We start from the raw sequence: 57,671 nt of genomic DNA, 5'->3' as shown, positions 1-57,671 counted from the left end.
AATACAGAACCACGAATATCAATGCTGTTATTACCATGCAACCATAAAGTGCCTGCCATGGAGTAGCCTCGATAGACCGGGATGATGTTACTCATCATCAAGCGCACGCCTTTTTCAGAAACTTCACTGACATGAAAAAGTTCATCTTTGATTCGTATCACCGGGCGCGCCTTTTTGGGATACTTCAGGCGGTAATACTCACGTTTCTGGGTGAATGACTCTTCACTCATTGATGACTCCCTGTCTCTATTTTTATTTATAAAAAACAAGCTATTAAAACAACTTAAAAATACCCGTCCCCGTTGGCTTAAATCATCCTTAAACTTCAAACCTAGATTCAAAACACATATGCCAACCAAAAGGATAACTAATAATTATATCGTCTTTGCGTTCAATTGCTTTAGGTTTTTACGCCAAAATATCCATGGTTCTTAGGATTCGATAGAAAATGGGATGTAAGTCGTCTATCTCAGGTTCTATTCCCCCAAATATTAAGACTGAAGGCCAAGCTGAAGTTTACCGATAAACTGATTCTCTAACTTTTGACGTCCTGTTAAACTCCACCTCCCTTTTGATACTTGGTTCATTTATGTCATTTGATAGCCTAACCCTTAACCCAAAAACCGTCTCCGCGATCCCATCTCAATTCAATAAGCCGACAGAGATACAGCAAGCAGTAATTCCTACAATTATTGCGGAGAAAGACGTGCTGGCGTTGGCTCAAACGGGTAGCGGAAAAACGTTGGCATTTGGCTTACCTTTGCTGAACAGCATCAAGCATGATGTAAATGAACTACAAGCGATAATCATTGTTCCAACCCGTGAACTTGCCTCTCAAGTAGCCAAAGCACTAGAACCCATCGCAACCACACTTGATATCAAAACGGTGACACTGACTGGTGGAGTTGATATCGAGATCCAGCAACAGCAATTGTTAGAAAAGCCACAACTCGTGATCGCAACTCCTGGCCGCCTACATGCCGTTATTCAAGAGAACAAGCTCGAGCTAACCCAATGCAAGTCTTTAATTCTTGATGAGGCAGACCGTTTACTCGACATGGGATTTTGGCCAGATGTTCAAACCATTATTTCTGCTCTTCCTAAAAAGCATCAAACACTGCTGTTTTCGGCTACGCTGCCAAAAGAGCTGATCAGTCAGACTGAGGCGCTTCTTGTTAATCCAGTAAAGGTCACGACGCATCAAGAAAACAGTGTGGTCGCGGCTATTGAAGAAACTCTGTACTTAGTGAACAAAGGCAGTAAAGCTCAAGCGCTGATCGCCCTACTCAATCAGCACGCATGGTCGCAGGTATTGGTATTTATTGGCGCAAAAGACAATGCAGATGCATTAACCAAGCGATTGAGTAAAGCCAAAATAAGTGTGAATGCGCTACACGGAAATAAGAGCCAAGAAGAGCGAGAGCAAGCATTAGAGAGTTTCAAAAATGGCAAGACTCGTGTGCTTATCGCCACCGACGTTATGGCTAGAGGCATCCATATTGATCAACTACCTGTCGTAATTAACTTTGATTTGCCATCGCATTCGGCGACTTACGTCCACCGAGTTGGTCGCACAGCAAGAGCAGGAAGTACTGGCAGCGCGATCTCTCTGGTTAGCCACAGCGAAACTGACTACCTGAATGCAATTCGTACTCTGACCAATAAACCTCTTATGCTACAAGCGTTGGAAGGTTTCCCTGTTACAGACAAACCTGCATCTGAAGCGACAGCTCGCAAACGTCCGCCTAAAGACAAGATGGCTAACCGAAGAACCGCAAAAAAGAAGAGTGTTAAGCAATTTAAGAGCAAACCAAGTTCTTCGAAATAACCTGTTATTCAAAGTAACCACAGAAAATCGAATAGCCCAGTTTGCACTGGGCTTTTTTATGGTTGATCTCATATTAGCAGGACCAAAATACAAACTTATGCCCTCAAACCTCCATAAAGATGCCAACCTAAATGACACTTTTATGAATTATGATGCCAAGGTATTGATTCTTGGTTGCTCAAAAAAAATACTCTAAAATCACGTTGACGCCCCTATATCTGACAACTAGATTTTTCTATTAGTGTCTAAAAACCGGGAGGTCATTGAAATGAAACGTGCAAGCTCTACATATCGATTACAACTGATTAAGGAAGTGGCTACTCGCCGAGATCGTCAGCGTTCTAATGACCCGATGGCAAACTACATACAAAACCTAATAGACAACAAAGATGACTGTGATACCTCGGTGGAACGTAACCAGAGATTCAGTGGCAGTCATTTTGATGAGCATATTGGTGGTTGGGTTAGCGACCATTGGGGTAGCAAGTAAGCCTATATCTCTAGTCACTGATATAGTCGATAGAACAGCATCGTTAGCTGTAGAATTAATATCCGTATTAACCTATCATCTGCAACAATTCCCTATCCAAGAGTAAGCAGAAAGTGCCTGAGTTAAAAAGAGAAAAAGAAGTGATGGTTGCCTTCCAAGTGATCCCTCGCGTTAAAGAAGGCAACAACTTCGAAGTGGTTGATAAAGCAATTGAAGTTGTGAAAGCTGCCGATGTGCCTTTCCAAGTCGGAGCTATGGAAACCACGATGAAAGGTGAACTCAACCTACTGCTAGATATCGTTAAAAAAGCAGAACAAGCTTGCTACGATGCAGGGGCTGTAGAAGTGATCACAAACATTAAAATTCACAGTAAAACCACGGAAGCCGATGATACATTTTGCACGTATCATCGTGGTGTAACGAAAGCGAATCACATGTTTGTTTAATAACATTTTTATTTTAGAAAGCTGTTTATTTAAGAAAACAGGGCCTTTAAGAAAGACTCTGAAGAACCAGCGGTATTATTGAAAAGGCATGTCTGAAAGGTGAGAAAGGATTTCCATTCGCTCTTCTTCTGACATCGAATGCCAATCACGCGGAGTCTCTTCAGGGTCATCTTTCGCCCCGATCGGTTTACGATCCAGTGCTTTGACTGGCTCTTTTTTGAGTTTTACGTTCTTTTTATTCATACCGACACCACTCCTTCAGGTACAAAGGTACCTACCTTAATATTACACCCCAACCATTATGTAAAGTAATAGTTACCTCGAGGTTAAATGAAATCTCAATACTTCCTCTTTAGCCGAAAAGATCTCTTTGGGGGCTTGTACTTCCCTCTTCGTCGACCGAGTTACCAACCAAGTTTTTTTGCTTCATTATTTTTCTTCTATAGCGTTGACGACACAGCTTTATGACGTGTAACTGTTCTGACGGCGTCATCGACATCCAATTAAAGCGCTCCTCCCTTTTACGCATACAGCCATTGCAATAGCCTTTGTCATCGCTTGAGCAAACCCCAACGCAAGGGCTTGGAACTTGGAAAAACTCTAACTGCTCCACCGCGCCTCCTTACATATTCAAAATTACGCTTACTATCTCAAAAATAAGCGATTAATTTGTCGCCTAGCTCATGAAATCCATACTAAACTATGACCTTATACTGACACATATAGTGTTTTGTAAACTATACTTTGAACCCATCAAGTTACACTTATTCGGTAACTTCGTTCTTTCCTTTGGAGCCTTATAATATGAAGTTTAGTTCAAAAAAATTACTAGCAGTAGCCGCTTTACCTATGATGCTAGCAGCATGCACAACAACAGGTGATAACGCGATGCAAGTAACACCAACCGATCTACAGCACCATAATTGGGAACTTGCGCAAATTGATGGCAAGAACATTGAGAAAAGCGAACACCAAGCGACACCTCGTCTAGAGATCGGCGAAAAGATGACAGCAAACGGCATGGCTGGTTGTAACAACTTCTTCGGTCAAGGCGAACTAAAAGACGGTCAATTCCGCATTAAGCAAATGGGCATGACAATGAAAATGTGTCACGGGTCTGCGATGGAAATCGAACAATCGGTTTCAGCGACTCTAAGCGAGTGGAGCGACGTAACACTAACAAACGATACGCTAGTATTGAAAAACGATGTACACACGCTAACGTACACAATTCGTGACTGGGTAAACTAATCCGTCAGAGAAACCAAATAATTGATTAAAGGAGCCCTAGTGGCTCCTTTTTTTATTGCTTTCTTACACTCATGATTCCTTAAAAACTGACACTCATCGCTTACTTTTCGTACCAAACCCCAATAAACCTAAAAAATCTATCATTTGAGTGCAATAAATTCATCAGTTCAACGGTCTGTTGCTAGGATGGTAAGAGCCCTTAAGTAATTGATTGAATTTACTGTTGAATTAGAAATTATTTCAGAAACAGATAGAATAACTGTAGGGAGTTCGAAATAACAATGCTCTTGCCCGTTCACTACCAAATGGAAAAGTTTATGAACAAGATAGTAAGTACGTTAGGAATCATGGCAACCGTTGCATACAGCGCAGCCATTTACGCTGATGAAGCAACATCAACCAATAGCTGGAACCAAATAGAACAGCAGGCAGAGGGACAAACTGTCTACTTTCACGCTTGGGGCGGAAGCCAAGAAATCAATCGTTACCTACAATGGGCAGGCAAGGAGTTACAAAGTGACTACGGTGTGACCTTAAAGCATGTAAAAGTAACCGACATTGCTGAAACGACTACTCGACTACTTGCAGAAAAAGCCGCAGGCAAGAACAGCGAAGGCAGTGTCGATATCGTTTGGATTAATGGTGAGAACTTTCGCTCGATGAAAGACAATGCGCTGTTATTTGGACCATTCACAGAATCACTTCCAAACTGGCAGTACGTTGATAAATCTTTACCAATTGATGTCGATTTCTCGGAGCCAACCGAAGGCTTAGAAGCACCTTGGGGCGTCGGACAACTGGTGTTCATTCACGACCAAGAGACGCTAAACAATCCGCCACAATCTTTTTCAGAGATGTTGAGCTACGCTCAAGCTTTCCCGAACCGCTTAAGCTACCCTCGCCCACCTGAATTTCATGGCACCAGCTTCATCAAGTCTCTACTGATTGAGCTAACAGACAACAACCCTGCACTGGCACAACCTGTTTCGGAAGACAACTTCCAAGAAGTTACAGCACCACTGTGGGCTTACTTAGATAAATTCCATAAAGTGGCATGGCGAGGCGGAAAGCAATTTCCTGCAGGTACATCTGAAAGCATTCAACTTCTGGATGACGGACAGCTCGACCTCGCGATTACGTTCAATCCAAACTCTGTTTATTCAGCACAATCAAGTGGCCGCCTAGCTGAAACTACCAAGGCCTATGCTCTAGAAAGTGGCGCTCTGTCTAACATTCACTTCCTTGCGATTCCTTGGAATGCTAATGCAAGTGCTGGCGCTCAGGTAACCATCAACTTCTTGTTGAGCCCAGAAGCACAATCGCGCAAAGGCGACCTCAATGTTTGGGGTGATCCTTCTGTATTAAGCAGCAAGTACCTGACTGGTAGCGCTAAGAATACTCAACAATTTAAATCGATTGATGAACCACACCCAAGCTGGCAAAACGCGCTCGAGAAAGAGTGGCTTAAGCGATACGGTAACTAAAATTCATGCTACGCGCTCTATATTTTGTTGTTATAGCTGTGTGCATTGTCCCTACGAGTCCTGGGGTAGCGGGAGTAGTGGCCTCGTCACTGAGTTTCATCCCGCCCCTAGGTTTAGAGGAACCAACACTCAACGGTTTTAACCAAGTCTTTCAATGGGAAGGGGCTTGGCACTCTATTGGTTTGAGCCTAGGGTCAGCAATTGCAAGCAGCTATATCGCCTGCTTCCTGACCTTTTGCATTCTTCAAGCCTCTTGGGGAAACAAGTTTTGGAGAAAGATTGAGTTAACGCTATCGCCAATGCTTGCCATTCCACATGTGGCTTTCGCTATCGGCTTTGCTTTTCTGTTTAGTCCAACGGGGCTTGGCGCAAGAGCCGTACATCACTTGCTCGGCGAATCAGCTACAAGCTCTGAATTGGCTTTGCTGATAAAAGATCCTTACGCGTTTGGCCTAATCATTATGCTCGCACTCAAAGAAGTGCCCTTCTTATTGCTGATGAGCATTTCGATACTTCAACAAATCGATGTTGAACGCATCACTAAGGTCAGTGCCTCTCTGGGTTATTGCCGTGCTCAGATCTGGTGGAAGTGTATTTTCCCACAATGGTTTACCAAGCTTCGCTTCCCTATGTTGGCGGTGCTTGCTTACAGCGTATCGGTTGTCGACATCGCTCTGATCATTGGCCCAACCAACCCACCTACCTTTGCCGTTTTGGTATGGCAATGGTTTAACGACCCAGACCTTAATCTATTACCACGAGCAGCAGCCGGAGCCATTGTTCTATTTGGCTTGGCTTCGTTGATCATCGCCCTCGCTCGTTTAATAGAATGGGCGGTTCTTAAGTACTTTCGAACTTGGCAGTATTCAGGAAGAACTGGGGCTAACTTGCCGGGGAAAACCGTATTTACAGTTCTTGCTAGCCTTTCATTGCTGATCATTCCTTTGATGGTGATTTGGAGTGTAGCTCAGCGTTGGCGCTTCCCTGATTTACTTCCAAGTCGCTACAGCATGCGTTTCTGGGAGTTTGAGTGGGATGGCATCATGAGCACCGTCGGGCAAAGCTTGTGGATTGGCCTTATTGCCGCTTCCGTTGCTTTATTACTCGCGCTGGTAGCTCATGAGTACCGAATCAAATACAAGTGGCAAGTTCCGGGCTTTATTATCGCGATTCCCATGTTGATACCTCAACTTTCGGTATTGTTCGGCATGCAAGTAACCACGCTTTATATCGGCAGCAGCGCCTATGAATTTTGGGTAATTTGGGCGCATGTTTTCTTTGCTTTCCCGTTTGTGTATCTGTCTTTGGATGGCCCTTGGAAAAGCTTCAATGACGGCCTGATAAAAGCCTCGTTGAGCTTGGGTAAATCGCCATTTCAGAGCTGGTACTCCATCAAGCTGCCTATCTTGTTACCCGCTATTGCCTTTGCTTGGGCGGTCGGGATCAGCGTAAGTTTGGCTCAGTACTTACCCACCTTGATGCTCGGCGCGGGCCGTATTAGCACAATCACCACAGAAGCCGTTGCCCTTACCAGTGGTTTCGACCGCAGAGTGACTGCAATTTATGCTATCTGGCAAGCCTTATTGCCTCTGTTCTTTTTCTCTTTAGCGATATTAGTCAGCCGACTTCAACTCAGATATCGCCGTCTTACTTTTAAAGGTTTTCTAACGAATGAGTCTGCACCTCAACGACCTCGCCATCCGTAAAAACGATGGAGATTCGCTGTTCTCAGCGCTAAATGTAACATTAGAATCTGGCCAAATACTGGCTTTGATGGGACCGAGTGGCTGCGGAAAGTCGACCTTACTGGATGCGATTGCTGGTCACTTAAGTGAAGAGTTTTCGTATTCTGGCACCGTTATTTTGAACGACATTCAGCTGGATGACCTGCCTTCACATCAGCGTGAAGTCGGTATTCTTTTTCAAGATGACTTGTTGTTCCCTCACCTCAAGGTATGGGAAAACTTGGCGTTCTCTCTGCCTAATTCAATTAAGGGCTCCGCTCGTCAACAGCAAGCGATGGCTGCACTAAAAGACATAGAGCTAACTCACTTGGCAGAGTCTTTCCCGGATCAAATATCTGGCGGTCAACGTGCAAGAATCAGCTTAACTCGTATGTTATTGGCGAAGCCGAAGCTCGCCCTACTCGACGAACCGTTTAGTAAGTTAGACCAAGAGTTAAGAGCACAATTTCGCGATTGGGTCTTCGAACAGCTGACAAAAGCAAATATCCCAACATTAATGGTCACGCACGACGAAGCTGACGTACCTCAAGGGGCGCAAGTGCTGTCTTGGCCATGGAGAAGTCATCATGCTGGATAAGTACTCCATCAAGGTCATTAAGTGGCCATTAAACCAATCAGCTAAGTTGCTGAGTCAATTCGGTATCACGGCAAATCAAACCACCTTATTTGGCTTTCTGGTCGGGTGTTTAGCGTTTCCGGCGTTGGCATTTCAACATTACGAATGGGCGCTAGGCTTCATTGTGTTCAACCGAGTATGTGATGGGCTTGATGGGGCCTTGGCTCGAATCCAAGGCATTAGTGACGCTGGCGGTTTTCTCGACATCAGCCTCGATTTCCTTTTCTATTCGTTAATTCCTTTTGGCTTTGTTATTGCGAACCCAGAACACAACGCCATTGCCGGTGCGTTTTTGATCTTCTCTTTTATCGGTACTGGCAGCAGCTTTTTGGCGTTTGCCGTGATGGCAGGCAAACGAGGCATCGAAAACCCAGTCTATAAGCATAAGTCTCTCTACTACATGTCAGGGCTAACCGAAGGCACTGAAACCATCGCTTGTTTCATCGCGTTCTGTATTTGGCCTCAACACTTTGCGGTTATCGCTTACACCTTTGGTGCAGCTTGTTGGCTAACTACATTCATGCGAATTTACTTTGGGTTCCAGACACTCAAAAATCAAACTGAGTAGCCTATTGCTTATGTGTTAACAGTCCCGACTAGAGGCTGTATTCCTCATAAAAAAGCGCCACTCAAATGAGCGGCGCTTTTTTTCATAACGTATTTCTAAGAATTAGCTATTAAAACCCAAAACACAACTTATGAAGAATCATTTAGTAAGCAATTACTTAATAAGCAGTTATTTAATAAGCAGTTATCTAATAAGCAAAGCGAGTCTCTTCTTTAAATAAGCTAGCTATAACCTCTTGGTATTGCATAAGGTTAAACGTAGAGTTGTCATTGTTATATTTTTGTTGCTTGTTTGCTAAATATGGTTGAGACACTAACGACGTAACCAGCATCTGGTAATAATGAAAGTTTGACTCGTTACAGCCATCAACTAAATAAAGAAGATTTTCAAGAGTCTTATTGTAGGTGTAACCAAACTTAGACTCTTTAAGGCGTTGAACATTTTCGTAATTGTATGAACTTCCGCCAAAAGTGAATAGTAAAAAGATGTTAGGCGAAGCTTCCCAAAACTCGATAAGTTCAGAAAGTAAGTGTTGTAGTTGTATTCCATCCACTCTCTGATACTTTGAGAACTGCTCTTGAAAACGACTTGTATGCTCTTCGATGAGCTGATCAAACAATTGCTCTTTGTTATTAAAGTAATAAAGAATTAACGCGGGGCTTACACCCGCAGACTTAGCAATAGACCGAATTGAAACTTTACTATAAGGCTGAGAAATAAATAGCTTTTCTGCTGAGCTCAAGATTTTTGTTCTTTTGTCATTTAGCATCAGATTGTATCCTCACCTATTTGTTTATATTACCCGCGCATTCTATAACTCAACCAAATAATCTCAACATGCCCATTTTTATATCAAACAAACTAAATGAATAAAAATATAAAAAATTTGGATTTTTTAGAGAATAGAACAAAAAACAACCAGCAAGATTGCCTTATGAAACAATAAGATAGGGAATTGACAAGCGAGTGTAAGCGGTAAGTAAGAGAGTTCGAGCAGTATGTAAGCCAATGTAAGAGTGGCGCCCTATTAGAGCGCCACACGAAAAGCCTTTACTTTACAGCTCAAGCTTTTATTTTATAGCTCAAACTTAAAGCTTTAGAAGAACCTTAACTGAGCTATCAACTAAAGAGTCATCGATATAAGCAATTTTGTTTGAAGAGCTAGCTACCATGTCTTTCGCTAAGCTTTCTTGACCTACAGCTTTAGGTGGTTGACCTTTACCCGTAAATACTCGCTTTGCCCAGTAAGCTTGAAGCTGTGCTTCTGTCTTCTTTGTAATTGCTTGGTGAAAAGTACCCTTAAGTGGGTGACCGTCTTCCAAGTCTACCGCTTCAATCTGTAGAGACTTTGCTTTACCTAGATACAGTTTTTTAACTGTTGAAGCGTCAAGCTCATTCATTGATGGGTTGCCAACAACAACCAAACCAGCGAAAGCGTTCATGCTGCTAAGAAGAGCAGCGGCTACCAATGCTTTTTTAAACATAATTCTCTTCCTTAAAATACCGCGTCAACTTTAACTGTGTACAAGATGTTGTCTTCGTTCTTGTAAGATGCGTTAACTCCACCATTAGTTGAACCGAAGTTGGTTAGGTAGCTAACATCACCTTTCAGCGCGATATTAGGCATAAAGTCCCAACGAGTACCGATGCTGTAAGTTGTGCGTTGGATATTCATGTTGCTAGAGATAGCGGCTGCAGAGCCGAAAGCATATTTAGTAGCAGCACTTGGGTTCTTAACCATGTTTACGTATTGACGTTTAACCTGGTTGTTACGTTCTGCATCGTCTGTCGATTCCATGTGCGCTACAGTTACGTAAGGCGTGAATTCGTTCACACGGTAAGCCGTTGTCAGGTAAGCAGAATCTACATCGTGATAGAAACCTTCAACCGTTGTACGAGTAACTTCTGAAACTAGCGATAGGTTACCGTTGTCGTATCGACCACCAACACCGTAGAACTTCGCATTCTCATCGTTAAACGTTGTGTTTAAAATAGGTGGCTTATTCTTAACGTTCCAGTTTGTTGTTGAGCTTACCACTGCTTGAGCGTAAACCGTACGTAAAGTCCAAGTGTCGTCTGTCCAGTTGATCACACCACCAGCGATGTCATCAAACTGCGTATCAGCATTGTAGCTATGCTTAGACGCTGAAAGCTTTTGTGAACCTACGAAACCTTGGAATGATACTGTGCTGTCGTCTAACTCAACGTCATAGATGAAATCACCACCAGTAAGTGACGTAAGAACCACAGAACCATAAACTTCACTAGGAACGCGAACGCTTGTTTGAGCGTAACCCACTTCTAGGTAGTCAGAGTACATGAACAGAGGAAGACGTAGCTTACCGCCACGGACTGTCAAATTTGGTGTTACTTTATGGCTTAGAAATGCCCACTCAACATCCGGTGTCCAGTTTTCTTTCTTGTTACCGCGAGCAACCATTTGCACTACAGCTGAAGTAGAGTCGTTAACTTCAAACTCACCTTGCAAACCAATTAGAGAACCTTCATCAAAGCGTACTTTGTTTTGTGACTTCATGAAACCATGGCTATTGTTACCAAGTTGCATGTTCAAAGACGCAAAACCATTGAAGCTAAATTTATCAGCGACTGAATTTAGTTCTTTTGCTTCAAGAATAGCGACCTTGTTCTCAAGCTCAGCCAATTTTTGCTCATCTGTAGCGTGTACAGCGAATGAAGTCGCAAGTGCTACCGCTAACGGCAATAAGCGAAAAGAGGAGTTAGTCATTGTTGTTCTCCGTTATACTTTAAATTGTGATGTTGATTTACTCAGCTCTGTAACGATGCCACTCAGTTGGTGACTTAGAGCTTCGAGTTGATCTGTCGACTGAGACACTTGATGAGAGCACTGTCTAAAATCATCCATATGGGTGTGGATTTGTTTTGAAGCACGAGCTTGATGCTCTGTAGTACTTGCAATTTGTTTGTTGAGCTCGGTAATTTCTTCTACCTGGCCACTAATTTCTAATAGATAGTCACCAGCGTTTTGCGCGTCTCCAACCGCCTGTGACGAGCTCGCTAAGCCTTGGTCCATAGCGCCAACAGCAGCGTTAGAGCCGGACTTAAGGTCGACCAACAGGGCATTAATTTCTGTTGCTGATTGTTGAGTATTGTTCGCTAACACGCGCACTTCGTCGGACACAACAGCAAAGCCTCGGCCATGTTCACCAGCTCGCGCAGCTTCAATTGCAGCATTTAGTGCTAATAAATTCGTTTGCTCAGCGACACTTTGTATTGTGTTTAGTATTGAGCCAACATTGCTTGCATTCTGATCGAGTTCTTTCAACTTACAGGCCGTATCACGGATGTTTGTCGCAAGCTCTTCAATTTCTTTACTCGTTTTAAGAACCACTTGTGTTCCTGTTTGAGCACTAGAATTGGCTTTTTGAGCTTGAGAATCTGCATGCGATGCAAAGTTAACAACTTGTTCTATGAGGTCGATGATGTTATTGACCGCCTCGGTAACCTCTTCGATGTGATCACGTTGAGTGCTATTTAGAGCCAAGGTTTGATTCGACTCGCTACGAATCTTGTCGCTGACAACCTCAAGCTCGTGTCCAATGCTTAACGTACTCGCGATAATGCCTTGTAGCTTTTCAATGAATTGATTGAAACTCTCAACAAGCGTTGATATCTCATCTTTTCCTGCGTAGTCGATGCGTACCGTTAAGTCACCATCCCCAGTCGCAATCGCCTTCATCTTTTCTGTCACAAGCAATATTGAGCTAATAACCGATTTGAATATTGCGTAACCAACCGAAATCACAGAGATCAAAAAGAACACACCTAACCAAATAGATTGATTCGCAGCGTCGTTTGCGGCTTTTTCAGAGTGCAAGATAGTGTCTACGACCTTCTGACTCGCGGATGCACGTAACGTCTCGCTTAACGCAACTAATGAATCATATTCAGTGCTAAGTTGGTTCGCTCTGGAGGTCAGGCTCTCGAAAGAGTCATTGAGATTAATAAAATCTTCGCTCAGCGCGTACGCAGAATCCGTGTACCTTGCTAGTTGTTGTGACAGTTTATTAAAAGCTGTCGCTTGTGAAGGTAAAACATCGGCACCACGACTCGCTTCAACTTGCAGTTCAGAAGAAATTTGACGTGCAAAATCGAGAGCTTGCTCATCTTCCATCACGACAGCAGCTTCGAACTGTTGCTTCACGTTAGGTAAAAGAGAATATATTTTCGTCGCATGCTCAAGTGCAGGGTAGTAACTTGACTCTAACTGCTTTAGGCGCTGACTATTATCATTATGAATAAAGACATTTATTGAGATAATGGCAGCTAGGCTAAGAGATATTATTGAGAGCAGTACAATAAACTGTACTTTAATGTTGATATAGCGAGACAATAGCATAAGGTTTTTTCATTAGCGCTGGTTGTGGCTGATGGTAACGTTTGTTCATATTTAATAGCGAACACATTCACTAAACAAATTTACCGTTATGTTCAAAGCCCGCTTATTTAATTTCTTTAATTAAGTTCAGCTCTTTAATTTTGCTGTCCCAGTCTTCTTTCCACTCTAATAGTTTACGAGCAGGCATTGGACGAGCGATAAAATAGCCCTGAACCAATGTGTCGACATTACTGATTTCACGAATGTCCATCCAAAGAGAATGATCCTCAACCCCTTCAGCAACCGTACTCAGTTCTAATAAGTGAGCCAAGTAGAGAGTAGCGCGAACAATGGCATGGCTTGAACGACTGCTCTGAATGTTTTTCACAAAGTCGATATCCAGTTTCAGTGCTGAAAATGGCAGGTCATCTAATTGCTTGAGTGAAGAGTAACCTGTTCCAAAGTCGTCAATCGCCAGGGGAATACCACGCATGCATATCCTCGTGGTGGACGCTAAAGCAAGAGCGACACTTTCAACTAAATCAGATTCTGTTAATTCCAATTTTATCTGCTCTGTCTCAAGTTCACCTTGGTCGATCAAAGCGAAGATATAATCAACAATATCACCGTCAATAATATCTTTAGCTGTCAGGTTTATTGCAAATCTCCGCTCTCCGAGAAGTGACTTCTCATTGATCGCTTGATTGATTAAATACTTCATCACCTCTCCCATTTTTCCTGACTCAAGTAACCGAGACAAAAAGAAAAAAGGGCTGAGTACGCCATAACGAGGGTGCTGCCATCGAATTAGCGATTCACTTTCTCGCCATTCACCACTATGGATACACACTATCGGTTGGTAATAGAACATAAACTCTTGGTTGCTTACCGCTTTTGCTATGTCTTCATCCGTAATAACGATGTCGCTATTAGAATTAGAAGCAGCCGCTTCTTTTGTAGAGTTAAGGTTAATTAACTTTGACAGCGACTCTTTTGCTATTGGCTTCTCAAGAACACCAAGCAAATTCAGGTTAAACGCTTTACACATCTTCCTTGCGGCATCGAGCACTGTTTTGCTTTCCGCACTTGTGATGATGATATTGCCTTGAAAATCGGCCTCAGCAAGGCGTTTTAGGAGTTCGATACCATCGATCATCGGCATATTCAGATCACATAAGATCAAATCGACAGAAGAGGCTTCAATAAACTCTAGAGCCTTATATCCACATTCAAAAGGTTGGACATTTTCCATACCCAAACTCTTTAAAACCATCCCCATTACATTCAATTGAAAAGGGTGATCTTCTATCACTACAACATGCTGGTTCATGGTAGCTCCTTAAATGGTTTGATTGATTCTGAACAATAAGTCTTCAATTGGTTCGTCAGCTGTTCGAGGTTATCGTAATGTGCTTGAATACCATCTAAGTCACTTAAGGAGACCAATTCCATTGTTTGCAATTGATTGGCAATGTCCTCTGTGCCTACCATTTTTGCAGCTCCCTTCATCTTATGAGCTACCTGTTTAATGGCTTCGAGATCTCGCTGTTTGCACGCAGCTTGAAGCAGAGGCATGTCAGCTTGATGGCTCTTGATAAAGTCAGTGATGATCTGCATGACGAGATCTTGGTCACCAAACAATTCGGTTAAGTTGGCGAGATCAATCGGAGCAGAGCTCGGCTCACTTTTAGGCTCCGAGGAACTAATACAAGGCTTATCGACAACAGATTGCACCTTATCAAGATGTTTGATTATGGTGTCGCCAATCACCCTTAATTTGGTTGGTTTTGATAAGAAGTCATCCATACCAATCTCAAAGCACTTATCATTTTCCCCTTGTACAGCGTTTGCGGTTAACGCAATGATCGGAAGACGAGGTTGGTTTTGGCTCTGCTCTTTTACTCGGATCTGCCTTGTTAACTCATACCCATCCATCTCAGGCATGTGGCAATCGGTAATTAGCAGCCCATAATCTTCATTATCTAAGGCAACAAGTGCTTCCTTGCCGTTATCTACCATGTCGGCATGGAAACCTAATTGCTCAATTTGTTGAAGAATTATCTGTTGATTGATTGGGTGATCTTCCGCTATTAAGATAAGTCTTTGATTCTGTTTGGCAGACTCACGCGACTCAGTACTCAATTTCAGATTATTATCATCTTGGACAATATCTTCCACAAACGCAGGACAGTTGTGCAAACAGTGCATCAACTGCGAAGGCAACAATGGGTTTGCTGACAGATTCCAGCCCAATTTGCATGGCGCAGGCGAAAGCATTCCTTGTTCACTGACACAAATAAACTGCACGCTTTCGGCGAACGTATCAATGCTCTGATCTAGCTCATGAGGAATAAACACAAAATCAGGCTCAATGGTATCGACCCAGTGTGCGAGCTCTTTAGTCACCTGAACATTCTTTGAGATAACCTTAATACCCCAAGATGTTAGATAGTTCTCTAATTCAGATTGCTGCATGAACGTTTTGGTAAGTAGCGCCACCTTGCCATTCATGTCCGCCCTGTTATTTTCAGCGAGCGTTTTAAGCGGCAGCGTAATAGAGAACGTTGAACCAATGTTGATCTTACTCGTTACGTTAAGACTCCCACCCATTTGTTCAATAAGTTGCTTCGAGATAGTCAAACCAAGGCCTGAACCACCATATTTCCTCGTGGTTCCTTCATCGGCTTGAACAAAAGGTTGGAATAGGTTTCGAATGTGTTCTTCACTGATACCGATGCCACTGTCAAACACCTCGAAACAAATTTGTTGCTGTTCACCATCCAGGTCGAGTAACTTTGCCGCTAAACCTACGGTTCCATATTCTGTAAATTTAATGGCATTGCTCAACAAATTATTCAGAACTTGCCCAATACGAATGTCATCCATTAAGACTAAATCATTCAACTCAGGGTCTAACCAAAATTTGAACTGTAACCCTTTGGCGTGAGCTTGCCTCGCCTGCAACTGAGTCACTCTAAGAGTCAATGTATCTAGACTTGCAGGCTGATAATCTAGGGTCAGCTTACCGGCTTCAATTTTCGAGAAATCGAGTATATCGTTAACAATATGCAGTAGGTTATTCGCCGACTGACTCAGCGTTGTATGGATTTTCTGAACTTCATAACCAACTTCATATTGCTCAGACAATTCCAACAAGCTAACAATCCCTCCCAATGGAGTGCGGATTTCATGACTCATGTTTGCCAAAAATCGAGACTTGGCCTCAGTTGCGGCGATAGCACTTTGTCTTGCTTGTGTTAGCTCTTCTTGCTGTTGTTTAAGCTCTGTTATATCAGTAAGAACAGAGTCCCATTCATAATAATCGCCAAGATCAGAAATCTTGCTCTGCAAATTGAGCCATCGGTTTTGGTTATCAATATTCACTCCAATATCGAGGCTTAGTTTTCCCTCTTTATTTCCACTACGTACCTTCTTAATTAAGGTTCGACGATCCTGAGCATTAAGCGGTGCGAAAAAACTAATTGGAGAGCGGCGCAATTGAGCAGGAGTAAGCCCTAAAAGCTCCTCTACCCCATTACTAATAAAGACGAATTCAATATCGTGAAGACTTCGTTTGGGCTGAATATGCTGTATAACCGCGCCATGCAAATTGTTCGCCAGTTTCTGTACTCGGTCATCGGCACTTTTTGCAATTTTTTTCGCTTCGTAAAGCTCAGTAAGATCATCAAGAATGGTCACTGAGCCTTCGATATTCCCGTTGGAGATATAAGGGCACTTCCAATACGCGTAGTGTTTACTGCCTTGCGGCGAAACGACTTCTTTTTCTAAGCGAGGCAAAACAACCCCGTGATGGATCATTGTGTCTTCATCGGAGTTATTAACGATAGTTCCTTCGATTAACTCAAAACCAGTAAGCTGCTGCGCGGCACTGTTCAGACTGATTATCTGGTTATCCAAGTTACGCACAACAATAGGAAACGGCATTGCGTCCAACAATGAACGCTCGAACTCCACTTGATGTTTGAGAGCGGATTCAGTTCGCTTTCGATCTTCAACTTCACGTCTTAGTTTCCAACTCCATGCCATTACAAGCATAATGAGCACCGATGCTACAGAGATTAAAATGGCAGCACCCAAGATAACATCTGCCGTATCCACGCCTGATTCATAAGACACATCCAACCAATGCTTCTTGATCTGCTGATACTTGTGATGAGGTATGGCGAACAGCGCTTTGTTAATAATATTGTTCAGCACTTCTTGGTCGGCTTCGACACTGTAGGCGACTGGAATATCGTTGTCTTTAGATAGCAGGCTTGTTACGCGTAAGTACCCTGAATACTGGCCCTGTAATAGAGGAGACGCTAAATAGAGCGAAAGCATCGCTGAGTCTACCTCTCCTGTATCCACGGCATCGAGCAAAAGCAACTCAGAGCTATAGGTCTTAATTGGGCAAGCCTCACAATAGCGTTTCACAAGCTCTATTCCGACACTGTCGTTTATAGTTCCAATAACGGAGCTCTTCGTTAACTCACCGAATACCGCCAATTTACTCGTATCACTTTTACCAACCAGTGCCCACGGCTCAACCATGAAAGGCTTAGAATAGAGGTGATGCTCATCGTCACCAGTAGAAGGTGTCGCCTTAGTATGAATTACTGGAAGAGAAACTGGATGAGCTTGGTTGCCCTGTAAATCGAGGTCGTTGTCGTAAATAAAGTTTAACCCCGTAAGTCGGGATATTTCACTCAATATATCAATCGAAATACCATCAGGCTTACCTTCACTATTCATGAAAGATATAGGCTTAGAGTCTGCCGTCGATGATACATATATGTTCGGATTAAGAAGAAGGAACTGCTGTTCTTTTTCAGTTAATAGCAGCTTGTTTTTACTAACGACTAACAGAAGACGCCTTTGTATTTCGTTCAACCACTTTTTGCGAATATTAACAAGCTTGCTTGAGTTATCTTGGTTTATAGCGTTATTGATAATACCCAGCAACTTCCTATTTTCAGGCGTATCCAGCAAGGCAATAACATAATTATTTAAGGGTAAACCATCATGTAAGTTGACCGACAAAAATAACTCATAGGGGCTATTCATTAACTTGTTGTGCAGTAACACTCCATCATCAACAATGGCTAACGCATTCTCTCGAGCTACAGCAGCAATCGCGGTTTGATAGGATGAATATGACTTAAAAGAAGAAAATGGGAGAAGCGATTTCACAGAAGACGCGTTACTCGAGTCTTCAAAATAAGCCAGGTTTCGTCCCTTCATTAATAAGTGGCTTTCAATAGGCTCACTACTTAGGCTAACCATTCGACTAGATAAGATAGGTTTAGAGTAAATAACACCGCTACTAGAAACATTTTGTTCAGCCGTAATAATGGCATCAACTTGTTCAGTTTTAAGTACGTTATTTAGATCCGACGGAGAATGAAAACCGACAAACTCCAAGCCATTCAACTCACGCTCTGCATAGAAACCGGTCAATTCAGGCAATAATCCCGAAACCTCCCCCTCTTGGACAACAACGTACGGAGAAAATCCTGAGGTTTGAACTCCGATGGTAATCGAACCACTAGCCTTAACGTAAAAAGATACGGAAGAAGCCAGGATAATTAGAGAAAGTAGATTAAAAGCGCGGAACATGAATAACCTAGAGTTTTATTAATTAGTGCACCTTATATCTTATTCACAGTCTCGACTCACCAATTTGCACTGAACAATATGGAACTTCTGTTTAACGCAATCGGTTGCTCCGTTTTGGCAGTATGACTTATAAAATGAATTGTAAGCAGTTGATACAAAGCTTAATAACCCAATCAGCTACTAGGTTGGTCTCCCCGATGTTATATGAGGTCCCATAACAATGATTAAATTTCTACATATCAGTGCAATTATATTACCTATAGCTTTGATCGGCTGCGGGGGAGATAGTTCAAAAAAATCAACCACCACTTCAAAGCCTAAAACCCAGCAAGTTACCGCGACTAAATCTACTCTAAACCAAAAACTGAACAAGGTAGATTTGCAATCAAAAAAACTGAGCTCAGAAGGCGTTAATACGATTATGAACTTGCCTGTCGGAAAGACGAGCCTATCTATCTCTACACCGACCAAATTCAGTCAAGTTAAACAATAGATATTGAAGGATTAGTATTATGAAAAAAACCGTTTTAGCTTCAACCATTTGTATAAGCCTATTCTCTTCGTCTATCGTTAACGCCCACTACAATGGTGCTCATGAAGTCGGTGAGAACATGCGTAGTAGCATTGATGAAATGATTACAACTAAGCTTAAAGCGTCATTTTTTGACTCTGCTGCGCTTTATATGGACGCAACAAATGTTAAGCAATTAAAAACCTCCCCAACTGGATTGCTAACATCTTTGACTACGGGTTCGCAGAACACGGAACTTCCGTTGGAAACTAGACAGGAGTTGATCGACGCATCTCAAGAAGTCGGCTTTGTCGTTGACTACTTGAAGAAAAACCCTAAGACACAAGGTGTCGATAAAGAGGTGATGGATTTCTGTATTGCAGAAAACGTAGAAGCGAAGAATTGGCCGGGTATTGATTATGTTGTCGATCAATACGGCACAAAAAATGGTATCACTACGCTCCCCGTCTCTATTATCTATTTCGCATCCAAAGGCGAATGCCAAGATCCAAATGATTGGGCACCCAAGTTAAATCAGAGCACCGCAAAATCAGAATTTGAATCCTCAATTCCCCAAGAGATCATTGCTTACAGCTCAAACGTAGGTAACACTGGCGGTGAACTCGTCTTCATTCTTGAAAACAGTTATAACTTCAGTGACGAGCCCGAAGAGCAATTTGAGTCTTTTACTTTCTATCAAACATCAAGCGATGACACTCCTGGAACAGGTCTGTTTAGACGTACTCAAGTTAATAAAAACTCCTCAGATCCTACGCAAGCGTATTCAAAGTTTATCAACGTGGCATGTCAGGACTGTAATAGTGACAACGAGAAGTTTAAAGTTGAGAGCCGCGCCGAGTCTGGCTACGGTACAGTGTCAGTCGCTTCAAGTGCTGTCGAATCTGGAGGCAAATTAATTCCTGGTTTCGTAAGTGAAGATTCAACCGAAACCGAATACTTTGTTCAAGTAAACTATGAGACAAAGGCCCCTAACAAGGCTACATCTCTATTCGTTGATGCATTCAAATTCGAAGATTCCCTGATTCATGGCCGTTACTATTACGATGGTTTTAAAGGTGTGAAGTTCAGTGCTGAAGAGTTACAAACCGCGAATTTAATTGCTGAGTATTCCCTAGCTCATCCCCTAAGCTTAAACGGGCTATCGGTAGTGGAAACCAACGGTGTTCTAACGAATAACTCTTACTCACTACAGGTAAAATCAAATAACTCGGTCATTGTTGCTCCAGTAACCGTGACGGACGCAGAAGATATTCAATTATTAAATGAGATATCTAAGGTTACAGCAGAAGCTATCAATTACGACAATAGCGATGTGACGATTGCTGATTGGAATAAAATATACTAATCAGATCATTAGTTACGATTGTTCGCAAGGCACTGCCTACTTTCCTTGCACTAAGCCACTCAGTCGAGTGGCTTTTTTTGTACGTCTCTTCTCCCCTTCCCAACTACACACTTAAACACTTAAACACTTAAACACTTAAACACTTAAACAATGGTCTTTTGGAGCCAATAAAAATCCGAGAGCCTCACAGCCTTCGGATGTTTTTGGTGTTCTACTTTCAGATGCTAGGCGAATTACAAATCAGCGCCATAGATATCAAATGTGAAGTACTTCGCTGCGATCTTATCATAGGTGCCATTTGCTCTAATCTCTTCAATCGCGGCATTGAATTGTTTCGCCAGTTTTGAATCCTGCTTTCTTAGTGCTAAAGCCGTACCTTCGCCAATGTAGGCTTTGTCGGTAACTGCTTTGCCTTTGAACTCAAAACCCTCACCTTCTTTCTTGTCTAAGAAAGCCAATGACAGTTGGTCTGAGTTGCCGAAGGTTAGATCTAAACGGCCGTTTTGCAGATCCAGATACACTTCATCTTGCCCTGTGTAACGCTTAATGTTGGCAACACTGCCAAACTTATCCGTTACGTAGCGATCGTGAATCGTACCTTGCTGAACACCGATGGTTTTGCCCGTTAAGCCAGCCTCATCAACGCTGAACTCCGCGCTTTTAGCAGCAACAAACACGGCTGGTGTTTGGTAGTACTTATCAGTAAATAAGATTTTACGCTTACGCTCTTCAGTAATGCGCATCGAAGCCATAATCACATCTGACTTTCTTGCCAATAAGCTTGGAATTAGCGAGTCCCAGCTTTGTGAAACCCAAGTACAATCGAGTTTGGCTTGCTCACACAGTGCATCAGCTATCTCAATATCAAACCCGACAGGCACACCGTCACTGTTTTTATAGTTGAATGGCGGATACGTAAAGTCTGACGCCAAACGGATTTCTTTCGCCTGTACCGTTGTACCAAGTAAAGCTGCCGCACAAGCGAGTCCTAGTATTATCTTTTTCATCATTGCCATCCTAGATATGATCTTTATCGAGTTGAGTTTGAGTTTCTATATATTGTTCTTGTTGCTCCTGTCGCTTCTGCTGATCTTGTTGATTCTGTTGCAGCTCGGTTTGGTAGCGTGTTAGTGACGTTATCACTTCTAGCATGCTCTCTTGGCTACCAATACTGATTCGTACACAGTTACGCAAAGCAGGTTCGTGGTTTTGGTTCCTTGTCACAATGCCATCCTTCGCCAATACGCTAAACACATGGTGCCCCGGTTTTTGACGTAGCAAAACGAAATTGGTCGATGACGGATAAACCTGTTCTATAAATTCAAACCGCGTTAGCTCACAAGCAAACCGATTACGCAATTCGACCAACTTTAACGTCGCGCTTTCCATCAACGCAATTCGTTCATCAGACAATGCGTCTAGTACAATTTGAGATGAGCAATCTGGCATCGGATACGGTGGAATTAATTTAGCTACATACTGCATCACATTTTGACTCGCTAAGATAAAGCCACAACGTACGGCTGCGAGTCCAAACGCCTTAGACAAGGTGCGAATCACAACCAAATGCGGATAACGCTCAATAAGACTCACCGCTGATGTTTGCGGTTCAAACTCAATATACGCCTCATCCACCACAACCAGAGATTTACCCTGAGTTCCCTCAAGAACCTGAATCAAATCCAATTTAGGGATCACATTGCCCGTAGGGTTGTTTGGTGAGCAAAGAAACACGATATTAGCCAATTCCGCTTTATTCACTATATCAGCGACGTTAAGGCTGAAGTCTTCCTGCAATGGGGAGTCCAAGGTATTTATCGCCAATGCATCGGCGCAAAACTCATACATAGCATACGTTGGAGAACAGATAAGTATGTTGTCGCTCGCCGGCTTACAGAATGTTCTAATCAGCAAATCAATCGCTTCATCTGCACCACGGACAGCAACCGTCGCGGCATCAGTGCCACAGTAACCTTGGTAAGCCTTAGCAATATCTTGTGGTAAGAAGTCTGGGTATCGATTGTGACTCGCTTCTCCTTGAAACAACGAGCTTTCCAATTCATTGGCGTTTAGCCAGACACGTCCATCACCACCAATTCTTCTTGCCGATTGATAAGGTATTAATTTTTTTACAGCCTGAGGTACTAAGCTATCAATAAAAGATGTCAAGAAGCTATCCCTTTCACAAAATCACAACGTCTTCATCATTGCCTTCATATTCAATAAATGCGACCTATACACATATTAAATCACAAATGATGATTAAGTACTTACATTCAAACAGAACACTATTGATAAATGAATCGAAATAATCACATAATAGCCATGATAAAAAATCATAGGTAAAGATATGAATCGCACACTTCCTTCAACTAAAACCTTGCTCGCGTTCTTGTCGACGGCAAGGCACCTCAATTTTACGCGAGCGGCACATGAGCTGAATGTTACGCAAGGTGCAGTGAGTCGTCAGGTATTGTCGTTTGAAGAAAGTCTCGGGTGCGATCTTTTCTACCGACATGCTCGCGGGTTGTCATTAACACCTAAGGGAGAAGAACTGGTTCCGCTGATTCAAGATACCATCCAACAACTGCAATCGGCGTTAAATCAAGTTGCCAGCTCTCCATCGAAGATCAAGCTCAACGCACCAAGTTGTATTACCTCTTGGCTGCTACCCAAGTTGATGTCTTTTCAGCAAGCCTATCCTGAAATTGATGTCGAACTCACGTCGACCATCAAGCACGTTTTTGAACCAAGCTTTGACCCGTTTGACGCCGTAATCACCTATGGTAAGAAGCCAAGCCAACAATCGATAGTGAGCCAGTTATTGTTCAACGAGCAACTGGCTCCGGTCTGCCAAGCTCAAAGCATTACGCAAAGCCATCTTGTAAGTAGCGCTTCTACTATCATCAAGCCACACAAGCTCGCTCAATACACTTGGTTACACGCCAACAATGAGCAGAGTGATTGGCGACTTTGGTTAGAGCACATAGGAAGTCATGACCTTTCAAGTAAGAACAACCAACAATTCGCGACACTTGATCAAGCGATGAACGCAGCCATTCAAGGGTTTGGTATTGCCATAGGCGACATCACGCTGGCCAAGCAAGATATTGATTTGGGTAGATTGGTGAAAGTGAGTGAAGGCAGTGTCTTCTCTGGAAATGGTTACTTCTTACTGCAACCCAAGAATCGACAAAATACATCCTTATCTACGCTGGTTGATTGGCTCGTCGATTAGCGGCAATCATCTTGGGTAAGCCCCCACTGTAGCTTTAATAGATCGTCATAATGAGAATTTTACCATTCTCAAAATGAAACTATTTTACGCTCGCTGCGTATTGGTATCTATAGAATAGAACGAACGTTTCTTTAACTAGTTGAAAAGAAAATTAATTCAACTTTTTACGTCAGAAATTCTACCCCAATGGATTAAATGGCATTCGAATTGCTTTGTCATAGATAACCCAACTAATATACAGCAGGTTGCACCAATAACATTGCAGCTTGTCACGGAGGATAGGCTATGACCTTACAACGACATACATATTACGGCTTAATTCACCATGGAATTAAAACTCTATTAATGGACAGAATTGGCCACTTCACAGAGCGTGAATATCACGAGTATCTCGACTTAACGACCGGTAAATCGACGTGTTTTACCATGAGCGAACAAGAACTCGAAAACACATTAGACAGTTTGAAAAGTGAAGGTTACCTTGAAGACATCAAGAAGCTAATACCTCGCTATCAAACCTCGTCAATGCGTTAACCTGTTAGAGTTCGCTAAACACGATAATCGGTTAGATTGAATTAATTAGCACCCAATTGTCTCGAGCTATTTAGCATCGAGACAGTTTTGGTTAGACTGTCTGCAACTCAACTAACTGGATAGTCAGTGCCACATGAAGCAAATTCTTGATTTCATTCCTCTCATTATTTTCTTTGCGCTTTACAAGATGTACGACATCTACACGGCTACAGGTGCATTGATTGTTGCTTCCGCAGTACAAATCATTTTGACGTACATCATCTACAAGAAAGTAGAAAAAATGCAGATCATCACCTTTCTAATGGTTGCCGTATTTGGTGGCATGACCATCTTTTTGCATGATGACAACTTCATAAAATGGAAAGTGACCATCGTTTATGCGCTATTTGCTATCGGCCTTACAGTCAGTCACCTAATGGGCAAATCAGCGATTAAAGGCATGTTGGGTAAAGAGATCTCTCTTCCTGAAGCAGTGTGGGGCAAGATCAACTGGGCTTGGACTCTGTTCTTCACATTGTGTGCGATCCTCAATGTTTACGTTGCTTTCAACCTGCCATTGGATGTGTGGGTCAACTTCAAAGTGTTTGGCTTACTGATCGCTACTTTTGCATTTACCTTACTAACGGGCGTTTATATCTATAAACATTTACCAAAAGACCAACATTTGCCAAAAGATAAGCATCAGCAAAGAGACCAAGAAACACAAAACGATACGCAACAAGAGCTCTCAGGTAAAAATACCGAGGAGAAATAACCCTTAGGGATGAGTCCTCACCCCCTTTTTGATACAATTATTATCAATATGCGATTTAACAGTGGCCAATGATACTCGTGATCATTGGCCACTGATTGTTTGTGTTCGGTGAATACGTTAAAAATACGACCACCGCGAACCCCGCAAACACATCTATTTAAATTTAAAACAATCAATACCATTAAGAGTACAACAATGACTATTCAATCAACTTTGAACCCGATTGGTTCTTTACTTCTTCGCACTTTGGCGATGCCTTCTGATACCAATGCAGCAGGCCAGATTTTCGGTGGTTGGATAATGTCTCAGCTCGACCTTGCTGGCGGGATACTGGCGAAAGAGATCTCTAACGGCAAGATAGTCACCGTGTCAGTATCAAGCATCGAATTCAAACAGCCAGTGTCGGTTGGCGATGTGGTCTGTGTTTATGGCGACTGCACCAAGATTGGCCGTAGCTCGATGAATATCGACCTAGAAGTCTGGGTGAAGCCTGTACTTGATCACGGTATTGGCGATCGTTACAAGGTATGTGGCGCGACATTCAACTACGTTGCCGTGGACGAAAGTGGTAAACCTCGCTCAATTAATAAATAGTACTTTCGACGACCCTATCGCACTTTAAGGTCTTTAGTCGTTTCGATTAAAAATGCTAAAGACCTTCTCACTCTCCCGCACCATTTCACAATTTCTTATCATTAACTCTTCCAATACCGATTAGTTCGCGTAAATTAGCCAGATAACTAATTTAATCGCTCTAATTCAGTGAAGTAACATAAGGATATCTCAACATGTGGTACGTGATTTTTTCTCAAGACGTCGAAAACTCATTAGAAAAACGCCTAAGTGTTCGCCCACAACATCTAGAACGCCTACAAACACTTCACAATGAAGGCCGACTGTTAACAGCAGGTCCAATGCCAGCAATTGACTCCGATAACCCTGGCGAAGCAGGCTTCACTGGTTCTACTGTGATTGCTGAATTCAACTCTTTGGAAGACGCACAAGCATGGGCTGATGCAGACCCGTACATCGCTGCTGGTGTCTACCAGAATGTGATTGTTAAACCATTCAAGAAAGTATTTTAACGTGAAAAAATGGATTATTGGGTCACTGGCTATTGCCCTACTCGCAGGCTGTAGCTCATCAAGTGAACAAGACAAACAAAGACAGTTAGAGATGATGGCTCACCATCGTGCGGGTGTTTTATCTGCCGGCCTACCTATTGAGTATGGTCCACTCTCTATCATGCGTGTGCTAGCAAAAAATACTGTCGTCGAAATCATGATGATCTACAACCAAGATGCGAAAGGCGCTAAGCCTTTAAACCAAGTTGTAGACATGAGTGTGAATAGCTACTGCACCAACTCTGAAGTAAGAGCTAACCTCGACATGGGCTTAGCTTACAACATCAAAATTCGCAATACACGCGGACAACTGATGGTTGAAAAGCTGATCAGCAAAGAGACGTGTCAGAGCAGCCGCTAGATTCGAGATTCGAGATTCGAACAAGTATAAAACCAGAAGGCCTCGCAAATGCGAGGCCTTTTTTGTGGGTCATCGTGGAGTAGAGGGTCAATCAAATCTTAGACTGAATTATGCCTCAGCTGATTCCCACTCTTTACGCAGTGTCTTCGTCGCCGAAACTAAGTTAGTGAGTGCCGCTTCTGTCTCTGCCCAATTACGTGTCTTCAGCCCACAATCAGGGTTTGCCCATAAACGTTCTGCAGGTATTTTTTCTGCCGCTTTCTTAAGTAAATCAACAATCCACTCTTCTGAAGGGATGTTTGGCGAGTGAATATCATAAACGCCAGGTCCAATCGCATTCGGATAGTTAAACTCTTCAAACGCTTTCAGTAGTTCCATGTTCGAACGAGAAGTCTCAATGGTAATCACATCGGCATCTAGCGCGGCCACTGAATCAATGATCTCGTTGAACTCGCTGTAACACATGTGGGTATGAATCTGAGTTTCTGGTTTAGCACTCGCCGCTGAGATCTTAAAGGCATCCACTGCCCATTCTAAGTACTCTGCATGGTCGCGCTTTTTCAAAGGCAAACCTTCGCGAATAGCAGGCTCATCGATTTGAATAATGTTGATTCCTGCGTCTTGCAGATCAGACACCTCATCACGCAGCGCAAATGCCAATTGATTAGTGATCTCTTTACGCGAGATATCTTCACGTGGGAATGTCCAACATAAGATAGTCACTGGCCCTGTGAGCATGCCTTTCATCTGCTTTGAAGTTAGAGATTGAGCATAAGTCGACCACTCGACCGTCATTGGTTTTTCACGCTCAATATCCGCAACCACAATCGCCGGTTTCACGCAACGAGAGCCATAACTTTGTACCCAACCAAACTTAGTGGTTTGGAAGCCTGCTAGGTTTTCTGCAAAGTACTCCACCATGTCATTGCGTTCCGCCTCACCATGCACAAGCACATCCAAATCTAAGGCTTCTTGGCGCTTAACAGCATCAGCAATATGACCTTTCAATGCGGTTGTGTATTCCGCTTCATTCAGTTTGCCAGTTCGGTAAGCACTACGCTGAAGACGAATCTCTCCTGTCTGTGGGAACGAACCAATGGTTGTGGTTGGTAACAGCGGTAACCCGAGAACTTCAGACTGATGCGCTGCGCGCTCTGCGTATGGAGCACTGCGTTCTGCCAGTGCTTTGGTAATGGTATTGATACGAGCCTGAACTTGTGGCTTGTTCACATGAGTCGCGTTCTTACGGGCAACAATTGGTTGGCTGTAAGTCTCACACGCCAAAATGGCATTTTGATCGCCGTCTAACGCCGCACCCAACAAGCTCACCTCGGTGACTTTCTGTTTTGCGAAGGCAAACCAACTCTTCACTTCTTCGCTAAGCGTTTCTTCTAACTCCAAATCAACAGGACTATGCAGCAATGAACATGAACTTGCGATCCAAAGCTTATCTCCTAGTTTGTCTTTCACAGGTTGCAGTAACTCAAGCTGCGCGGCTAAGTCAGCTCGCCACACATTGCGTCCATTGATTGCACCCGCAGAAAGTACCCAATCTTCCGGTAACTTATTAACCACTTCATCGAGTTGCTGCGGTGCTGCTACTAAGTCGATATGTAAGCCGTTTATAGGCAGATCTACGATTTTATCTAATGTATCTGTGACCGAATCAAAGTAAGTGGTAAGTAGTAGTTTTACATCGCCTTGAATCACTTGGTAAGCCAGCTTGAATGAATCTACCCACTGATTATCAAGCTCCAAAGCCAGGATTGGCTCATCAATTTGGACCCACTCTACGCCAAGCTTTGAGAGCTTTGCCAAAATGGCTTGATACGCGGTAAGAAGGCGAGGAAGTAGAGATAAGCGGTCAAACCCTTCTTCCACTTCTTTGCCTAGGTATAAGTAAGAGAGTGGCCCAAGGAGTACAGGCTTAACTTTGTGTCCTGCTTTAATCGCTTCATTCACTTCATCAAACAGTTGACTTCAAAAGAGTCATCTTTGCTGAACTCAGGAACAATGTAGTGGTAGTTAGTGTTGAACCACTTGGTCATGTCAGAAGCAGCTGAACTGTCTTTAGTGACATCATTCGACGTATGCGAACCACCGCAGCAAGTAGATTGAACTTGAGACTGACCGCGACCTACACGGAACAAGGTATCTAAATCTGGGAAGGATTTTTCATCTTCTGATCCACCAGCATGGCGCTTGGGAACGTGACCTAGAAGTAGAGTCGTAGTTAGTACATGGTCATACCATGCGAAGTCACCCGCAGTTGCAAAGCTTAGATTCGCGTCAGCTTGTACATTCCAGTTACGATTTCTTAATTCACTGCCGATCTGCTTAAGCTCAGATTGATCGATCTCACCGCGCCAGTACTTCTCGAGAGTGAATTTGAGTTCGCGTTTTTCACCGATACGTGGGTAGCCAAGAATATGCGTTGTTGTCGTCATGTGTGTGTTCCTTATTCGATAATTTTAATTTCCGGTCAGACTGCCTGTAATGATTGCATTTTTAACAAAGGCGTCTGGATGGCTAAACTATCTCCCTAATCTGAACGATGAACAAGGTCCAAATATTCATCTTGTTTATTAATAATTTTCATCTTTAATAATCTAACCGCTAATTTATTAAATCCATCTGGACATCCAGACGTTTACAAATGAAAGAAAACACCGTAGGGTGATTATTAAGAAATATTGAATTAGCTTAGGGAATATGAGGAATACTCATGATAGAGCTTAAACACCTTCGAACATTGACCACCTTGAGAGACAGCGGCTCGCTAACCGCGACTGCAACTTCTCTTCATCTGACTCAGTCGGCACTTTCTCACCAGTTGAAAGACCTTGAGGCTCGAATTGGCGGTCAGCTTTTTTTGCGTAAAACAAGGCCGGTTAAATTTACCTCGGAAGGCGAAATCTTGTTAAAACTGGCTGATGAGATACAGCCACAAATCGCCAAAGCTGAAAACGAACTCGCAAGCCTAAAAGAAGATGTGAATGGTCGATTGCACATGGCGATCGAGTGTCACTCATGCTTCCAATGGTTAATGCCCGCTTTGAAGGAGTACCAAGTTGCTTGGCCAAGTGTAACCCTTGATTTCTCGTCAGGGTTTGGCTTTGAACCCCTACCCGCACTAATGGCAGGCGAACTCGACTTGGTGATCACATCAGACATTCAGCCTCGCTCTGAGGTTCACTACGAACCTCTCTTTGATTTTGAGATGCGTTTGATCACTGCAATCAACTCACCTTTGGCAGAAAAACAGAGCATAGAACCGCAAGATCTTAGCGATATAACCATGCTCTCTTATCCGGTTCAAAAACAGCGTCTCGATGTAGTGAAACACTTTTTGCAACCAGCAGGCGTTGAACCAAAGAAATGGAAACAAGCAGACAACACATTGATGTTAGTGCAAATGGTATCGGCAGGCTTAGGGGTTGCTGCGTTGCCAAATTGGGCAATCAGTGAATTTTCGAGACAAGGGTTAATCGCCAGTAAACCATTGGGTAACGGGCTTTCAAGAAGGTTGTTCGCAGCGGTAAGAAACTCAGAAAAAGACAAACGTTACCTACAAGCTTTCTTTAGCACGGCAAGACAGCAAAGTAAGAGTCACCTAGATGGCATTGAGGTCGTTTAAGAGACTCGTTGTTGGGTTAGTTTATGCCTGCGTTGAACCTGATAGATATGCGCCAGAAACAAAAAAGTCACAGATTATCTGTGACTTTTTTATTGCCAATACCGACAACAGGTAATGAGTGTTAATCCACGATAGAAGAAACTCTCATTGTGAGCTTATCTTGAGTAAGACTTGAATTGATTAGTCAGTGGGTCGTATTGATAGCCCAACATATCAAGCTTGCCCACGACACTTTCTATATCCATTTCATACATACTGATCAGCTCTTCAAAGCTATCGCATTCTAAGCGAAGTTTTTCATTCACGATTCCCAGCAAAATAATGCTATCGAAACCTTTGACGTTGCTTAAATCCATCCCGTACTCCTAACGAACACACCGACTAGATTTAAGTTTAGAACGCTTACCAACACCCCGCTAAAAAACAGATCACACTTTTTCGATTCAACACCGAAAGGCTTGTGAGATCAGTAACCGCCTACATCGCCCAAACTGGCGTTAAACCAACAGCCGCCGCCAATAACATCAACAATGAAATAGTCAGCTGAAGCTTTTCAGGGGTTTTAACGAACAATAAATGCCAACACCACACCACGATAGCAGAGATTAGCAAAGCAAAGCTAAACAGCAGAGTTGAAATCATTGGCTCTAATTGAGCTTCAGACAGAGAGTAAACATTTATGACCGTCGCCAAAACCACCAACATCCCCGTCAGCACACCAACAACGGGCAGAACACGGTGAAAAGCCTGTAAGCGTGTTCTTGCAATCGTCAGCAGTAAATGACCAAACGCTGCCCCCAATAAAACCACGAGTAATAAAGTGCTAATAATACCGACTGTGGTTGCTTGCTCCGTCGCTTGTATAGCAACGTATGACAGTGCTAAACCACAAGCTAAATACATCACCCAAATAGGGCCAGAATCTCGAGTCTTCTTGGTTTGAACTTGAGAATAGAAATAAAAGATCGCGAACACGACAAGAAATGCTTCAATTCTTAATGAGGCAACGGCAAGCCAAAGCACGCCAATTGCAGGCAACATCTTGTGAATGCGGCCACGTTGTCCCGGGCAAATATCCCCTTTCACTAAGATGAGGGTTAAGATCAGTTGGGCTCCTAATAGCATCGGAGCAAATTGTACTAATAACGTTTCGACCATTGTGGATCTACTTCTTCAAACTTATTTTCGCGAATAATATCAAAAACTGGTGCGAACACTAATCAAAATCATAAATTAGAGACGAGATTCAAGGCTTCAACTATGCTGATGTATGGCTCTTCTGTCGCCATTTACCGTAAAAATACGAAAGACATCAAAACTAACAGGGGCATGTTCTACTGGCTAGTCTAGGCTCATGCCGCTATAATTCCCGCCTCAAAAATCAGAGGTTGAAATATGTACAGCGATATCACTCCTATTCACGAACACAAAAAATACTGGGCCGAGTGCTACGGAACTGCACCCTTTTTGCCTACCAGTAGAAAGGAGATGGATGCTCTTGGATGGGATAGCTGTGACATTATTATTGTAACTGGTGACGCTTATGTCGATCACCCGAGCTTTGGCATGGCTATCATTGGCCGTTTGCTTGAAGCTCAAGGATTCCGCGTGGGCATTATTGCGCAACCAAAGTGGGACAATAAAGACGCCTTCATGAAGCTAGGTAAACCTAACCTATTCTTCGGCATTACAGCGGGTAACATGGACTCCATGATCAACCGCTACACCTCTGATCGCAAATTACGTCACGATGATGCTTATACGCCAAACAACGAAGGTGGCAAGCGTCCTGACCGTGCAACTCTAGTTTATTCCCAACGTTGTCGCGAAGCCTACAAAGGCACGCCAATCGTTCTTGGTGGTATCGAAGCAAGTTTGCGCCGTGTGGCTCACTACGACTACTGGTCAGATAAAGTTCGTCGCTCTGTATTGTTTGACGCAAAAGCAGATATTCTTCTTTTTGGTAACGCTGAGCGTGCACTGGTTGAAGTGGCACACCGCATTGCCGATGGCGAAGACATGTCTACGCTGACCAATATCCGCGGTACTGCTATCAACTTGCCTGCAGCGCCTGAAGGTTACAAAATTATTGATTCTTCTCGTATCGAAAAACCGAACAAAGCCTACGTTCCGGTTAACCCGTACGAAGTAGAAACGCAATGTGATACCAAGAAAGATGAAAAAGAAGAAGTAAAGGCGCAGCCAATTACTATTCGTCCTTCTCGTCACGATGCAAAAACAACCGCGGTTCGTATCCCTGGTTTCGAAAAGCTCAATAACGACCGTATTCTTTACGCTCACGCTAGCCGTATTCTGCACCTAGAGACTAACCCGTATTCAGGTCGTGCTCTTATTCAACGTCACGGTGACCGCGAACTATGGGTAAACCAAGCGCCAATTCCTCTTGCAACTGAAGAGATGGATTACGTGTTTGGCCTTGCGTACAAGCGTGTTCCGCACCCTATGTATGGCAAAGCAAAGATCCCTGCATACGACATGATTAAAACTTCGGTTAACATCATGCGTGGTTGTTTTGGTGGTTGTTCTTTCTGTTCAATCACAGAGCACGAAGGTCGTATCATTCAGAACCGTTCGAAAGAATCGATCTTGGATGAAATCGAAGACATTAAAGATAAAGTACCTGGCTTTACCGGTACGATTTCTGATTTGGGCGGCCCAACGGCGAACATGTACCGTTTAGGTTGTTCAGATCCAAAAGCTGAAATTAACTGTCGTCGTCCATCATGTGTGTTCCCGAAAATCTGTGAAAAGCTAAACACAGACCATCAACACACCATTGACCTGTACCGCTCTGCGAGAAAAGTACCGGGCGTTAAGAAGATCATGATCGCTTCTGGAGTACGTTACGACCTAGCGATTGAATCTCCAGAATACGTACGTGAGCTTGTGACTCACCACGTTGGTGGCTACTTGAAGATTGCTCCAGAGCATACTGAAAAAGGCCCTCTGGATCTGATGATGAAGCCAGGCATGGGCACGTACGATCGTTTCAAAGAGATGTTCGAGAAATACAGCGCTGAAGCCGGTAAGAAACAGTACCTAATTCCTTACTTCATCTCTGCTCACCCGGGCACAGAAGATGAAGACATGCTTAACCTTGCAATGTGGCTGAAAAAGCACAACTACGAGTGTGACCAAGTACAGAACTTCTATCCATCGCCAATGTGTAATGCAACGTCGATGTACTACTCAGAGACCAACCCTCTGAAACGCGTGAAATATAAGAAGCGTGAAGATGTTCCTGTACCGAAAGGTGATCGTCAACGTCGTCTGCATAAAGCGCTGCTTCGTTACCACGATCCTGAAAACTGGAAGATCATCCGTGAAGCGCTGATCAGCATGGGTAAAAAGCACCTAATTGGTGACAAAGCAAACTGTCTAGTACCAGAAGAAGATTTTGAAGCTCAGACACCGGCGCAGCGTCGTAAGTCTGGTCGTCACGGCTCACAGCGCTTTGCGACTAAGCACAGTAAGTCTCAACCAGGTCTTGGTGGCGAAAGCCCACGTAGCCATTCTAAGCCTGGCGGCAATAAGCCTAAACCGGGTGGTAAGAAGCCAACAGGTAGCCAAAGCAACGGCAATCAGGGCAACGGGAAGCAGAACGGTAATGGTAATAAACCAGCGACTGGCTTCATCAAAAAAGCCCCTGCTAGTCAGCAATCTCAAGGCAATGGCGGCGGGAATGGCAAGTCAAACCGTAACAAAGCGGGTAATGGTCAAGGTGGTAAACCTGTGAGTAACGGCAAGAATCGCCAACGCGCAGCACAACGTTAAGACAGCAACCCATTGACTTCGCTATGGTAAAAACACAAAGCGCAGCTTTTTAGCTGCGCTTTTTTGTGCCCGTTGCCAATGGCTAGCTCCTTAGCCACGTAAATACTTAGATACCAAGGGGGGTTACCTACTTATCTAACGCGTAAACACCCAATACTGGCTAAATAGGTAATTGGTGACCATTCCGACAAGAGTCCCCACTGCCATTGCGATAAAAACAGCTCCGATAAAGGTAGGAAGCAATTCCGTCATCAGCTTAAAGCACAGCAAATTAGGTACCGCTGATATTGATGCGGTAAACATGAACTTTTGCCACTGAATCAGCTTCTCAGACCAATGACCTCGCCCTTTATATTCAAAAGTCAGTATACGATTACCCAACCATGTCGTCGTTGCAGCAGCAATAAAGGAGCTAATTCGCGCCATCATTAAAGGCAGCCCAACAACATAATGCAGCAATGCAAAAACCAAACAATCAACAACAAACCCACCAACACCAACCACAGCAAATCGAACCATCTTGTGGTGGGACTGTAGTCTTTGGCTATGTGATTGAAGCTTGTCATTGAACATTCGTAGCCTTGAGTTAACGCTGAACATCATTTTCACTTTCAATATGATTCAACGAAAAATTTGGTGTGTTGCTCTGGTGATGGCAGCTGAACAGAGCACGCTTAATCTTGACCGTCGGTTCCAAAATACACGTTAATGCGTTCTCTTTGATCTTAATTTCCACTTCCGCTTTATGGCCGATCAAATAGAATTTATCGATGCCATTTAGTTGCTCGATATCAAGAAGCTTTTTCGCTTGCCCATGACTGTAAAATTGCCCTGAGAATGGTCTTTTACCCACATAAAAACTTGGCGCAGAATCCGTAATCTGTTCAAAAATAATACGGTCACTTTTCTCGTTCGCCTTCCCTAAGTTCAGGTAAACCATCGCAATCATTAACAGCACAGGTAGCACCAAAGCCACACTCGAAAACCACTTCTTATCTTTTTCCACCACAAGTATAGCAACCAGCATCCCAAGGGCTGGAATCCCCGGCAGTACGTACGCAGGGAGAATATTGCCCGCCATAGTGAAAAGAATCAGTGGCGAAATCAACCAACAGACAAGGAATGAAAACAACCCACTATTCTCAGCGTTAATTTCCGCAATTTTCTTGCGACGAGCGAAAGTTAAAATAGGTAATACAATCGACCACGGCGCAGCGGCCTGAATCCAAAACACCCAGATCATGCCTCTGGTTTCATCATGAGCAGAACCGTATAAATCGCCCTCCCAACCACTCACAACAAAACGCTTAAAGTGTTCGCCAACAATAAAATAATCAATAAAGCCCGGAGTAGCCATTTCAGCCATAATGTACCAAGGCAAGGCAATCGCCAGCATGACACCTAAACCAGACAACAGTGGAAAGCGTTGCCACAACACTTTAAAAGCCCCAAAGATACCATGTTGTAATAGCAACCAAGGGAATACTGCGATACCCATGATCACAATCGCAACAGGACCTTTTGCAAGCAAGCCCAACGCCAAGCCTACAAATCCAACGTAACCCCAGGTTTTGTTGGTTCTCTCACTTCCTTCGCCTTTACAGTCTTCTCCACCGAGCCAACATAAGTAAAAGCCCAGCATCGCGATGGTCATGGCTAACGTTAACGCCATGTCGGTCATCACAGCACCCGCGGCGATAGAGAAAATCCCACATGTTGCCAATACAACAGCCGCCACTAAGGCACTTTGTCCCGTACGCTTCGCCAGATACGCGACCAATAGAATCGTCGCGAAACCTGCTAACCAATGCGGAGCACGCACAGCAAACTCACTCAAGCCGAACAACTCAATACCAGCAGCACTCATCCATGTTAACAACGGTGGCTTACCCCAAAAAGGAATACCGTAATCAAACTGAGGGGTTAACCAATTGCCAGTTTCTACCATCAAGCGAGCCATTTCTCCATAGCGCGCTTCAGTGGTGTCCATTAACGGATAAGTCGCCAAAGATAAAAGCCTTAGAACCAGTGCAAAAGCCAACAAATACCATAGATGCGTTCTGTTCAGACTCATGCTGATTCCTCTAATTTAAAATGTGTTTTCAATGCGGGTGTATCAACGACCGATTGGATCAGATAAAGAGGGCGATTCTTGGTTTCGATGAAAATACGACCTATGTACTCCCCCATTAAACCAATACTCAACAGTTGGATTCCGCCAAGTGCAAGTTGCACGACCATCATTGACGGATAACCCGTAATTGGCTCACCAAACATCATGGTTTTGAACACGATGAAGACGCCATACACGAAAGCAGTAAGCGCCACTAATCCACCAACTGCCGTCGCAATACGCAGTGGGCGGATAGAGAATGATGTGATGCCATCCATCGCCAATCCGATGAGTTTCAAATAGTTCCACTTGGTCTCGCCACAGAAGCGAGCATCACGCTTAAATTGGAGTGTCGCTTGTCGGAAACCCGGCCATGAAAAAATGCCTTTCATGTAGCGGTTACGTTCTGGAAGCTGATTGATATGGTCGACAACCTCGCGGCTTAACAGTCGAAAATCACCCACATTCTCAGGAACATCAATCTTCGCAGCCACGTTCATGACTTTGTAAAAGCTCGCTGCTGAAAACTTCTTAAACCATGTTTCACCATCACGCTGGCTGCGCTGCATATTGACGACGTCATAACCTTCGCGCCACTTGGCAATCATTTGCGGGATAAGCTCAGGTGGATCTTGTAAGTCAGCGTCTAGCAAAATCACCGCTTGTCCACGACAGTGCTCAAGGCCTGCGCTCATCGCTGATTCTTTGCCAAAATTACGGCTTAAACCGATAACAGAAATTGAGCTATTGATTGAAGTGAATGAACTCACCAACTCCAAGCTGCTGTCTTTGCTACCGTCGTCGACATAAACGATTTCACTCTTGATGGGCAAGCTATCAAGCACCTTGGTAAGGCGAGAGTGGAACTCTTCCAATACCTCTTGTTCATCGTAAAAAGGCACAATGATAGACAGAGAAACCGCAGGGTTGATCTGCGATGTAGATATCTTAGGGCGGCTTATATGAAGTTCAGACATAATACGTTCTTCTATTTTTTAATCTGAATCCAATCTACCCTCCCATAAGTGAAAGTTATGTTATTGACATATTTTTCACGCTCACTCAGGATAATGTTACCGTCTATTTCTGTATGAGAATCAAAATGAAACGAGTTCTATTAGTCGAAGATAACCGTGAAATCGCAGGTGTCTTGTTTGATTATTTTGAGTGTATTGGTATGGAACTCGATTATGCGGACAACGGCGAACTCGGCCTGCAACTCGCGTTGGAAAACTCATTTGATATCATCATATTGGATCTGATGTTGCCAAGAATGGACGGCCTCACGGTTTGTAATAAACTGCGAGACCAAGGCAACGCGACACCTATTTTGATGCTGACCGCGCTAGATAGCCGCGATGATATGTTGAAAGGGTTTGAGCATGGTGCCGATGACTATCTAACCAAGCCTTTTGATTTGGATATTTTAGAAGCAAGAATGAACGCACTAGTTCGTCGTTACCGCGGAAAAGTAGCCTCTTCAAAACTTCAGTTCGGTGAACTCACCATCGACCAAAAAACCCGTAAAGCTTACCGCCAAGATAAGCTTCTTGCGCTAAACCCAACCACTTACACCATACTTGAGATGCTCTGCCAAAACGCACCGGAAGTGGTGACTCGTGAAGATATCTCCTACAAATTATGGGAAGAAGATGAACCCAATAATGATGTGCTGCGCAGTCACATCTATCAATTACGAAATCAACTCGACAAGCCTTTTGACAGTCAAATGTTGATTACGGTTCCTAAAATAGGATTCCGCTTGGAGTCATCTAATTGATTTCCAACTTTCTGACAAGCACTAAAACCCTCACCGGCCGCTTAGCTGTTTTCTTTGGGCTAATGGCCGTGATTGTGTCTGCGTTCGTCTATGTCGTTTTTATTGTCGCGCTCTACATGTCTGAAGACCGGGTCGGTGAAAGACGCATCTTGATTGACCGCAATTACGCCGTCGAGCTATTTCAAGCCGGAGAAAGTGGTGAGTTAAGAATTGATGATCTGACCGTCGCCTATAACGACCCGTCATTCGTACCTCCCGAATATTATAAGCTCATTGCAAATAAAGAGAGCTTTCTCGGAGAGATCGGCGAAGAGCCAGAGTCAAGAATGGTCTATGTTGGCGAGTATTCTGACAAAGGAAAAACCCACCCAATAATCCTACTTTCCGAAATAGACCGTGTTGAATTTGCTATTTCTGAACTTGTGTACGCGACCGCCTTTGTGCTCACGTTACTTTCTATCTTAATTTTTAGTTTTGGTGCTCTGCTCTATCGACTGTCAAAACGACTGATTGAACCATTCAACTCTCTGTCTGAGCAACTTGAGTCGAATAAACTCAATCTCAACGAAGAGTTCGGTGTGAGTGATGATGCGGCAGTTGAATTTCGTCAGCTAACCGATCAACTGAATCAGTATCGTCGAGAAATCAATTCCTTGGTCAAGCGTGAACAAGCCTTTGCTCGATACTCAAGCCATGAGTTAAGAACACCACTAACCGTTGCTCGTGGTGCGAATAAATTGCTATTGAGAAGCGAAACAACCGAGTTTCAATCTCGGCAGGTTGAACGCATTGATGAAGCCATTGTTCAGATGTCTGAGATGGTCGATGCCCTGCTTGGCCTAGTTCGTTACGAAAGAAATAGTGACGATGCACCGCTGCGCTTGTTTAGCCAGCAAGAATTAGAGACCATCGTTTCCAAAAATACGTTACAAGCAAATGAGAAAGCAGTCGAAATATCCCTACTCGTTCAATCTGAGCCTATAATTCAAGCCACCAGTGCGATCATGAACATGTTGGTTGGCAACTTGTTGAGAAATGCGATTGCAGCGACCAATAGTGGCACAGTGAGCATCACTCTCTCACAAGACAACCTGGTAATTGAAGACCAAGGAGAAGGCCTTCAGGAACAGTACAATCCGAATGGTCATGGATTAGGTTTATTGATTGTCGACGACTTGTGCCAGCGATTCCATTGGGACTTTGAGTTGGTCAATCGCAACTCTGGAGGGTGTACTGCAAGAATCGCCTTTCAGACAGATTCCTCCTTATCCACATTAAAGCAAGCAAACTCGTAATACGAAGCTCAATACCCTATGAAAACTTGATTTAGTTGGTTTACAGCGCTCGCTAGCTACTAGATACTCAGTAGTCCTTTTTGATTTAAAAATGCTGGCTCTTGAGTCAGCATTTTGTCTAAGTGCGATGAAACTAAATAATAGCCCTGTAACTCAGCATCAATACAACGATCACACCTTTTTCTTAAAGCGAGACGATAAGCTTCACTCCCACTTTTGCGGCAACAAAGCCAGAAAGTTCATGAAGCTACTGGAAGACGATCACCCAAACACCACCACTCTAATAAGCTATGGGTCCGCTCAAGCTAACTCCTTGTTCTCGCTAGCCGCACTTGCAAAAATCAGAGGCTGGACGCTTGAGTTTTACGTCGACCACCTTCCTCAATGGCTACAAGAACGCCCACTCGGCAACTACCGTGGCGCTATCGATCTTGGGGCTAAGGTTATTTCAGTCAAAGAAACAGGCTCTGAGCTTCATCCACAAGCGTATATTGGACAAATAAGGCAACCAGGTTCCGATTGTATTGTGTTACCTGAAGGTGGACGTTCTCAGCTTTCTGAATATGGCGTGAAGCAACTGGCGATGGAAATACTCAGCTGGACGCGCTTCGAAAACAAACACGATTTTGTGGTGGCACTACCCGCTGGTACAGGCAGTACGGCTCTGTATCTACATAAGCATTTAAAAGTACACAATATCCCGGTGTTAACCTGTGCGTGTGTAGGTGGTAATGACTATTTAACTCAGCAATTCGATGAACTTGGCGAATCCGATCACCCACAGATTTTACCGCTCAAAACCAAACACCATTTTGGTAAGTTGTATCAGCAGGATTATCAAACTTGGTTAGACCTGCAAGAGCAAACTGACATTGAGTTTGACCTGCTCTATGACCCTTTGATGTGGCAATGCTTAGTACAGTGGCAACAAGACAACCCAACTAAGACCATCATCTATATTCATCAAGGCGGCATCTTAGGCAATGAATCGATGTTGCCGCGCTATCAGCGGAAGTATCCGGAGATGAGCATTAGCAAAACCAACACATCTTGGTAATTTTTTTCCTTTATTCTCCAGTTTAGCTATTCAAGTTATAAACTGAAATCTGGCGAGAATCATCGCGTTATCTATACTTTCGATTGGAACATCAATTGTCATCGAAAGGAATCACGCATGCGAACAATCACTACGCTCGGCCTGTTTTCAGTTTTACTGCCCTTCTCTGCGATTTCAGGAGAAAACATCACTTACCAAGTCGATGGTATGGATTACGAAGGTTATTGGAGTGAAGCCAGTGACCAAGCGCCTTTGGTGCTGCTAATTCACGATTGGGATGGCTTAACTGATTACGAAAAGAAACGTTCTGAGATGCTCAACGAACTCGGTTACAACGTGTTCGCCATCGACCTATTTGGTAAAGGCATTCGCCCTACCGAAGTGAAAGACAAAAAACAACACACAGGCGAGTTGTATAAAGACAGAGAAAAAATGCGGGCACTACTTAATGCGGGAGCGATGGAAGCGAAAAGGCTTGGTGGTAACTTAGATAACAACGTGATAATGGGTTACTGTTTTGGTGGCGCAGCCGTTTTAGAAGCCGCTCGTGCTGGCATCCCATCGAAAGCTTATGTCACCTTCCATGGCGGTTTATCGACACCTAAAGGACAAGACTACTCTGAGACAAAAGCTCCAGTTGTCGTGTTCCATGGTACAGCAGACGCCATGATCTCAATGCACGACTTTGGAAGCCTCGCAGCTCAACTTGAATCAAGCAAGGTTCCGCATGAAATGATCACCTACAGTGGTGCGCCACATGCCTTTACCGTATTCGGCTCAAACAACTATCAACAAGAAGCTGACCAGAAATCGTGGGATAGATTTACCCATGTACTAGAAACCACCACCAGATAACTTTCGATACCCACCCAGAAAAAACAACCCCATTCTAAAACTTAGAATGGGGTTACTTTCACCATCACTACATCATGTTGTTACAAATAACGATGGATACTTAAGTCATCAGATTTAATATCACAGGCAGAGCCACTGACTATGCTTGCTAAGATCTTTCCTGAGCCACATGCCATTGTCCAACCTAATGTTCCATGACCTGTATTGGTAAATAAATTTTTGATAGGCGTCTTGCCGATGATAGGCGTGCCATCTGGCGTCATTGGTCTTAGCCCAGTCCAGTATTCAGCCTTAGAAAAGTCCCCCGCTTGTGGGAAAAGATCTTTTATCACCATATCAATCGTGGCTTTGCGTTTTTCTGGGATTAGGTAGTCAAAACCAGCGAGTTCTGCCGTACCCGCGATACGAATACGATCATCAAATCGCGTCATCGCGACCTTGTAGGTTTCATCCATAACAGTCGAAGTCGGTGACTTATCTACATTCACGATAGGCAATGTTAGTGAATATCCTTTCACTGGGTAAACCGGTATAGACAAGTCGACTTGCTTTAATAGTTCTCGAGAATAGCTTCCTGACGCGACCACGTAAGCATCCGCTTTAAACTCGCCTTGAGTCGTTGTAATAGTCTCAATGGCTTGATTCTGATGATTCAAACTTACCACTTCAGTATCAAACACGAACCTAACACCGAGTTGCTTGGCTTTCTCAGTCAAGGTTAAACAGAACTGATGGCAATCACCGGTTTCATCATGAGGTAAGTATAAGCCGCCCACCAGCTTGTCTTTGACGTCCGCTAAACCCGACTCCACTGACAGACACTGGTCAACATCAAACAGCGAGTGTTCGATCCCACTCTCTGTTAATAGCTTCATATCCTGCTGAATAGCATCGAGTTGCTTCTCGCTTCTGAATACTTGCAAGGTGCCTTTCTGCCTGCCCTCATAAGCTAAATCTTCACTGGTTCTTAGATGAGTAAGACACTCTCGACTGAAGTTTGCCACTCTTAACATGCGTGACTTATTCATGGCGTACTTGGCTTCATTACAGTTGGCCAACATCTTAGTCGCCCAAGCAACTAATTCAGGAGAAAGTGACGGCTTCACTTTTAGAGGCGCATGCTCTTGGGTAAGCCATTTCATTGCTTTCAACGGAATCCCCGGTGCCGCCCATGGTGAAGAATATCCGTAAGAAATTTGCCCTGCATTCGCAAAGCTGGTTTCCTTGCCACTGCTATCTTGACGATCAATAACCGTCACTGTATGACCTTCTTTCGCCAGGTACCAAGCACTGGTTAACCCAATAACACCGCTACCAATTACAATAACTTCCATTCTCTTCCCCTAATGCCCGACAAAGCCAAAATCTGTCGAACACAGCTGTCAGTCTAAAACTCGTTTCGTTAATAATTTGTAACTTATTCCGCGTATGTTGACTTATCAATAGAGTGTGCGTTGACAAAAACTCAATTCAACTTAAAAACGAATTCGGCAGTTTGGAACTGTGATATTGGCGGTATTTGGACGCTTAGAAGGAGTCGCTAAGTAAATCTACTATTCTTAGATATTGTAAGCGTCATGACTCAAGAAAGTGGCGTTTTCAAGTAAGAAATCTAACAAGGTTTCGGCCTGTAGCGTGAGTGCGCGGCCTTTTAAAGATTGAACCTTAACCGTCGCCTTCGATAGCATCTCCAACTCGGTCGCAACCACTTCAATCTGTCCTGACTTTATTTCATCGATCACAGTGAGCTTAGGCATAAAGGTGACGCCCAATCCTGCTGATACAAAGTTAGTCAGTGCGGTCACCGAATTGGTTTGAAGCTTTGGCTGCAAGGTAAGGTGGGAAATTTGTTCAGCCTGCTTTACCAGCCTCCCCATACCGGTCGAGTTATCGATCAAGGCAAGAGAAGCGTCTTGAATATCTTGCATTACCACTGGCGCTTCTTTCATCGTAAGGAAGTGCCCCTTCGGAGCAATCAATTCGAGCGGATGACTACGTTCAACGTGGGAGTGCAGCTTAGGATGTGGAGCAGAAGCATAGGTTATTGCGAAGTCTATCTGTTGATCTTCCAACATCTTGACCGCGTCCAATGCCCCAGCAATTTCAATAGAAAGGTTGATATCAGGATAACGGGTCATAAAGGTTTGCATCGGCTTTGACACCAAGTTGGTAATAAACCCTTCACCGATGGCAATACTGACACTGCCTCCTTTGAGGTTTTTAAGCTTGGCTAGTCGAGTAAGCACTGCAGCCTCTCCACGAACAATGGAACGATAGTAATGCAACAGTTCATTACCCGCCTCAGTCAACAGTGATTGGCGGTTGTTGCGCTCCCATACTTTCATTTCCGCTTGCGCTTCGAGCTGGGTCAGCATTCTGCTCATTGCAGCAGGGTCAACATTCATCATCTTGGATGCCTTACGCAATGAGCCATACTTAGACAACGCGTTTAAATACTCAAGAGCGCGGATATTAAAGTGATGCATTCAACTTCCTTGTGATTCGACTGACACTAGATCAAGCGTCTCACAAATTGGCTGCGAACATGTATCCCATTTTATCAAGAACGTATTTACACTTACTAACTTGTGCACCGAGTCACTTCAAGGCAGCTAAAGGCTCATGCTCGTTTATTCGATCTACTCTTGATAGACAGATGGAAAGAGCTTAAAGAACCTGTTTTAAACCGCTTAACGAAACATTTTCGATGACATGGCACCTGTGTTGTTCGGCTTTCACTTGAGTAATACCAATCACAGTAAATAAGTGATCAAACATAGCGTAGGAAAAAAGCTTGAGAACAAGGCAGAATTTTTCGATAAGTAGTTATTCTACAACCAAAAATTCTAACGAAGTTATCGAGGTTTTTAACAAGCTAGGGTGACCAGTTATTTACTACGATTGGTATAATACCAATCACAGTAAGCAAGTGGTCATAAATAGCGTTGGAAGGCGTGATAACTAGGCAAAGGACATTGGGCTAGAGATAGAGATAAAATATAGGTGCTCTAAAACGAGAAAACCCTAGCATTTCTGCTAGGGTTTTGAATAGTGGTGGAAGGATGGGGATTTGAACCCCAGATACGCTATAAACGTATACTCGCTTTCCAGGCGAGCGCCTTAAGCCACTCAGCCATCCTTCCACAAATTGTGTGTTGAGCTTGTCACTCAACGAGGCGCTACTTTATTGATTCTGCTTGCTTTGGTCAAGAGGCATTATCAAAAAAAGTGCCTTTTTCAGTTTGTTCGATTACAAATTAACTCATTAGATCAAAAACAAACCAAATTTCATTCTATCGTTGTACTTACGCTTGTTGCTTTTCTTAAGCTTGTTGATAGTAGCCCGGAACTCTAAACCATTTACGGCACATATCTAAGAAATAACCGTACAGCACGCCCATACCACATGAGATAACAGCGTTACTGGTGACAGCCGTAACAATCTGGTCGCTCGAAGCACCTACTGCCAATAAAATACCGGCATACACAGGTGACTGGAATAACACGTACGCCACCAAGTCAGACAAATTTTTCATCAATGAGCTTTGTGAAAGCTTTGCGCCGTTACGCAAGAACCAATCACGAAAGACTCCATAAGGCCAAGCGATAGCTATGTTTACCGGAATAGATAACGTTCGAGAAGCAAGAGACTGCTCAAACGTCATACCAGAAATAAACACTTCAACAATCATTCCAGAAATAAAACAGAAAACGACCATAGCGAATGTATCCGCAGCTGCGTTTCGAATACAGAATGGACCACGAGACTTCATTGACGATAAACCTAAAATATATCACTACTTAATTAGTGATTTAACAACACATAAACAAGGCTAGATTACACCTAGCCAGATAATGTCACTATTAAATCACAATATAAGCAGTCATACATTCCAAATTAAAAATAAAGTTGTAAATTAACAACCAAAAACCACTTTAAAAGCAGTCACTTCCACCAACAAAACCCACAAAGGTCAAATAACGAGCGATTTGTTATTATATTTCCGTAATTAAACAACAACTATGCCATAGGAAGATTTACCGTAATGCTATTGATGATTTCTTGTTCAGGAGTGAAACCGAGAGAAACCTGCTCTAAAGCTTTATCGACGTGATCTGTGAGCTTTGCATTATTCATAGGTTCAGCATGAACACGCAAGCTCTCTAATGCAGACTTAATCAGCGCTAAGTTATTATCTTCGAGCGCAACGTACAGCGTGACGAGTAGCTCTTCTGTGTTATCTTTGTTTCGTAGATCAGGTTTAGGTAGTGACTCGCTGTTACTTTGCGAATCGTTTTTTTCTACATCTAGGCTATCAAGATCATTAGCTCTAACTTCATGGTATTGGTAAAGCTTGTTTGAATAGCGGAATAACGCATCATCCAACTCACGCTCATCAATCGGTTTGGCAATAATATAATCCACACCCGCACCAAGCATACGTTCGCGAGTCTCTTTAAAGACATCAGCCGTACAACCAAACACCAGTACCGATGATATCTCACCTATCAAAGCTCGAATTGCAGTGGTTGATTCAACGCCGTCCATCACTGGCATATGGTTATCCATTAATACCAAATCAAAGCGCTCAGCCACCACGGCTTGTATCGCAAGTTCACCATTTTCGACGCTCTTACAAGTAAAGCCTTTACTGCTCATGAAAGTTTCAATAATGACTGTATTGGTTCGGTTATCTTCGACAATCAGTACCTTCAAGCCAGAGTAATCTAACTTTTTATGTGGCAAGCTCTCTATTTCGCCAGGCTGGCAAGGCTTAATCTTCAAGCGAACATCGAAGCTGGTGCCTATCCCTTCTTCACTGGTGACACTAATACTGCCTTCCATCAATTGGGCAATTTTCTTCACAATCGCTAACCCGAGACCAGTACCGCCAAAGCGTCTCGTAGTCGAAGACTCAGCTTGTTCAAACGGTTTAAAAATACGTTTTTGTGCTTCTTTAGATATACCAATACCGGTGTCGCGAACTCGAATACTAAGGTAGGTGTCACTCCCCTCTACGACTTCTTTAAGATACACCTCGACAAAGCCTCGAGAGGTAAACTTGACTGCGTTGTTTAAGAGGTTAAATAAAATTTGGCGAAGGCGTGCTTTGTCTGAGAAGTACCAACGGCCAGAAGGCACTTCGGAGTACACTTTGAATTGAAGCCCTTTCTCGGAAGACAATGTGTAATAGACACTGTTGATACTTCCTATGATTGAATCAAGCGGGAATCGTGTTTCATCCAGATCTAACCGACCCTGCTCTATCTTTGAAAAATCCAAAATTTCATTGAGTAACGTCATCATATGATCACCCGAATCATACAGGCTCTTAAGATGCTTCTCTTGCTCTGTGCTCAAAGGGGTTTTCAGTAAGATCTGAGCCGTTCCTAATACACCATTCATCGGGGTACGAATTTCGTGTGACAAGGTCGCAAGAAAGGCCGTTTTGGCATTGGTTGATGCTTGAGCTTTAACCTTCTCAGCTTCGAGATAGATGGTTTTTTCGTTGAAGGTTTTGATCAAATGTCCGATTTCATCATCACTAGAGTAGTCAACATCGATGATCTCGCCCGCTTTAGAACTATCAACTTGGGCGGCAATCGTTGTGATTGGGCTTATCAAATAGCGGTTCAGTAAGTAATAACCGGCCATGACACACAACAACAACAGCGGCACAATACCGCCTTCAACGCTCATTACCTGACGAAACACTTCGTCTGCTACTCGTGATTTTGAGTTGACGACATCCACTTGCCATCCAAACTCTCCAAATTGGTTACTACTAATATAAATCCCATCAACGAGATTGAAGTTATGAGAAACCAACACTTGGTTGAGTTTGTCTCTTAGAGTAATACCAAGGTTGTATTCTTCCGCATGGTTCTTGATAAAGCCGAGCAACTCTTCGAGTGAGAGATCCACCGTCGCGACACCTGCAAAAGTTCCATCGTAATAGTAAGGTGAAGATGCTGTGATCATTTGAACATGTGTATATGGGTCAATATACACATTGCTCCATGCAATGGTACCCTGCGCTTTGTTTACTACAGATGTATACCAATATTCGTTCTGATAAGGCGCATTTTTGGGGTTGTTATAAGAAAAGAGCTGGTCAATATCACCATCGTCGGCTTTGTTGAAAAAATAACTGTTAAGGATTTTATCAGAATCCAATGCATGCGGTTCTGGCCAAATACCTGCGCTGACGATCGTGTCATCGCTCGCCGCCAACATTGACTTAATAAATAACGGTATAACATCAGTATCACTGCGCTGCGCCTGAGCGAAACCAACCAAACTATCAACAAAACCTTGAGAGCTGCCGAGGGGTGCTGTAATCAATTCCGATAACAGTTGTGTACGTAAGTCGAGGTTTTGTTGCAACTTAGCGCGTACAGGAGATTCTACGACGTAATACGTCACACTACCGACAATGGCAATGAACATTGCGAGGTATACACCAAGCGCTACCATACTTTTTTTCTTGAGAGACGAGCGTATTTGCATAATTATCTTGTTATTTTCTTTCTGTTTAACCTAGTGTTTATCACTAATGACATCAAGCGTTTTTAGATGAAGCTTGATTGGCGCAAGTTCATTGGTACTATAAGCACAAATATGTTCCCTTTTACGGTACCTCACTTTGACTTTACAAGATATTCTTGCGCTTCCAGAGTTGGAAGGAAAGCTAATCACAGAACACAAAACCATGGGCTTTGTCACTGCAATGGCAGCCGCTCCAAATGTGTTAACCCCTCATGAATGGCTGCCATTCCTTTGGGGTGGCGAAGAAGTCGCGCCTTTTACCGACGGTGAACAGCTGGAAAGCTACATTGAAGTTATCATCGCGCTTTGGAACAAAACCCGCCCAGAACTGATCGAAGGTACTTGGGTATGGCCTGAAGCTTGTCAATTAGATGATGCAGAAGTTGTAAATACAGCAGCTCGCGATTTTTGTGAAGGCTTACTTCAAGGTTGGCAGATAGCCCGTGATGATTGGGAAACACTGATGCCCGAAGACAGCGAAGACAACGCATTGGTCGGCGGCGTGTTGCTTTCACTAAGCATGCTTTACGATCCAGAAACTTCCATTGCTACGCTTGCAGAACAAGGCATCGAAGGCCTTGAGCAATTTGAAGAGATCTTTAATGCTGTGCCAGTGATGCTTTGCGGGTTAACGCAACGCGGTATCGCATTAGCCGAAGCTCAATAATTTTCCATTCTCTCTAAAGCGAGAGATATAAAAGAAATAAGCTGCGCTATATTCGAACGATAGTAAGAAGGCCTCACAATGAGGCCTTCTTTCGCTTCAGGAGAGACTAAATAGCCGTCTAAAAGCCTTTCCAATCGAAATGATCAATTCGCTCATCGGCAATGTAAAACAACTTAGTACCGCTGCTGACAACTTGGTCTAACTCCGGATTAAGCTCTATACCACTCCCCGTATCAATCGCGATCAGCGTTGCTTTATACTTCTCTTTGAATACAGAGAAAATAGGCGCAACGGTTACAGGTTCGGCATCTTTAGGGTAATACGTCGAATACTGTGTCATACCTCTAGTTGAGCTTAAAAGCTCTTGATGAAGCGCACTTGAACCGGGATCAACCGCAGCTTTAGCCAGCATTTCGGCACCCACTGCCGGAATACATTCAGAGTTTGGGCAATGTTGATGCAGTAAATCGCTCAACGCCTCATCTTTAAAGTAAACCAGAAGATGAGCCTTAGGGTTTCGGTTCGCACAATAAAGCGCTGCAGACAGCGTGATGTCGTCTTCGGGGTTATCAATAAGAATACAGCTGGCTGACTCAATGCCCGTTTTCTCCATCTCTTTACCATCGGTGTAGCTGTTTACCTTAACGAAATTGATCTCACCGGGTAACGGATTTTCGATATCTGAACGCGTACATAATACGATTGGTCGCTTGCCCGTTTCTTCATGTTGCAGCATACGGATGAGATGAATGGTTCTTTGTTCATTCCACCCCAACATCAAAATGTGGTTTTCCACTCTAACTCTCCTTTTACCTAACAAGCCCGCTCGCCAATATTCAACACCTTCTGTTGCCACCTTACCCAGTAAAGCAGCGAAAAGGCTGAGCCCTCCAGGGATAACAAACAAAATAACAATCCATCGCCCCGCTTCCGTCGTCGGTGACAAATCGCCATAACCAACCGTAGAAGCCGTCACGACTAAATAGTATGCAAATGTAGTAAACGAGTTGGTTAAGTCCGTTTCACCCGCTAAATACAATGTCGACCACGATAAAAACACGTAGCCGAGGAAAGTAAACAGTAGGTTTTTACCATTCAAAACAAAGATATTCGCTTTGACCCAACGTTTGAGTTGTAACCAGATTATCATTAGAGCCTCTAATCCATTTCTCTTAGTTACATGCTAGAAAAAATAAATGATATCAACAAGATGTATCTTAAGAAAAAGGCACATGAGCCCAAAATAATGCCAATAGTCCACATTTAGGTACAAAAAGACTTAGAAATATATACAAACAATTTCTTGGATCAAATCAAGCTTGGCGAGGTTCGCGTACCAATGTATAAACTTTACCTTGCTTAAAAAAGAAATACACACACAGATTTAGTGCTTCGCCAAACGCCTTTTCTCCGCGCTCACACAGTTGAAAATGTGCCTCGCCTTTATCCATATCGATACTCATTAGCTTTGAGTCGCTGAACTCTAAATAAGTCTTAACATAGGGATAGATGGCTTTAAAAATACTTTCCTTAGCAGAGAACACTAAGGTGACAAACCATTGAATGGGAAGGTGAGTCCCGGCTAAGTGCTTTATTTCTTGAGGGCTAACAAACATAGGCATGAGTGACATAACCTGGTTTTCGTTGATGAGCTCTTCAACATCCAAACCAACAAAGCTCACGTCACTTAATGAACTGACCGTCGCTACCGCTAGATCATCGGTATGAGAAATGCTTCCAATCCAACCCTCGGGCCAAACCGGTGATCGGTGTTCACCGATGGGCAGTTCGAGGCAATCACACCCTTCAATGCGTAATGCGTGCAATGCCGCCCTGCGACCGGCAATAAACTCCGCTTTTCGTTTAGTTACTGAACGCTTCATTTCATTTGGTAACGCGACGTCAAGTTCTTGAAAAAGGCAATCTGTATACCTTTGTCGTTCAAAGTGGTACTGCCAAACCTTAATATTTTGCGAGCCAAAGGTGAGCAATTGCAAACCTGACAAAAAAGTCATACGAGTTACTTCCCCAGAGGCACAATCAATGGAGTATGACTTACAGGATCATCAATAATAACGCTATCTAAGCCAAATACTTGCTTAACGAGTTTGGCGTCAATTAAAGACTTAGGTTCGCCTTGCGCGACAATTTCTCCACCAGCAAATGCAATCAGGTGATCTGCATAACGACAGGCTTGATTCAAATCATGCAGCACGGCAACGATAGTATGTTTTTTTTCTCTATTGAGGCTACGGAACAACTCCAACAAATCAATCTGGTGTGCGACGTCCAAATAAGTTGTTGGCTCATCAAGTAATACTATCGGTGTCTTTTGCGCTAATACCATGGCGATCCAAACTCGTTGTTTCTGACCTCCAGAGAGTTCATCGACCTGCCTCTCGGCCAAATCGGTGACACCAGTATCTTCCATCGCTTGAAAGACCGCCTCTTGATCATCTAAGCTCCACTGCTTAAACAGTTTTTGATGCGGGTAGCGACCTCTTGCCACCAAATCAACGACTCGAATCCCTTCAGGAGCTTGTGAGCTTTGCGGCAGTAACCCTAACTCTCTCGCCAACTCTTTAGCTGGCACCTTTTGAATATTCTGACCATCAAGACAAATTTTACCTTGAGAAGGTTTCAACAAGCGGCACAAGCTTCTCAATAAGGTAGACTTTCCGCACCCGTTGGGTCCGACAATGACCGTAAATTTACCTTCAGGAATATTAAGTTCGAGATTTTCACAAATAACGCGATTATCGTATGCAAGTTTAAGGTTATTTCCATTTAGTCGAGAGGTAATGTTGGATTTAACCGGTGTCGATAGGCTCATAAACTTCTGATTCATTTAAGTTAAACAATATCCCCTAAGTAACCTTTAGCTATTTGCTTATTTAGCCAATTAGCTGTTTGATTGCTTAACTCAATAGCTCTAGCCATTCAGTTACTTGGGAAAGCGCAGCATCAAGAATAGACTTGATGCTGCTCAAGGTTACGCATGGTTTCTTGGACGAGTAATCTACCTACGGTTTTAGAACATTGCGGGTTCAACCACGCGGTCTTTAATTGCTTCGAGCAACTGATCCCCCTTTGAGCTCAAAGCAAATTCTGCAAACAGAGCTCTTAGTGTGTCACACAGAAGATCAACCTGAGCTTGACTGTAGTTTTCAGTAAGGTAGCTCATCATTACACGTAGCACCTGCTCATCATTGACGGTTTCTTCTAACACTTCGAACTGAAGTCCTAAACCAGATTCGCTTCGATCTGAATCAACCTGCTGGAAGTTGATTTTGTCACCATTAGACAATTCAAAAGCACCACTAAATTTACTTTTGGCGTGAAGTTGAATAAAGACTTCGAACATGTGCCCATCCACATCGGGATCCCCCCCAACCAAACCTTCTTCAATAAGGTCGATAGGAATATCGCCATATGGCATAGAATCATTAATCGTATGTTTCACTTGGGCTACCAGTTCAGCCACCGTACGGACGCGTTCAAAATTCACTAAATGCGCCACTACGGTGGTGAAGTAACCTATCGTGTCATAATACTCAACGTCTTGTCGGCCCGAAGCCGAGGTTCCTACTATGAGCTTATTGGGTGCACCAACAACATTGAGTGCCGCTGCAATAGATGCATAAACAACATTGAATAGCGATGCGCTTTGCTGCTTGGCAAGTGCATATAACCCATCCCTTACGTTATCTTCAATTTCAACGATAACCCAACCACCTTTAGCCCCTTGAGGATCAGCCTTCTCTGATAAAGGGTGACTCTTAGGGAATATAGGGGTAGACCACGGCACATCTTTTAGATTATCCAACCAATAATCGAGGTGCTTCTGATGTGTTCCAGAACCTCTCTGCATACGAGCATACTCGTGCATTGGAAGAGCTTCATGTCTCCATTCCGGTGATTGACCTTGAACGCGCAGTTTATAAGCTAAATTAAGCTCATCCATCATCAAATTCACTGACCATTCATCTTGAACAATATGGTGGAACAAGAAGGACAAGAACTGCTGCCCCGTATCCTTGCAACGGATGAATCTTACTCGAAGAGGGAACTCCTTCTCTAAATCAAAGGGATGGATTGCCTCTTGTTTAAGAAACTCATCCCTATCTTCGATTTCACATTCATCTGAAGTCCAAAACCATTTGTAATTGCCGATGTCACTGACATCAACCACTTGTTGGCATGGATTACCATCATGTTCATAAAAATGGCTTCTTAGAGTGGCATGACGAACTAGAATATCGCGGCAAGCTTCCCCAAAAGCCACTTCATCCAATTCATCGAAAAAGCGTAAAACAAACGGCAAGTTAAAAATCGTATTGAGTCCAAATTTGGCGTATTTGGGAATCGCCTTCCACAGAGAATTCTGAGCGAGCGACAATGGAGCAAGCGAAGAACCAACATCGGTAAGAGATGCCGAAGACTCAAGAAACTCGGTACTTTTCGGCACAGCTTGTTCGGCAAGCGATTGAGCCGTCGGGTTGCCAAAAAGATCATTAATGCTGATTTCAATACCATGGTGAGTCAGTAATCGACCAATAACTCGAGTTGCAATCAATGAGTGCCCTCCGAAGTCAAAGAAATCGTCCGTTGCGGTCATCGTATCCGAAACTAAAGCCTCTTTAAACTCAGCCAAAATGAGTTCGGCAGTAGAATTTATCTCAGAAACGGGACTTGATGCTTCAACTGATGCCGGCATAACCGTGGGGGTTATTGGCTTAGCGTGCTTAGCCAGTTCAGTCGCAGTTCGGTAGGTGAATAAGTCTTCAATGCTCACTTCAATCCCATGGTCCTTCAACAAGCGACCAATGACTCGAGTACCAATAAGCGAATGACCACCAAAATCAAAGAAGTCATCGTCTTTGTTCATGCTTTCTATAGAAAGTGCATCTCTAAATTCAGCGAGTATTGTCTTTTCAAAAATTGAAACTGGCTCGGCACTTTCATTCACCAACGGTGCTGCTTTTACATCCTGCTTTGCCAATGCAGGTTTAGTGACTTTTTGACCATCAATGTAGGCAATAAATTGCTCAAATAGAAACGCTCCTAAGTGAGGAGAAACCGTTACCCCCGTAACTAACTCAAATGACAGGGCACCTTGTCGGTTAATGCCAACCGCAAGAGAGATTTCAAACTTCGGATGAAGCGGTGCAGTCGGTAATTTCACAGCCTCCACATCATCAAGTGACAAATAGTCAGCCGGATCTACAAGCCAAGTCACTAAAGCTGCTGATTGAGAAAACTCTGTTGACTCGATGGTCTGAGACTGAGCAGCGGTTAGCCTCATAGTAAGGTCGCCAACAGCTTGGCCTAAGTCTGAAATTGGCTGCCCTAAACAGAGATAAGTCAAACCAGTCTCAATCATCGCGCCATTAATTTCTCGATTTTTCTGACTGATATCAACCGGCATGAACACATCAAGACTATCGAGATCATTAGACTCGGTGATGTAACGAGCGAACAGCACCGCAGTAGCTGAGAGGATTTCTACTTCGTTCATCGTCCTACCAAGGCGATTCTCGAAGGTCTCTCTTTGAATAGAAGTCGTAAACTTACGTGGTACTGATACTTGTAAATACGAACAAACATTTTCACTGACACCGGTTTGTACTAAGTCAATATCCTGTGTAGAACGCTTAATCCATGGCAAACAAGATGTCGAAAGAGCTTCAAGCTTTTGAATTGGCGTGAAACCTCCTATCTCTGTGGGCTGCTTTCTCTGCTCTATGGTGCAAAGGCCATGATTATATAAAGCACTCACAACTTCGAATATTTCTTTCCAGCACACTTCACCACTCAAAATTTGGTGAGAAACTACACCTAACACCACATCTTGCTCTGCGCAAATGTAAACCGTAAATTGGATTCCTGACTGAGATTCCAGCGCTATAGGGGTTGATTGATTAGCTTGCAGGTGGGAAATAGCATCTTGAACTGAATCAACAGCTTCAATATTAATCGTCTGAGAAAATTCATTACCGTGAAATTTAACTAAACCTGCATCCTCATCAAATTGATAACAAACATTAAGGGATGGGACGAATTGAGAAATTTTACTCAACGAAGAAACCAAGCGACCAATGTTGACTTCCCCAGCTAGACGGTAAGCAGCTGAGTATTGAGCAGAATCTTCATGCTGCTGATGGTGCATCCAAACTCGTTCTTCAAAATCTGTCACTGCGTTGCCAAATCCACTCTTTTCCTTCGAGTGATGCGAGTTAAATATCATGTTCCTTTCTCCTGTCTGAAAGAATTCAGAACTGTCCTTTTTGAAGCTAAAGCTGCCTTAAAGTACAAGTATTCTGGGGGAGGCTCTAAGCTCTACGCTTATTAAAATCAGTGGCTTACTTTATTCCCAACAAAGCTTAATGTAAAGCATTCTCATTTGTGTTGATTGAGATATGTGTACCTATGCTTAAAACTGGCGAGATCGGGTCAATAGCCAAATTAAATATATGCCACCTACAATACCCGTCATCCTGCCTATCGGCACGCTTGCTTGAAAAGGCAACCATTGAATTAAAACATCCGCAGTTAAGACCAACAACGCGCCCATAAGAGCTGAGGAGAACAAGGATAATGCTCGCGACTTTCTCAATCGACCAACTAATTGAGGAGCAGCAAGGGCAATAAAGGCAATAGGCCCAGCAGCTCCTGTCGCGAATGCGGCTAAGACCACAGCAAAGAAAATCATAGAAAGACGGACTCGCTCTACTCGGATACCCAGCTGAGTTGCGATGTCATCCCCCATCTCTATCATGGCAAGCGCACGCTTTAGTATCATCATAAAAGGGAGGAGGAGAAATACCCCAATAAGTACAGGATAAACATGTGTCCATGTCCTAGCATGCAGTGATCCTGCAAGCCATAGATTAGCCAAAATGGCATTGTCTAAATTACCCTTAACTAACATCAGGCTGTTCAGCGCACTCAAAATGGACCCGACCCCAATACCAGTGAGTATTAAGCGATACCCTCCAACCACTCCTGCTTTTACCGCGAGTAAGTAAACGATAACAGCCGTGATTACTCCGCCGACTATCGCCGCGATTGCCACTTCGATAGCCCCTTGCTCAAACAAAACTATTTGAGCAATTGCCCCGGTAGCAGCCCCCGTTGTAAAGCCAATGACATCAGGAGAACCAAGAGCATTTCTTGATACCGATTGAAATACCGCACCAGAAATGCCTAACGCAGCCCCAACAAAGACCGCAGTAAGAACCTTAGGTAGTCTTATGTTAAGAATTATTCGATCTTTTACGCCCCTCTCTCCAGCCCCAAGAATGATATCGGCCACTTGAGGCAACGAGATATTAAACTTACCCAATGTCATGGAATAAGTTGCAATAGCGCAAACTGATATCAACAAAATCAAAGCGATAAGTATATGAGACGGTTGATAACAGAAAGAAAACTGACCGAAGCGTACAACACTTCCCGAGCCAGAATTTTGAAGAGTGTAAGGCTCAATCATCATAGGAGAGATATCTTCCAACGTTTCACTAAGAATACAAAGAATGGCCCGCCGATTAGAGCAATCATAATACCTACACTGATCTCATTGGGATACCCGACGATCCGGCCTAGCACATCGGCGACAACCGCCAGAATGGATGCAATCAGTAAAGAGAAAGGCATCAACCATTTATGATCCGGCCCCGCCGCCATCCTTGCAATATGAGGGGCAGTAAGACCAACAAAGCTGATAGGACCAGCCGCCGCAGTAGAGGTCCCCGCTAAAACCACAATAGCAATAGAAGCAAAACACCATATTTTGATCGGGTTAACACCTAAGGCGTGACCAATATCGTCCCCTAACGAGACAGTATCTAAGGCTTTACTTAATGAAAATGCGATTACTAATCCAATGGCTATTAACATGGCAGCCGGGATCAAGACATCGTAACCTCGCCCTTGAAATGACCCCACAGCCCAATGTCTATATTGTTCAAACACCATTTCATTGCTGTTTATTGTGATCATATGAGTCAGTGCAAGCAACACAACCGACAAAGCAGTTCCCGCCAATACAACTCTTACAGGGTTAACCCCTTTATTTACCCCAGCAAGGGCAAAAACACCCGCTCCGGAAACAGCCGCCCCAAGTAAACCAAACCACATCACATAGGCCATATCATGGATGCCCAGAAAGGCTATCGCTGAGACTATGGCAACTGTCGCCCCCGCATTGACACCGAGTATCCCAGGATCTGCTAATGGGTTACGAGTTAAGCTTTGCATGATAACGCCTGCAACACCAAGCGCACCGCCAATAACTAAAGCTAACAAGGTGCGTGGAATTCGAAGGTGGACAACCAATAGATGATCACTGTTGGTTGGATCAAAAGAAAAAATCGCATCCAAAGTCACTGCCGGCGATATGTAATGCGTGCCGATAAAAAGGCTAAAACACGAGGCAAAAAATAACAACACGACTCCCGCCATCAGCCATCGTCGTCGTTGTCCATTTCTTATCTGTTCAAATGCTTCTGCAGGACCAGCAATACTTGTCATTACGGACATCCTTTACCCATTGTAGCCATTAACCTGCATTTGTATCTCGTTCAAAAAGCTGAACAATGTCGTTAACGATTTCAGTGGCACTATACATATCGATACGAAATGAATTCTCACCTAGGCCAAAGACTTGTTTATTCTGGACGGACGGAAGGTTGATCAAGATTGGGTCATGCATGAATCGATTAGCGCTGTCGTCGCTCGCTTCTAGCAAAAATGTCGTATCGGCTTTAAGTTGAGTCAGCAGTTCAAAGTGGACGCGCATAAAATCTGATAAAGGCACGGTGTTGTCATGCCATTGACGATTTTGCACTTCCATTTTAAAACCAAGATCAGTGAGCAAGTCCGCATGAACGCCATCCTCTAAAGCGATAGCATTGGTAGCTCCAGGTCCAAAATACGCCACAATATTGGTTTCGCCTTCTGGTATCTGTAGCTTGTTTTTACTCTGGTTAACGAACAACTCAAACTGGCTAATTTTTTGTTGGGCTTGTTCTTCTAACCCTGTCGCCTGTCCAAGCCTCAAAGCCAAGTCTTGCCATGATTGTGCGGTGTAATCCAAAATAATGGTTGGTGCTATTTGCTTAAATTCAGCTATTTGATCTCTCGCCGAATCACCACCGCGCCATGCTACAACAATCAAATCAGGTTCATAGATATAGGCAGACTCTAAATCAACGCTGCCGGCAGGCCATGCCTTTTCCACGCTTCTCTGTTCAGCAATATCTGCCCATTGACTAAAAAACTTCCCTTCATAAGTGAGTGCTGTTGCGGCTAAAGGAGCATCAATAGCCAGTAGCGTCCCACTAATCGTCACCGAGGTAGAAAGGATTCGAGTCGGTTTAGATGGGATCACTGTCTGTGAGCTATCCGCATTAACGAAAGTCTTGGGGTAAGTATTTTGAGATGTCATTTCGGTTTCTGCGAAAACAGAAGCCGAAGCTGAAATCAAAAAAACAACAATGATTTTAAAAATTATATTGATTCTCATTTACTATTTACACTTCATTTAGTCTGCGTTTAGTGAATTAAATGGTCTTACTACTGGGAGTTTGAGTCTGAATAACTTTTCTGAATTAAGCTATTAAGCTATTA

50 protein-coding genes, 1 tRNA gene and 1 pseudogene (1 of these 52 cut by a window edge) are annotated in these 57,671 nt (G+C 43.5%); 23 read left to right on the top strand and 29 right to left on the bottom strand.

The window, feature by feature from the left end; genetic code table 11:
- Nucleotides 1-230, bottom strand: the 5' portion of a protein-coding gene (locus tag AB4513_RS11480) for a hypothetical protein (RefSeq protein WP_009846450.1). The gene continues 127 nt to the left of window position 1, outside the view; only the first 230 of its 357 coding nucleotides appear in the window; its start codon is at nucleotides 228-230; its stop codon lies beyond the left edge, outside the window.
- 359 nt (nucleotides 231-589) lie between these two features.
- Between AB4513_RS11480 and AB4513_RS11475 the strand changes: the two genes are divergently transcribed.
- The 3 genes from AB4513_RS11475 to AB4513_RS11465 all read left to right on the top strand — a co-directional run bounded on the left by AB4513_RS11475 (nucleotide 590) and on the right by AB4513_RS11465 (nucleotide 2,764).
- Nucleotides 590-1,828: a DEAD/DEAH box helicase gene (locus tag AB4513_RS11475; RefSeq protein WP_009846449.1), complete on the top strand. Its 1,239-nt coding sequence runs from the start codon at nucleotides 590-592 to the stop codon at nucleotides 1,826-1,828.
- 268 nt (nucleotides 1,829-2,096) lie between these two features.
- On the top strand, nucleotides 2,097-2,318 hold the full coding sequence (locus tag AB4513_RS11470) for a hypothetical protein (protein WP_009846448.1): 222 nt from the start codon (nucleotides 2,097-2,099) through the stop codon (nucleotides 2,316-2,318).
- Nucleotides 2,319-2,461: 143 nt separating this feature from the next.
- Complete coding sequence (locus AB4513_RS11465; RefSeq protein ID WP_032555230.1) at nucleotides 2,462-2,764, top strand: thiamine-binding protein; 303 nt, start codon at nucleotides 2,462-2,464, stop codon at nucleotides 2,762-2,764.
- A gap of 75 nt (nucleotides 2,765-2,839) precedes the next feature.
- On the opposite strand, the gene AB4513_RS11460 is transcribed toward AB4513_RS11465, so the two are convergent.
- Together AB4513_RS11460 and AB4513_RS11455 are read right to left on the bottom strand one after the other, a co-directional pair.
- Nucleotides 2,840-3,007 (bottom strand): hypothetical protein, encoded by a 168-nt coding sequence (locus AB4513_RS11460; protein WP_009846446.1) that lies wholly within the window; start codon nucleotides 3,005-3,007, stop codon nucleotides 2,840-2,842.
- Between the two features lie 109 nt (nucleotides 3,008-3,116).
- Complete coding sequence (locus tag AB4513_RS11455; RefSeq protein ID WP_009846445.1) at nucleotides 3,117-3,377, bottom strand: DUF1289 domain-containing protein; 261 nt, start codon at nucleotides 3,375-3,377, stop codon at nucleotides 3,117-3,119.
- 191 nt (nucleotides 3,378-3,568) lie between these two features.
- Here AB4513_RS11455 and AB4513_RS11450 point away from each other — a divergent pair, with 191 nt between their 5' ends.
- From AB4513_RS11450 to AB4513_RS11430, 5 genes are all read left to right on the top strand, one after another.
- Nucleotides 3,569-4,015, top strand: a complete 447-nt coding sequence (locus AB4513_RS11450; protein ID WP_009846444.1) for an META domain-containing protein — start codon at nucleotides 3,569-3,571, stop codon at nucleotides 4,013-4,015.
- Nucleotides 4,016-4,332: 317 nt separating this feature from the next.
- Entirely contained in the window at nucleotides 4,333-5,499 is a 1,167-nt protein-coding gene (locus AB4513_RS11445; protein WP_032555185.1) for an ABC transporter substrate-binding protein, read from the top strand.
- A gap of 5 nt (nucleotides 5,500-5,504) precedes the next feature.
- The gene (locus tag AB4513_RS11440; RefSeq protein ID WP_032555184.1) at nucleotides 5,505-7,205 is read left to right on the top strand and encodes an ABC transporter permease; all 1,701 of its coding nucleotides are present in this window, start codon (nucleotides 5,505-5,507) and stop codon (nucleotides 7,203-7,205) included.
- Complete coding sequence (locus tag AB4513_RS11435; RefSeq protein ID WP_009846441.1) at nucleotides 7,171-7,821, top strand: ATP-binding cassette domain-containing protein; 651 nt, start codon at nucleotides 7,171-7,173, stop codon at nucleotides 7,819-7,821. Before AB4513_RS11440 ends, AB4513_RS11435 begins: the two co-directional genes overlap by 35 nt.
- Nucleotides 7,811-8,428 (top strand): CDP-alcohol phosphatidyltransferase family protein, encoded by a 618-nt coding sequence (locus AB4513_RS11430; protein ID WP_009846440.1) that lies wholly within the window; start codon nucleotides 7,811-7,813, stop codon nucleotides 8,426-8,428. Before AB4513_RS11435 ends, AB4513_RS11430 begins: the two co-directional genes overlap by 11 nt.
- Nucleotides 8,429-8,615: 187 nt before the next feature.
- Here AB4513_RS11430 and AB4513_RS11425 read toward each other — a convergent pair whose 3' ends face one another.
- The 6 genes from AB4513_RS11425 to AB4513_RS11400 all read right to left on the bottom strand — a co-directional run bounded on the left by AB4513_RS11425 (nucleotide 8,616) and on the right by AB4513_RS11400 (nucleotide 18,404).
- Complete coding sequence (locus AB4513_RS11425; RefSeq protein WP_009846439.1) at nucleotides 8,616-9,197, bottom strand: TetR/AcrR family transcriptional regulator; 582 nt, start codon at nucleotides 9,195-9,197, stop codon at nucleotides 8,616-8,618.
- A 319-nt stretch (nucleotides 9,198-9,516) separates the two neighbouring features.
- Complete coding sequence (locus AB4513_RS11420; RefSeq protein WP_009846438.1) at nucleotides 9,517-9,912, bottom strand: phosphate ABC transporter substrate-binding protein; 396 nt, start codon at nucleotides 9,910-9,912, stop codon at nucleotides 9,517-9,519.
- 11 nt (nucleotides 9,913-9,923) lie between these two features.
- Complete coding sequence (locus AB4513_RS11415) at nucleotides 9,924-11,174, bottom strand: hypothetical protein (RefSeq protein ID WP_102257347.1); 1,251 nt, start codon at nucleotides 11,172-11,174, stop codon at nucleotides 9,924-9,926.
- A gap of 12 nt (nucleotides 11,175-11,186) precedes the next feature.
- Nucleotides 11,187-12,806, bottom strand: a complete 1,620-nt coding sequence (locus tag AB4513_RS11410; RefSeq protein WP_009846436.1) for a methyl-accepting chemotaxis protein — start codon at nucleotides 12,804-12,806, stop codon at nucleotides 11,187-11,189.
- A 103-nt stretch (nucleotides 12,807-12,909) separates the two neighbouring features.
- Nucleotides 12,910-14,115, bottom strand: a complete 1,206-nt coding sequence (locus AB4513_RS11405) for an EAL domain-containing protein (protein ID WP_009846435.1) — start codon at nucleotides 14,113-14,115, stop codon at nucleotides 12,910-12,912.
- Nucleotides 14,112-18,404 (bottom strand): ATP-binding protein, encoded by a 4,293-nt coding sequence (locus AB4513_RS11400; RefSeq protein WP_102257348.1) that lies wholly within the window; start codon nucleotides 18,402-18,404, stop codon nucleotides 14,112-14,114. Before AB4513_RS11400 ends, AB4513_RS11405 begins: the two co-directional genes overlap by 4 nt.
- Before the next feature lie 220 nt (nucleotides 18,405-18,624).
- Here AB4513_RS11400 and AB4513_RS11395 point away from each other — a divergent pair, with 220 nt between their 5' ends.
- Both AB4513_RS11395 and AB4513_RS11390 read left to right on the top strand, forming a co-directional pair.
- On the top strand, nucleotides 18,625-18,897 hold the full coding sequence (locus tag AB4513_RS11395; protein WP_009846433.1) for a hypothetical protein: 273 nt from the start codon (nucleotides 18,625-18,627) through the stop codon (nucleotides 18,895-18,897).
- 19 nt (nucleotides 18,898-18,916) lie between these two features.
- On the top strand, nucleotides 18,917-20,281 hold the full coding sequence (locus AB4513_RS11390) for a hypothetical protein (protein ID WP_009846432.1): 1,365 nt from the start codon (nucleotides 18,917-18,919) through the stop codon (nucleotides 20,279-20,281).
- A gap of 233 nt (nucleotides 20,282-20,514) precedes the next feature.
- Here AB4513_RS11390 and AB4513_RS11385 read toward each other — a convergent pair whose 3' ends face one another.
- Together AB4513_RS11385 and hisC are read right to left on the bottom strand one after the other, a co-directional pair.
- The gene (locus tag AB4513_RS11385) at nucleotides 20,515-21,288 is read right to left on the bottom strand and encodes an ABC transporter substrate-binding protein (RefSeq protein WP_032555229.1); all 774 of its coding nucleotides are present in this window, start codon (nucleotides 21,286-21,288) and stop codon (nucleotides 20,515-20,517) included.
- A gap of 10 nt (nucleotides 21,289-21,298) precedes the next feature.
- Nucleotides 21,299-22,450: a histidinol-phosphate transaminase gene (gene hisC / locus AB4513_RS11380; RefSeq protein WP_009846430.1), complete on the bottom strand. Its 1,152-nt coding sequence runs from the start codon at nucleotides 22,448-22,450 to the stop codon at nucleotides 21,299-21,301.
- Nucleotides 22,451-22,631: 181 nt separating this feature from the next.
- On the opposite strand from hisC, the gene AB4513_RS11375 reads away from it, so the two are divergent.
- The 6 genes from AB4513_RS11375 (at nucleotide 22,632) to AB4513_RS11350 (ending at nucleotide 26,292) form a co-directional block, all read left to right on the top strand.
- The gene (locus AB4513_RS11375; RefSeq protein ID WP_009846429.1) at nucleotides 22,632-23,519 is read left to right on the top strand and encodes a LysR substrate-binding domain-containing protein; all 888 of its coding nucleotides are present in this window, start codon (nucleotides 22,632-22,634) and stop codon (nucleotides 23,517-23,519) included.
- Between the two features lie 285 nt (nucleotides 23,520-23,804).
- Nucleotides 23,805-24,053 (top strand): hypothetical protein, encoded by a 249-nt coding sequence (locus AB4513_RS11370; protein WP_032555183.1) that lies wholly within the window; start codon nucleotides 23,805-23,807, stop codon nucleotides 24,051-24,053.
- Nucleotides 24,054-24,186: 133 nt separating this feature from the next.
- The gene (locus AB4513_RS11365) at nucleotides 24,187-24,807 is read left to right on the top strand and encodes a septation protein A (protein ID WP_009846427.1); all 621 of its coding nucleotides are present in this window, start codon (nucleotides 24,187-24,189) and stop codon (nucleotides 24,805-24,807) included.
- Between the two features lie 195 nt (nucleotides 24,808-25,002).
- Nucleotides 25,003-25,401, top strand: coding sequence for an acyl-CoA thioester hydrolase YciA (yciA, locus tag AB4513_RS11360; RefSeq protein ID WP_009846426.1), 399 nt, complete (start codon nucleotides 25,003-25,005; stop codon nucleotides 25,399-25,401).
- Nucleotides 25,402-25,595: 194 nt separating this feature from the next.
- Entirely contained in the window at nucleotides 25,596-25,892 is a 297-nt protein-coding gene (locus AB4513_RS11355; protein ID WP_009846425.1) for a YciI family protein, read from the top strand.
- 1 nt (nucleotide 25,893) lies between these two features.
- Entirely contained in the window at nucleotides 25,894-26,292 is a 399-nt protein-coding gene (locus AB4513_RS11350; RefSeq protein WP_009846424.1) for a GspS/AspS pilotin family protein, read from the top strand.
- Nucleotides 26,293-26,400: 108 nt separating this feature from the next.
- Here the strand turns inward: AB4513_RS11350 and metE are convergent.
- Nucleotides 26,401-28,739: pseudogene (gene metE, locus AB4513_RS11345) on the bottom strand (5-methyltetrahydropteroyltriglutamate--homocysteine S-methyltransferase).
- Between the two features lie 278 nt (nucleotides 28,740-29,017).
- Between metE and AB4513_RS11340 the strand changes: the two are divergent.
- Nucleotides 29,018-29,929: a LysR substrate-binding domain-containing protein gene (locus AB4513_RS11340; RefSeq protein ID WP_009846422.1), complete on the top strand. Its 912-nt coding sequence runs from the start codon at nucleotides 29,018-29,020 to the stop codon at nucleotides 29,927-29,929.
- Between the two features lie 155 nt (nucleotides 29,930-30,084).
- Here the strand turns inward: AB4513_RS11340 and AB4513_RS11335 are convergent, their stop codons facing one another.
- Entirely contained in the window at nucleotides 30,085-30,285 is a 201-nt protein-coding gene (locus AB4513_RS11335) for a DUF4250 domain-containing protein (RefSeq protein ID WP_009846421.1), read from the bottom strand.
- A 121-nt stretch (nucleotides 30,286-30,406) separates the two neighbouring features.
- On the bottom strand, nucleotides 30,407-31,087 hold the full coding sequence (locus tag AB4513_RS11330) for a hypothetical protein (protein WP_009846420.1): 681 nt from the start codon (nucleotides 31,085-31,087) through the stop codon (nucleotides 30,407-30,409).
- Nucleotides 31,088-31,417: 330 nt separating this feature from the next.
- Between AB4513_RS11330 and AB4513_RS11325 the strand changes: the two genes are divergently transcribed.
- Entirely contained in the window at nucleotides 31,418-33,724 is a 2,307-nt protein-coding gene (locus tag AB4513_RS11325) for a YgiQ family radical SAM protein (RefSeq protein WP_009846419.1), read from the top strand.
- Between the two features lie 135 nt (nucleotides 33,725-33,859).
- Here the strand turns inward: AB4513_RS11325 and AB4513_RS11320 are convergent, their stop codons facing one another.
- From AB4513_RS11320 to AB4513_RS11310, 3 genes are read right to left on the bottom strand one after another with little or no spacing between them, the layout of a single operon-like run.
- Nucleotides 33,860-34,324, bottom strand: coding sequence for a GtrA family protein (locus AB4513_RS11320; protein WP_012603650.1), 465 nt, complete (start codon nucleotides 34,322-34,324; stop codon nucleotides 33,860-33,862).
- Nucleotides 34,311-35,798, bottom strand: coding sequence for a glycosyltransferase family 39 protein (locus AB4513_RS11315; protein WP_009846417.1), 1,488 nt, complete (start codon nucleotides 35,796-35,798; stop codon nucleotides 34,311-34,313). Before AB4513_RS11315 ends, AB4513_RS11320 begins: the two co-directional genes overlap by 14 nt.
- A complete protein-coding gene (locus AB4513_RS11310; RefSeq protein ID WP_017098516.1) occupies nucleotides 35,795-36,814 on the bottom strand; it encodes a glycosyltransferase family 2 protein in 1,020 nt (339 codons plus the stop codon). Before AB4513_RS11310 ends, AB4513_RS11315 begins: the two co-directional genes overlap by 4 nt.
- Before the next feature lie 125 nt (nucleotides 36,815-36,939).
- On the opposite strand from AB4513_RS11310, the gene AB4513_RS11305 reads away from it, so the two are divergent.
- The 4 genes from AB4513_RS11305 (at nucleotide 36,940) to AB4513_RS11290 (ending at nucleotide 40,824) form a co-directional block, all read left to right on the top strand.
- Nucleotides 36,940-37,617, top strand: a complete 678-nt coding sequence (locus tag AB4513_RS11305) for a response regulator transcription factor (RefSeq protein ID WP_009846415.1) — start codon at nucleotides 36,940-36,942, stop codon at nucleotides 37,615-37,617.
- Nucleotides 37,614-38,912, top strand: a complete 1,299-nt coding sequence (locus tag AB4513_RS11300; protein WP_009846414.1) for a HAMP domain-containing sensor histidine kinase — start codon at nucleotides 37,614-37,616, stop codon at nucleotides 38,910-38,912. Before AB4513_RS11305 ends, AB4513_RS11300 begins: the two co-directional genes overlap by 4 nt.
- Before the next feature lie 127 nt (nucleotides 38,913-39,039).
- Nucleotides 39,040-39,969 carry a pyridoxal-phosphate dependent enzyme gene (locus tag AB4513_RS11295; protein WP_032555228.1) on the top strand — a complete coding sequence of 310 codons (930 nt, stop codon included), beginning with the start codon at nucleotides 39,040-39,042 and terminating at the stop codon, nucleotides 39,967-39,969.
- A 117-nt stretch (nucleotides 39,970-40,086) separates the two neighbouring features.
- A complete protein-coding gene (locus AB4513_RS11290) occupies nucleotides 40,087-40,824 on the top strand; it encodes a dienelactone hydrolase family protein (RefSeq protein ID WP_009846412.1) in 738 nt (245 codons plus the stop codon).
- A gap of 80 nt (nucleotides 40,825-40,904) precedes the next feature.
- Here the strand turns inward: AB4513_RS11290 and AB4513_RS11285 are convergent, their stop codons facing one another.
- The 5 genes from AB4513_RS11285 to AB4513_RS11265 form a co-directional block, all read right to left on the bottom strand.
- Nucleotides 40,905-42,158 (bottom strand): D-amino acid dehydrogenase, encoded by a 1,254-nt coding sequence (locus AB4513_RS11285; protein WP_102257349.1) that lies wholly within the window; start codon nucleotides 42,156-42,158, stop codon nucleotides 40,905-40,907.
- Between the two features lie 225 nt (nucleotides 42,159-42,383).
- Nucleotides 42,384-43,310 (bottom strand): LysR family transcriptional regulator, encoded by a 927-nt coding sequence (locus AB4513_RS11280; protein WP_009846409.1) that lies wholly within the window; start codon nucleotides 43,308-43,310, stop codon nucleotides 42,384-42,386.
- A gap of 566 nt (nucleotides 43,311-43,876) precedes the next feature.
- Nucleotides 43,877-43,967 (bottom strand) — tRNA-Ser (locus tag AB4513_RS11275).
- A gap of 180 nt (nucleotides 43,968-44,147) precedes the next feature.
- Complete coding sequence (locus AB4513_RS11270) at nucleotides 44,148-44,597, bottom strand: L-alanine exporter AlaE (RefSeq protein WP_009846408.1); 450 nt, start codon at nucleotides 44,595-44,597, stop codon at nucleotides 44,148-44,150.
- A 248-nt stretch (nucleotides 44,598-44,845) separates the two neighbouring features.
- Entirely contained in the window at nucleotides 44,846-47,302 is a 2,457-nt protein-coding gene (locus tag AB4513_RS11265) for a hybrid sensor histidine kinase/response regulator (protein ID WP_009846407.1), read from the bottom strand.
- A 169-nt stretch (nucleotides 47,303-47,471) separates the two neighbouring features.
- Between AB4513_RS11265 and AB4513_RS11260 the strand changes: the two genes are divergently transcribed.
- Nucleotides 47,472-48,041, top strand: coding sequence for a UPF0149 family protein (locus AB4513_RS11260; protein WP_009846406.1), 570 nt, complete (start codon nucleotides 47,472-47,474; stop codon nucleotides 48,039-48,041).
- 118 nt (nucleotides 48,042-48,159) lie between these two features.
- Here AB4513_RS11260 and AB4513_RS11255 read toward each other — a convergent pair whose 3' ends face one another.
- The 7 genes from AB4513_RS11255 to fepB form a co-directional block, all read right to left on the bottom strand.
- Complete coding sequence (locus tag AB4513_RS11255; RefSeq protein WP_009846405.1) at nucleotides 48,160-49,191, bottom strand: potassium channel family protein; 1,032 nt, start codon at nucleotides 49,189-49,191, stop codon at nucleotides 48,160-48,162.
- A gap of 163 nt (nucleotides 49,192-49,354) precedes the next feature.
- Nucleotides 49,355-50,056 carry a 4'-phosphopantetheinyl transferase gene (locus tag AB4513_RS11250; protein ID WP_009846404.1) on the bottom strand — a complete coding sequence of 234 codons (702 nt, stop codon included), beginning with the start codon at nucleotides 50,054-50,056 and terminating at the stop codon, nucleotides 49,355-49,357.
- A 5-nt stretch (nucleotides 50,057-50,061) separates the two neighbouring features.
- On the bottom strand, nucleotides 50,062-50,874 hold the full coding sequence (locus AB4513_RS11245) for an ABC transporter ATP-binding protein (RefSeq protein WP_009846403.1): 813 nt from the start codon (nucleotides 50,872-50,874) through the stop codon (nucleotides 50,062-50,064).
- A 198-nt stretch (nucleotides 50,875-51,072) separates the two neighbouring features.
- Nucleotides 51,073-54,288, bottom strand: a complete 3,216-nt coding sequence (locus AB4513_RS11240) for a condensation domain-containing protein (protein WP_102257350.1) — start codon at nucleotides 54,286-54,288, stop codon at nucleotides 51,073-51,075.
- A 186-nt stretch (nucleotides 54,289-54,474) separates the two neighbouring features.
- Nucleotides 54,475-55,536 carry an iron chelate uptake ABC transporter family permease subunit gene (locus tag AB4513_RS11235; protein ID WP_102257351.1) on the bottom strand — a complete coding sequence of 354 codons (1,062 nt, stop codon included), beginning with the start codon at nucleotides 55,534-55,536 and terminating at the stop codon, nucleotides 54,475-54,477.
- Nucleotides 55,533-56,573, bottom strand: coding sequence for an iron ABC transporter permease (locus tag AB4513_RS11230; RefSeq protein ID WP_102257352.1), 1,041 nt, complete (start codon nucleotides 56,571-56,573; stop codon nucleotides 55,533-55,535). The genes AB4513_RS11235 and AB4513_RS11230 overlap by 4 nt, the downstream gene beginning before the upstream one ends.
- A gap of 28 nt (nucleotides 56,574-56,601) precedes the next feature.
- The gene (gene fepB, locus AB4513_RS11225) at nucleotides 56,602-57,567 is read right to left on the bottom strand and encodes a Fe2+-enterobactin ABC transporter substrate-binding protein (protein ID WP_102257353.1); all 966 of its coding nucleotides are present in this window, start codon (nucleotides 57,565-57,567) and stop codon (nucleotides 56,602-56,604) included.
- Nucleotides 57,568-57,671: the final 104 nt, after the last annotated feature.

This window comes from Vibrio sp. 10N.222.54.E6 (assembly GCF_041473955.1).
Classification (GTDB): Bacteria; Pseudomonadota; Gammaproteobacteria; order Enterobacterales; family Vibrionaceae; genus Vibrio; species Vibrio tasmaniensis_A.
This window is presented reverse-complemented; position numbering and strand designations above follow the sequence as displayed.

Excerpts from the sequence above, each read along its gene's own strand:
- AB4513_RS11305 (WP_009846415.1), top strand. The coding sequence starts at position 36,940 with ATGAAACGAGTTCTATTAGTCGAAGATAACCGTGAAATCGCAGGTGTC.
- AB4513_RS11235 (WP_102257351.1), bottom strand. The coding sequence starts at position 55,536 with ATGATGATTGAGCCTTACACTCTTCAAAATTCTGGCTCGGGAAGTGTT.
- AB4513_RS11465 (WP_032555230.1), top strand. The coding sequence starts at position 2,462 with ATGGTTGCCTTCCAAGTGATCCCTCGCGTTAAAGAAGGCAACAACTTC.
- AB4513_RS11265 (WP_009846407.1), bottom strand. The coding sequence starts at position 47,302 with ATGGTAGCGCTTGGTGTATACCTCGCAATGTTCATTGCCATTGTCGGT.
- AB4513_RS11385 (WP_032555229.1), bottom strand. The coding sequence starts at position 21,288 with ATGAAAAAGATAATACTAGGACTCGCTTGTGCGGCAGCTTTACTTGGT.
- AB4513_RS11290 (WP_009846412.1), top strand. The coding sequence starts at position 40,087 with ATGCGAACAATCACTACGCTCGGCCTGTTTTCAGTTTTACTGCCCTTC.
- AB4513_RS11440 (WP_032555184.1), top strand. The coding sequence starts at position 5,505 with ATGCTACGCGCTCTATATTTTGTTGTTATAGCTGTGTGCATTGTCCCT.
- AB4513_RS11445 (WP_032555185.1), top strand. The coding sequence starts at position 4,333 with ATGAACAAGATAGTAAGTACGTTAGGAATCATGGCAACCGTTGCATAC.
- AB4513_RS11310 (WP_017098516.1), bottom strand. The coding sequence starts at position 36,814 with ATGTCTGAACTTCATATAAGCCGCCCTAAGATATCTACATCGCAGATC.
- AB4513_RS11435 (WP_009846441.1), top strand. The coding sequence starts at position 7,171 with ATGAGTCTGCACCTCAACGACCTCGCCATCCGTAAAAACGATGGAGAT.
- fepB (WP_102257353.1), bottom strand. The coding sequence starts at position 57,567 with ATGAGAATCAATATAATTTTTAAAATCATTGTTGTTTTTTTGATTTCA.
- AB4513_RS11365 (WP_009846427.1), top strand. The coding sequence starts at position 24,187 with ATGAAGCAAATTCTTGATTTCATTCCTCTCATTATTTTCTTTGCGCTT.
- AB4513_RS11330 (WP_009846420.1), bottom strand. The coding sequence starts at position 31,087 with ATGGTCGAAACGTTATTAGTACAATTTGCTCCGATGCTATTAGGAGCC.
- AB4513_RS11450 (WP_009846444.1), top strand. The coding sequence starts at position 3,569 with ATGAAGTTTAGTTCAAAAAAATTACTAGCAGTAGCCGCTTTACCTATG.
- AB4513_RS11285 (WP_102257349.1), bottom strand. The coding sequence starts at position 42,158 with ATGGAAGTTATTGTAATTGGTAGCGGTGTTATTGGGTTAACCAGTGCT.
- AB4513_RS11420 (WP_009846438.1), bottom strand. The coding sequence starts at position 9,912 with ATGTTTAAAAAAGCATTGGTAGCCGCTGCTCTTCTTAGCAGCATGAAC.
- AB4513_RS11270 (WP_009846408.1), bottom strand. The coding sequence starts at position 44,597 with ATGAAGTCTCGTGGTCCATTCTGTATTCGAAACGCAGCTGCGGATACA.
- AB4513_RS11370 (WP_032555183.1), top strand. The coding sequence starts at position 23,805 with ATGACCTTACAACGACATACATATTACGGCTTAATTCACCATGGAATT.
- AB4513_RS11340 (WP_009846422.1), top strand. The coding sequence starts at position 29,018 with ATGATAGAGCTTAAACACCTTCGAACATTGACCACCTTGAGAGACAGC.
- AB4513_RS11375 (WP_009846429.1), top strand. The coding sequence starts at position 22,632 with ATGAATCGCACACTTCCTTCAACTAAAACCTTGCTCGCGTTCTTGTCG.
- AB4513_RS11425 (WP_009846439.1), bottom strand. The coding sequence starts at position 9,197 with ATGCTAAATGACAAAAGAACAAAAATCTTGAGCTCAGCAGAAAAGCTA.
- AB4513_RS11240 (WP_102257350.1), bottom strand. The coding sequence starts at position 54,288 with ATGATATTTAACTCGCATCACTCGAAGGAAAAGAGTGGATTTGGCAAC.
- AB4513_RS11405 (WP_009846435.1), bottom strand. The coding sequence starts at position 14,115 with ATGAACCAGCATGTTGTAGTGATAGAAGATCACCCTTTTCAATTGAAT.
- AB4513_RS11335 (WP_009846421.1), bottom strand. The coding sequence starts at position 30,285 with ATGGATTTAAGCAACGTCAAAGGTTTCGATAGCATTATTTTGCTGGGA.
- AB4513_RS11470 (WP_009846448.1), top strand. The coding sequence starts at position 2,097 with ATGAAACGTGCAAGCTCTACATATCGATTACAACTGATTAAGGAAGTG.
- AB4513_RS11400 (WP_102257348.1), bottom strand. The coding sequence starts at position 18,404 with ATGTTCCGCGCTTTTAATCTACTTTCTCTAATTATCCTGGCTTCTTCC.
- yciA (WP_009846426.1), top strand. The coding sequence starts at position 25,003 with ATGACTATTCAATCAACTTTGAACCCGATTGGTTCTTTACTTCTTCGC.
- AB4513_RS11410 (WP_009846436.1), bottom strand. The coding sequence starts at position 12,806 with ATGCTATTGTCTCGCTATATCAACATTAAAGTACAGTTTATTGTACTG.
- AB4513_RS11255 (WP_009846405.1), bottom strand. The coding sequence starts at position 49,191 with ATGATAATCTGGTTACAACTCAAACGTTGGGTCAAAGCGAATATCTTT.
- AB4513_RS11320 (WP_012603650.1), bottom strand. The coding sequence starts at position 34,324 with ATGTTCAGCGTTAACTCAAGGCTACGAATGTTCAATGACAAGCTTCAA.
- AB4513_RS11280 (WP_009846409.1), bottom strand. The coding sequence starts at position 43,310 with ATGCATCACTTTAATATCCGCGCTCTTGAGTATTTAAACGCGTTGTCT.
- AB4513_RS11325 (WP_009846419.1), top strand. The coding sequence starts at position 31,418 with ATGGATGCTCTTGGATGGGATAGCTGTGACATTATTATTGTAACTGGT.
- AB4513_RS11430 (WP_009846440.1), top strand. The coding sequence starts at position 7,811 with ATGCTGGATAAGTACTCCATCAAGGTCATTAAGTGGCCATTAAACCAA.
- AB4513_RS11315 (WP_009846417.1), bottom strand. The coding sequence starts at position 35,798 with ATGAGTCTGAACAGAACGCATCTATGGTATTTGTTGGCTTTTGCACTG.
- AB4513_RS11245 (WP_009846403.1), bottom strand. The coding sequence starts at position 50,874 with ATGAGCCTATCGACACCGGTTAAATCCAACATTACCTCTCGACTAAAT.
- AB4513_RS11355 (WP_009846425.1), top strand. The coding sequence starts at position 25,596 with ATGTGGTACGTGATTTTTTCTCAAGACGTCGAAAACTCATTAGAAAAA.
- AB4513_RS11475 (WP_009846449.1), top strand. The coding sequence starts at position 590 with ATGTCATTTGATAGCCTAACCCTTAACCCAAAAACCGTCTCCGCGATC.
- AB4513_RS11395 (WP_009846433.1), top strand. The coding sequence starts at position 18,625 with ATGATTAAATTTCTACATATCAGTGCAATTATATTACCTATAGCTTTG.
- AB4513_RS11230 (WP_102257352.1), bottom strand. The coding sequence starts at position 56,573 with ATGACAAGTATTGCTGGTCCTGCAGAAGCATTTGAACAGATAAGAAAT.
- AB4513_RS11250 (WP_009846404.1), bottom strand. The coding sequence starts at position 50,056 with ATGACTTTTTTGTCAGGTTTGCAATTGCTCACCTTTGGCTCGCAAAAT.
- AB4513_RS11390 (WP_009846432.1), top strand. The coding sequence starts at position 18,917 with ATGAAAAAAACCGTTTTAGCTTCAACCATTTGTATAAGCCTATTCTCT.
- AB4513_RS11295 (WP_032555228.1), top strand. The coding sequence starts at position 39,040 with ATGAAACTAAATAATAGCCCTGTAACTCAGCATCAATACAACGATCAC.
- AB4513_RS11415 (WP_102257347.1), bottom strand. The coding sequence starts at position 11,174 with ATGACTAACTCCTCTTTTCGCTTATTGCCGTTAGCGGTAGCACTTGCG.
- AB4513_RS11460 (WP_009846446.1), bottom strand. The coding sequence starts at position 3,007 with ATGAATAAAAAGAACGTAAAACTCAAAAAAGAGCCAGTCAAAGCACTG.